Source organism: Aquimarina sp. I32.4, from assembly GCF_002924285.1.
Lineage (GTDB): Bacteria > Bacteroidota > Bacteroidia > Flavobacteriales > Flavobacteriaceae > Aquimarina.
Genome location: NZ_PGUB01000021.1, coordinates 1 through 54833 on the forward strand (window position 1 = coordinate 1; position 54833 = coordinate 54833).

Sequence of the window (54833 nt, forward strand, 5' to 3'; positions counted from 1 at the left end):
AACTGCGGGACTTCCTTTCAAAGTCAATTTCTCAAGTTCTGCCGCCAATAAAGCCTGATCTTCAATGGATAACTTACCTATTTCAACTTTTATCTTTTCTAAATCCATGAATTAAAGATACGAATAATAGCAATTATAGACTAGAGCGTTTTTTAAATATAAATATTTGATTGACAAGGTGATGCCGTAAAAATTTTGTGGTAATTAAACCTTTTTTATTAGAATTAATGTCTAACTTTATATTAGAACAAATTTCTATCCCAAACTTCATATTTAAAAAATGATTAAGAATGATTCGGAATGAATCTGATAAGACGCGTAATTTTGATAAGGTAAAAGAGAATTATCTTAAAGAAGAGCTTTATGCACTTATCAAAAAAGATGATTATATTTTTGATTTTATACAGAAATCAAGTTTAGATGGGTTATGGTTTTGGGATTTAGATAATCCAGAGAACGAATGGATGAATTCCAAATTTTGGACTACTCTTGGGTATAACCCAGAAGAAATGCCACATAATGCCTCTGCATGGCAAGATATAATCAATCAAGAAGATCTAAAAGTGGTGTTTGGTAATTTTACCAGACATTGTAAAGACCCTTCTCACCCATATGATCAAATCGTAAGATATACACATAAATTAGGGCATACAGTTTGGATTCATTGTAGAGGGTTGGCAATACGGGATGAGAATGGTAAGCCAATTCGTATGTTGGGAGCTCATACAGATATCACCAAATTAAAAAAAGTAGAAATACGATTAAAAAGACAAGTAGACCGTTATCAGCATGTTATAGAGGCGACTAATTTGGGTACTTGGGAATGGAATGTAAAAACAGGAGAAACTATTTTTAATGAGAGATGGGCTAATATTGCAGGATATACACTGTTAGAGTTAGAGCCAGTCTCAATCAATACATTAATAAAAGCTTCTCATCCAGAAGATTTAGAGAAATCGAATCAACTTTTGCAAGAACATTTTTCTGGTAAAATACCTCTGTATGAATGTGAATCTCGTATGAAACATAAGAACGGTAAGTGGATTTGGGTTCTTAATAGAGGAAAAGTAGTGAGCTGGGATTCAGAAGGAAACCCTGAATGGATGATTGGATCGAATCAAGAAATAACCAAACGTAAAAAAGATTTAGAAAAAAATAAGCTATTCATACAACAAGCTCCAAGTGCCATTGCAATGTTTGATACAGAAATGAAGTATTTAGCAGTTTCGCAGAAATGGTATGAGGATTATAATATAAAAGATAGTGATGTGATAGGGAAATCACACTATGATATTTTTCCTGAAACTAGTAAAAAATGGATAGATAATTATGAAAAATGTCTGGAAGGGAAAGTCTTAAAAAGTGAAGAAGATCGTTTTGAAAGATCAGATGGTTCGATACAATGGCTTACATGGGAGCTGCGACCTTGGTATACCGATGAGAATACAATAGGGGGAGTTATAATGCATACTGCCGATATTACACGAGTCAAAGAAACAGAGATTAGACTACGTATTAGTGAGGAATTGTTTAGAAGAAATTTTGAAAATGCAGCTATAGGAATGGTAATGCTGGATAAAGGAGGACATTTTACAAAAGTAAATTATAAACTATGTGAAATTCTTGGATATTCTTATGAAGAATTAACACAACTAGCATTCAAAGATGTTATCCATCCTGATGATTTGACTAAAAGTGATAAAGAGTTTAGAAAGCTTTTCAAAGGAGAAAAGGTGTATAGTAATATGGAGGAAAGATGTTTCCATAAAGAAGGATTTATTATCCATATAAACTTATCGGTTTCTGTTGTCAAAGACGAGTATAATAAGCCATTATATTTTATTGCTCAGATAGCAGATATAAGCCATAAGATATTAGCTAGACAAAAACTTCAAAAAACTGTAGGAGAGCTAAAAAGTATTATTGATGATATAACCCAAGTAAGTATAATAGGTATAGATTGTGATGGGGTAATAACTACTTTTAATAAAGGAGCAGAGAATTTATTGGGATATGATAGAGATGAAGTTATGTTTAAGAAATCTTTGTTGTTATTCCATCAAAAAGAAGAAATAGAGCAAAGAGAAAAAGAATTGTCATTTCAATTAGGTAAAAAAATTAGAGGATTTGAGGTTTTTACGACAATGCCTAATAAAGAAGAATATGATACCAAAGAGTGGACTCACGTAAGAAAAGATGGTACTAGTTTTCCTGTGCAAGTGACTCTCTCTGCAATAAAAGATAATAATGAGATTACAGGGTATCTTGGAGTAGCTGCAGATATTAGTGAAATAAAAAAAGTAGAAAAAGATTTAAAATCTTGGTTGTCAGTAGCAGAAGATCAAAATAAAAGGCTTAGGAACTTTGCGCATATAGTGTCTCATAACTTAAAATCTCATTCAGGAAACTTTCAAATGTTATTGGATCTGTTTGTGCAGGAGAATCCAGAAGCAAAAGAAAATGAGATTATTAAATTGTTTAAGACAGCATCTGATAATCTTACCGAAACCATCGTGCATCTAAATGAAGTAGTTTTGATGAATACCTCTGTTGATGAAAACTTGGTAGGATTAAATTTACATGATGCTATTAATAAAGCATTAGACAGTGTTTCTGCCATTGCAAAAGAAACTAAAGTGGTTATAAATAATGTAACAACACCTAAGTTGAATATATTAGGAATTCCGGCCTATTTAGATAGTATTCTACTTAACTTTATTACCAACGGAATAAAATATAGTTCTCAAGAGAGAGATAGTTATGTTACTCTTAGTACAAATGTAAAAGGTGATTATGTAATTTTGAGTATAAAAGACAATGGACTAGGTATTGATCTAAAAAAACACCAAGCTAAACTATTTGGTATGTATAAGACCTTTCATAATAATAAAGAAGCTCGAGGGATAGGGTTGTTTATAACAAAAAATCAAGTCGAGGCAATGGGAGGTAAAATAGAAGTAGAAAGTAAAGTAAATAAAGGAACTACCTTTAAAATATATATGAAATATGAGAAAAATTGATATAGCTTGTATTATTGATGATGATCCAATTTTTGTATTTGGAGTAAAAAAAATAATGGAACTTGTTGATTTTTGCAATGGTTTTATGGTCTTTAGGAATGGAGAAGAAGCATTGAATAATTTAAAAGCAATTATCTCAGCAAACAAAAAGTTGCCAGATGTTATTTTGTTGGATTTAAATATGCCTGTACTTGATGGAATTCAATTTCTAGAAGAATTTATGAATGTTCCATGCGATAAGAAAATAATTATCTATGTAGTTTCTTCATCTATAGATCCCGAAGATATTCTAAGAGCTAAATCTTTTGAAAGCGTAAGTGATTATATCGTTAAGCCAATCTCTGTAGAGAAACTTAAAGAAATTTTACGTGATATAGAAAAAGCAAGCTAATTGACTGTTTCTTAAAAGAGAATAAAAATATATGGTGTCTGTTTTTTTTAGGCAGAAGGACTGGTAAGTTCTCTAAATAAGCTTTCTAGATTTTTATTCTTTCTAGAAAGCTGTAATATTTTTAAATCATGATCGTGAGCAAAATCAAAAACAACAGGACGCATATCTGTTTGGGTGTCAAAAACGATTTGATATACAAAACCCACAAGATTTTCAACACTATCAACATGAGGGAGTTTTTTTAAAAAAGCTTCTTCAACTCGATAATCAAATTCTACCTGAATAATTTGTTCTGTAGTATCTGCTATTTCATTAAGTAGTTTGTCTGCAACAATTTCTCCTTTATTGATAATAATAACACGATCACACATAGCCTCAACCTCCTGCATAATGTGAGTAGATAAAAATACTGTTTTTTGGGTGCCGATAGATTTTATTAGCTCTCTGATTTCTACCAACTGATTAGGGTCAAGACCTGTTGTAGGCTCATCCAAAATCAAAACCTGAGGGTCATGAAGTAGCGCGCAAGCAAGTCCAACTCGCTGGCGATATCCCTTAGATAATTGGCTAATTTTTTTATTAGCTTCAGGAGTTAATCCAGTCAATGAGATAACTTCTTCAATTCTAGATTTTGTGATTTTATATACATCAGCATTAAACAATAAATATTCTCGAACATACATTTCTTGATACAAAGGGTTGTGTTCTGGGAGATAGCCTATGCTTTTCCTTACATCGATAGATTGAGAGTGGATGTCAAAATCATTGACCAATGCACTACCTTCTGTTGGATCAAGAAAAGTAGTAAGGATTTTCATCATAGTAGATTTTCCAGCTCCATTAGGCCCCAAAAAACCAACAATCTCTCCTTTTTTTATTTCAAAAGAAATTGCATTAAGCGCTTTTTGGTTATTGTAAAACTTAGAAACGTTAGATACTGAAATTGACATAGTATGAAGTATATAAAATCTGTTATGAATCAAAAGTACACAATTCATTATATGTATAGTATGACAATTTTCAAAAAAAATAGGCATACCAAGTTTGATTCTATTATAATTTTTATGGTTATTTACTCATTCATATGATTACTTTACTCAATACAAGTTTTATAAATTCGATATATAACGCATATTTACTATATGAGAAAAGCAATAGTAATAGATATTCCAAAACCATGTCATGAGGACTGGGGTAAAATGACATCAGAAGAAAAGGGAAAACACTGTAAGGTATGTGCAAAAACTGTATATGATTTTACAGCTAAGACTGATGAGCAGATTATAAAAAAGTTTGAGGGAAATAATAATATTTGTGGACGTTTTAAGAATTCACAATTGGGTCGCGAATTGGCGTATAGTAGAAAAGAGAAAAATAATTATCGATCATATATCGCCTCAGGAATATTTTCTTTTTTGGTTTTAGGTACAAATGAAACAAACGCGCAAGAAGAGCCAATAAAACAAGCTCAGATAGATGTAGTTTCAGATTATCCAACTCATGTAAAAGGAAAGGTAGCAACATCTATTCTAAATGAACGTACTGTTTCTGGGACTATAGTGGATGAACAAGGATTTCCCCTTCCTGGAGTACTTATTAGTATAAAAGGAAAAGGTATAGTAGTACAATCAGATTTTGATGGCGTTTTTGCCTTAAAAGCAACAAAGAACGATGTATTACAAATAAGCTATATAGGGTATAAGATATTAGAAATACAAGTCTCAGATAAATCAGAATATGATATAACTCTTGTAGAAGATCATGAAGAGTTAATGGGGGATATTGTTATACATCCTGTTTCTGGAATTGATCAGCCATACCCTTATACTCCTGAGGAACTAGAAGAAAAGAGAAAAAGAGAATTTAGAAGAGAAAATAATAAGAAATTTTATATAAGAAAATATAAAGAGCAACAAGAAGCTAAAAGAGTAAGAAGAATACAGATTAGAAATGGAGAGATAGAACGAACAAGATTAGGTCAAATCATGTATGATATAACCCATGTTTTTCAGAAAAAATAACCTTTTTTTAACTGTTTAGGTTGAGATAGAGTATTTTACTCAATCAAATATAAAACTCAGAGGTGTGTTTAATTTCCTTAATAACAAAAGTGCTATTCAATACCCCGATGTTTTCTATTTTAGAAAGTTTAGTTTTTACAAAATCATGATAATCTTCAAGGCTTTTGGTGTGAATTTTTAATACAAAATCTACTTGGCCAGCCATATGATAACATTCCTGTACTTCTCGTAGGTTTTGAATTTGTTCTTCAAATTTTTCTATAAAAGCCTCATTGTGATATCGCATAGAAACCTGGCAAATAGTAGTGATCGAGCGATCAATCAATTTTTTATCCAAAATAGCAACATATTTTTTGATAAACCCTTGTTTCTCTAGTCTGCGAATACGTTCGTAAACAGGAGAAGGTGTGAGGTTAAGAATTGTAGCGATTTCTTTTGCAGTTTTCTTAGAGTCCTGTTGTAGAAGTCTAAGAATGGTTATGTCTGTATGATCCAATTGCTCCATAAGGCTTCAAAAAAATTACTTTAAAATTAAGATTTTGATATTGTATTAAGTAAATATAGCTGAAATAATGATGGTGGGTAGTAATTATTGCTTAATTATTTTGTGATTATGGCTGTAAAAGTTATGTTTTGTATTTTGCGTAGCAAATAACACTTTTGTGTTGAAATGTTAATGAGAGGACAGAATATATGAAAACGATTGTTTTAGTAATAGGAGCAAATGGTCAATTAGGATCTGTGTTAACACAGTCTTTAAGAGAGAAATTTGGAGAATCTAATGTAATAGCTTCTGATTTAAGGCCAAAGGATAATTATAAAGGCATTTTTGAAACGATAGATGCTACAGATATAAATAGAATAAAAGAAGTGGTAGTTCAATACCAAGTAACTCAGATTTATCATCTGGCAGCAATTCTTTCTGCAAAAGGAGAAGAAACCCCTTTGAGAACTTGGGATATTAATATGAAAACATTGTTTAATGTTCTTGAAATTTCAAGGTTACACAATATTGATAAAGTGTTTTTTCCAAGTTCAATAGCCGTTTTTGGAGAAGGAGCACCACTTAATGACACTCCAAATAATGCATACTTAGATCCAGCCACGGTATATGGTATCAGTAAAGCGGCAGGAGAAAATTGGGCTCAATATTACTTTATGAGATATGGTCTTGATGTTAGGTCTATCCGTTATCCAGGAGTGATTGGATATCAGTCATTACCAGGAGGTGGTACCACAGATTATGCAGTAGATATATATCACAAAGCAGTTCTGGAAGAAAAATTTAGTTGTTTCTTAAAAGAAGATGCTACCTTGCCAATGATTTTTATGGAAGATGCGATACGAGCAACTATAGAATTGATGGATGCGCCCAAAGAAGATATAAAAGTTAGAACTTCATATAATATTGGGGGAATTAGTTTCTCTCCTGCAGAAGTAGTGCAAGAAATTCGTAAATTATATCCAGATTTTCAAATTGCATATGAGCCTGATTTTAGGCAAGAAATTGCTGATCGATGGCCAAACTCAATTGATGATACATCGGCAATGAATGACTGGGGTTGGAAACCAGAATTTGATCTTACATCTATTACTGCTACTATGATTCAAAAATTAAAAGAAAAATATGCGGCAGGATCAAAAAATTTAGAGACTGCGAAGTCGTAATAAGATGAATGTATCTGTATAAATAATAACGTAACAACAAAGAAAAAAATAAGTAATATGTTCTCAAATATAAAAGACGATTTACAAAAAGAATTAGATCAGATTGTGTCCGAAGGATTGTATAAATCTGAAAGAATAATTACAACTCCACAAGGGGCATGTATTAATACTACAAATGCAACAGGTGTATTAAATTTTTGCGCAAACAATTATTTAGGATTGTCATCACACCCAGAAGTGATTGAAGCAGGTAAGAAAGCGATAGATTCTCATGGGTATGGGTTATCTTCGGTGCGATTTATATGTGGGACTCAAGATATTCATAAAGAATTAGAGCAGAAAACAGCTGATTTTCTAGAGATGGAAGATTGTATTCTGTATGCCGCTGCGTTTGATGCAAATGGAGGTGTGTTTGAACCTATTCTTGGAGCAGAAGATGCTATTATTTCAGATGCGTTGAATCATGCATCTATTATTGACGGTGTAAGATTGTGTAAAGCAAAGCGCTTTAGATATGAGCATAATAATATGGTAGATCTAGAAAAGCAATTAAAATCTGCACAAGGATCAAGACGTGTTCTTATTGTAACAGACGGTTCATTTTCTATGGATGGAACAATAGCTCAATTAGATAAAATCTGTGATTTGGCTGATCAGTATGGAGCTATGGTAATGATCGATGAATGTCATTCTACGGGATTCTTAGGAAAAACGGGTAGAGGAACACATGAATATCGTAATGTGATGGGGCGTGTAGATATTATTACAGGAACTTACGGTAAAGCTTTAGGGGGTGCTTCTGGAGGGTTTACAGCGGCAAGAAAAGAAATTGTAGAGATGTTGAGACAGCGCTCAAGACCTTATTTGTTTTCTAATACAGTTGCCCCTTCAATTGTAGGGGCATCTATCAAAGTATTAGATTTGTTAAGCTCATCTACAGCACTTAGAGATAAGTTAGAAGAAAACACAAAATATTTCAGATCAGAAATGACTACTGCTGGATTTGATATTATTGCAGGAGATCACCCTATAGTACCTGTAATGTTGTATGATGCCAAACTTGCTCAGAATTTTGCGGCCAAATTGCTAGAAGAAGGGATTTATGTAATAGGTTTCTTTTATCCAGTAGTACCACAAGGAAAAGCAAGAATTAGAGTGCAATTATCAGCTGCGCATGATCGAGAACATTTAGAAAAAGCAGTAAAAGCATTCGTTAAAGTAGGTAAAGAACTTGATGTATTATAAATTGTCACAATGCTGCTTATAAAAACCATTGAGATTTTTACGTTTTTAAAGTAAAAAATAAAGAGGTGGATTTTTTTGATGCCAAATTTCTATTAAAATAAAGTCTTTTTTTTATAAATACCTGATATGCTGGTAATCACAAACGTTTGTTAGTAGGTTTAAAAATAGAAGATTCATAGAATATCTAGATATTTACCTAAAATAGTTCATGGATATAGGCGAAAATTTTAAAATTTGATGATAATGTTGGTTAATGTGTGAAAAAAAACAAAAAATATTTTGAGTAGTAATAGTTTTAGCTACTTTAGCATCAGAATAATTGAAACAATAATGAGCAATTTATTTACTTGGAACCGATTTTATTTTTTCTTCTTTTACTTTAAAAGTAAGAACGGGATCGCTATGTAAATAAATGAGCAGAAATTTATAAAACTAGAATCCCGATGAAAATCGGGATTTTTTTTTGAAATAAAGTTAATAGATGAAAAAGAAAGTGGCTATACAAGGAGTAAAAGGTTCGTACCATCACGGAGTTGCTCAAGCATATTTTGGAGAAGATGTAGATATCAATGAGTGTATGTCTTTTCAAGAATTAGTGCATAGCTTAGAGAATCATAAGAGTACAGATGGAGTCATGGCAATAGAAAATTCGATCGCAGGATCTATTATACCTAATTATGCATATATAGATGAACATGATTTAAAGATTAGAGGAGAGTATTTTCTGCCGATTCATCATTGTTTAATGGCACTTAAAGGACAAAAAATTTCAGAAATAAAAGAAGTGTATTCTCATCCTATGGCTTTATTGCAATGCAAAGAATTTTTTAGAGGGCAACCACATATCAAGTTGGTAGAGGATGCAGATACAGCAGATGTAGCAAGGAGGATTAGTGAAGAACAATTAAGAGGAGTCGCTGCAGTAGCAGGAGAAATAGCAGCAACTATTTATCAATTAGATATTTTAGCAAGAGAAATTCAGACAATAAAATCAAATAGCACACGATTCTTTATTCTTAGTACAGAAGATGTAAAAGAAAAAGATAAAAAGGCTAATAAGGCATCTTTAAAATTTCTTACCGATCACAAAAAAGGAAGTCTAGCTACTGTGCTTAATGTAATGAGTGACTGTGGATTAAATTTAACCAAGATTCAGTCACTACCAGTTATAAGTATGCCTTGGAAATATTCTTTTTTTGTAGATGTAACCTTTGAAAATTATAAAGATTATGAAAAGGCAATGTCTATTTTAAGAATAATGGCATTAGAATTAAAGGTATTGGGAGAATATAAAAATCAAAACGGATGAAGATTCAAACCGCAAAAAGATTAGAAACAGTAGAAGAATACTATTTTTCTAAAAAACTACGAGAAGTAAGAGAACTTATTGCTTCTGGAAAACCAATTATTAATATGGCAATTGGTAGTCCTGATTTAGATCCTCCAAAAGAAGTTGTACAAGCAATGCAAGAAGCAGTTCTTGTTGATGGCGCACACAAATACCAAAGTTATCAAGGGTTGCCAGAATTAAGAGAAGCTATTGCAGATTTCTATAGTTCAAAATATAAAGTTTCTCTAGACCCAAAGAATGAGATTTTACCCCTGATGGGTTCAAAAGAAGGGATTATGCATATTTCTTTGGCGTATCTTAATGTGGGAGATGAGGTTTTGGTTCCTAATCCAGGATATCCTACCTATACAGCGGTAGCTAATTTGATAGGAGCAAAATCTGTTTCTTATGATTTAATTGAAAATAATGGGTGGAAACCTGATTTTCATAGCCTTTCAAATAAAGATTTAAGTGAGGTTAAAATTATGTGGGTTAATTATACAAATATGCCAACAGGAGCTTCTGGTGATGTAGAAATGTATAAAGAGATGATTGATTTTGCAAAAAAACATAGCATTCTACTGGTGATGGATAATCCGTATAGCTTTATATTAAATGATACTCCATTAAGCATTCTGTCTGTAGAAGGAGCAAAAGATGTGGTTTTAGAATTAAACTCGTTAAGCAAAACTTTTAATATGGCAGGATGGCGAGTAGGTATGGTGAGCGGAAGCTCAGATAAAATAGAAGCCATTCTAAAAGTGAAAAGTAATATGGATAGTGGAATGTTTCAAGGGATACAAAAAGGAGCTATTGCAGCATTGCAAATTTCTGATGATTGGTATCAAAAAATGAATACTATTTATAGAGAAAGAAGAAGTTTGTTGTGGGAATTGATAGATTTATTAGGATGTACCTATGATAAAACAGCAAAAGGAATGTTTGTATGGGCAAAACTACCTAATGAAGTAAACGGGATGGAGTTTATTGATAACATACTGTATGATAATGATGTGTTTATAGCTCCAGGGGATATTTTTGGAAGTAATGGAAAAGGGTATGTGCGTTTTTCTTTATGTGTGACCAAAGAGGATATAAGAAAAGCTATAAACAGATTTAAAAATCAAGAAATGGTATTTGTAGAAAATAATATCAATCAAAATTATAAGTTGTAAGTAAAATGAATGTATTTGTAATAGGAATAGGACTTATAGGTGGTTCTTTTGCCATAGATATTAAAGCAGCTTTTAATGAAGCAAAAGTTTATGGTATAGATAATAATACAAAGCACCTGGATGATGCATTATCTTTAGGGTTTATAGATTATAAGTCAAAGATAGATGATCTAGCAAATGCAGATGTTGTTGTAATAGCTATTCCTGTAGATGCAACAGTAGAAATATTACCATCTATTCTTGATAAGGTACCCGATAATTGTTTGGTTTTTGATGCTGGTTCAACCAAGAAAAAATTGTGCAATACTATTAGTGATCATAAGAAAAGAAGAAATTATTTAGCAGTACATCCAATCGCGGGTACTGAGTTTTCAGGACCGCAAGCCGCTATAGCAAATTTATATAGAGGGAAAACCAATATTATATGTGAGGTAGAGAAAACGGCATTCAAGTTACAAGAGAGAGGGATGGAGATTTTTTCAAGATTAGGAATGCGAATTAGATATATGGATCCAGGATCACACGATAAGCATATAGCATACGTTTCTCATTTATCACATATAAGTTCTTTTATGTTGGGTAAAACTGTAATTGAAAAAGAAAAAAACGAAAGAGATATTTTTGATATGGCAGGTAGTGGTTTTGCATCCACCGTGCGTTTGGCAAAAAGCTCTCCTGCCATGTGGGCTCCAATTTTCAAGCACAACAAAGAAAATGTAATAGAAACACTAGAAGAGTATATAATAAATTTAACACAATTTAAAGAATTGATAGAAAAGGATGATTTTTCTGCAATTTATAAAGAAATGGAAAATACAAACCATATAAAAACAATTCTGAAAGGCATCGTTTAACAGAACAATAACTTGAACTTTTATAAGAACTAAATATAGATAATATCGAATAAAATGGAGAATAAGAAAGAACTTAGAAACTGGCTTGATGATTACAATTTAGAGCATCCTTTAGTAATAGGAGGTCCTTGTAGTGCAGAGACTGAGGATCAGGTGGTCAAAATAGCACATCAGTTAAAAGAGTCTGATGCTACCGTATTGCGAGCAGGGATCTGGAAACCAAGAACAAGACCTGGTAATTTTGAGGGAGTTGGAGCTTTAGGGTTAAAATGGCTACAAAGAGCCAAAGAAGAAACTGGAATGAAAATCGCTACAGAAGTAGCAAACCCACATCACGTAGAATTAGCCTTGAAGCATGGAGTTGATGTGTTGTGGATTGGAGCTAGAAGTACAGTATCTCCATTTATTGTTCAAGATATAGCAGATGCCTGTAAAGGAATTGATAATCCTGTATTAATAAAAAATCCGATTAACCCCGATTTATCACTTTGGTTAGGAGCTGTCGAGCGTTTTTACACAGCAAATGTTAAGAATTTGGGAGTGATTCATAGAGGGTTTTCTACCTACGAAAAAACAAAGTATCGTAATATCCCAGAATGGCAGATTCCTATTGATTTGCAAAATCGTTTTCCTGATTTACCATTGATATTAGATCCATCTCATATTGCAGGAAGAAGAGATTTGATTTTTGATCTATCTCAGACAGCATTGGATCTTAATTTTGATGGATTGATTGTAGAAACACATTATGATCCAGATAAAGCATGGAGTGATGCTAAGCAGCAGATTACACCAGAAACGTTGATTCAATATATGAAGGATTTAAAAATCCGTAAAGAAGTTGGAGTAGACGAAGCATATCAAGCAGCGCTTAAGGAACTGAGAGCCAAAATTGATATTGCAGATAATCAATTGCTAGAAACTTTGTCAAAAAGAATGAAAATTTCTGATGATATAGGAAAAGTGAAAGCAAAACAAAATGTAGCGATTTTGCAATCAAAACGTTGGAATGAAATACTAGGAAGAATGATTCTGGAAGGTGAAGAAAATGGATTAAGTGAAGAATTTATACTTCGTATTTATAAAGCAATTCACCAAGAATCGATTAACCATCAAAAAAAAGTAGCAAGAGGATAACTTTTTAAAAAGTCACTTGTTATTTTTTGCAGGTGACTTTTTTATATGATTTTATAAAAAAAACAGATTGTTTTATATAGGGGTTTAATTAGGTTTTTATTTTTTTTAAATTAAGAAAAAAAATAGGTGCTTCAAAAATATTAATATTCGCATCTTTGTATTTATGACAGGTACCGTTTATAAATCTACAGGAAGTTGGTATACCGTAAAAGTAAAAGACGGTAAGGCATATGAATGTCGTATAAAAGGAAAATTTAGAATCCAAGGGATAAAAAGCACAAACCCTGTTGCGGTAGGTGATCTTGTAGATTTTAAATTAGAATCAAATAATGATCAAGAAACGGGGGTAATAGAGCATATCCATGAAAGGCAAAACTATATCATAAGAAAATCCGTTAATTTATCTAAGCAAACACATATCATTGCTTCTAATATCGATGTTGTTTTTTTATTAGTGACATTAAACAACCCTACGACATATACCACATTTATAGATCGATTTTTGGTTACTGCAGAAGCGTATGGTATTAAAGCGATTCTACTCTTTAATAAAATAGACACCTATACAGATGATGAATTGTTGGAGATAAAATATTTGGCAGCATTGTATAGAAAAATTGGATATGAATGTATCGGAATTTCTGCTAAGACAGGTAAAAATGTAGATAAGGTAAAAGCAGTGATGAAGGATAAAGTAAGTATGTTTTCTGGTCATAGTGGAGTAGGAAAATCTACTTTGATAAATACGATTGCATCAGGATTAGCTTTGAAAACCGCAGAAATAAGTGATCAACATCAGCAGGGGCAACATACTACTACGTTTGCAGAAATGTTTGATTTGAATTTTGATGCTCAAATTATTGACACACCAGGAATAAAAGGGTTTGGAGTTGTTGATATGGATAAAGAAGAATTAGGAGATTATTTTCCTGAGTTTTTTGAATTGAAATCAGAATGTAAGTTTAATAACTGTCTGCATATCAATGAACCAAAATGCGCGATAAAAAAAGCTTTGGATAACGAAGAGGTTGCTTGGTCACGATATAAAAGCTATCTACAAATCCTAGAAGGAGAAGAAGAACATTATAGAAAAAATAACTATGATGAGGAGTGATTATACGCTGTATAGATGTTCTTCTATGCATACTATATAAAAAATAAACAAAAAAAAATGATCAGTTCCAAAAAACGGAACTCTTGGGTTGTATACTTGTGCGATATTAAATTAATAAACTCAAAATGAATAAAAACGTATTTGTTGTAATCGCAATTATAATTTTAAGTGTCAATGGCTATTCGCAGATTTCTTACGAAGAAGGATATTATGTTGATAATTCGAGTCAAAAAATAAATTGCTTGATTAAGAATATTGATTGGAAAAATAATCCAACAAAATTCGAGTATAAGATGTCAACTAGTGATAAAGATTAAGGTATTAGTATAGAGAGCGTTAAGGAGTTTGGTATTGGTGAAGAGTCTAAATATATAAGGAGTAATGTTAATATAGATCGATCGAATATAAATATTAATCAATTAAGTAGTGTGAAAAACCCAATATTTGAAGAAGAGGAAGTTTTTCTGAAAGTATTGGTAGAAGGTAAAGCGAAATTGTATTCATATGAGAGTAAAAGTCTGAAAAGATATTTTTATAGTATAGATACTTCAAAGGTTGAGCAGTTGGTTTTTAAAAAGTATTGGGTGTCTAGTGGTAAAATAGGAACCAATAACAAATTTAAACAACAGCTATGGAATAGTGTAAAGTGTGAAAATGATAAGATTAAAGAATTTGAAAGTATTGGTTATAAGAAGAGTGATTTAGTAAAGAGGTTTTTAAAGTATAATGAATGTAATATTGGAGAGGCTGTTGTTTTTGAGAAACAAAAAAAGGATTTTTTTAATTTGACCTTAAGGTCTGGGATTAATAATTCTTCTTTATCAATTAGTAATAGTCTTGATGATAGGTTGAGTTCTGATTTTGGGAGTAAGTTAGGATTTAGACTAGGAGTAGAAGCTGAATTTATTATGCCATTTAATAAAAATAAGTGGGCTATTATAGTTGAACCAACTTATCAATATTTTAAATCAGAAAAAGAAAATACAGAGCGTGTTTTTAAGGTTGATTATAAGACAATTGAACTTCCTTTTGGAATTAGACATTATCTTTTCTTAAATGATGATTCCAAAGTGTTTGTTAATGGTTCGTATGTTTTAGGCTTTAGCTATGATTCTACAATAAGTGATAATTTAGGGAGTGAAATAGACATTACATCAGGGAATAATGTAGCTTTTGGTGTTGGATATAAATATGATAATAAATATAGTGTTGAATTTAAGTATCAGACAAACAGAACTATTTTGAGAAACTATTTGTTCTGGGATTCTAAATATAATGGATTGTCAGTAATATTAGGATATACGATTTTTTAAAATAAATAGAACAGATGTTTAAATCATAAATAAATAGTATTAAATGAGAGCTGTAATTCAGAGAGTATCAGAAGCTTCGGTTACTGTAGAAGGTGAAGTGATTTCAACTATAAATCAAGGATTGCTCATTCTGGTTGGGATAGAAGAAGAAGATTCTCAAGAAGATATCAATTGGTTATCAGGAAAGATATCCAGACTTAGAATATTTGCTGATGAGGATGGGGTAATGAATAAAAGTTTGATCGATAGTGATGGAGATGCCATAGTTGTTAGTCAATTTACATTACAGGCCAGTACCAAAAAAGGAAATAGACCTAGTTATATCAAAGCAGCAAAACCCGAGATAGCTATTTCGTTATATGAGAATTTTGTCAAACAATTAGAGTTTGATTTAGAAAAAAAAGTTGAAACAGGTGTATTTGGTGCAGATATGAAAGTAGCATTGCTCAATGATGGTCCAGTTACGATTATTATTGATACAAAAAATAAAGAGTGATTATAAAATAATCTTGTTTATGAAAATAAAAATACAATTAGTTTTAGTAATTACACTATTATCTAGTGTGGTCACAACTAATGCTCAAAAGAATAATATATTTCAATCCGTAGTTCTTGATTCTACACTTACAGATCAAGCCAATGCTGTAGTGCGTTCAGAAGAAGTTACTATTGATATTAAATCAATTAATACGGTAATTGTAAAAACAAGAAGAGTAGTCACTGTTCTTAATAAATACGGAAATAAACATGCAGATTTTTATGAAGGGTACAGCCCAACGTTAAAAATAAAAAAACTAGAAGCTGTAGTTTATGATACGTATGGAAAAGAAATAAAAAAATATAAAAAACATGATTTCAAAGACAGGAGTGTATATGATAATAATTCTTTAGCAAGAGATGATAGGATAAAATATTTTGAATATACCCCAGTTAGTTATCCCTATACACTGTTGTTTGAAAGTGAGGTAGAAAGCTCTTCGACTGCGTTTATAAGGTCTTGGCTTCCCATTTCAAATTTTAAATTGAGTGTTGAAAAGTCGAAATATAAAATTTTAAATTCAGAAAATATTCCTATTAGATTCAAAGAAACAAGCTTTGAAGGATATCAGATAAGCAAAAATAAGACACCTCAGGAAATTGAATATGTTATTTCAGATGTTTCAGCCAAGCAAGCTGAAGTGTTAGGGCCAGATTATTATGATATAGTTCCTATGGTTAAAATAGCATTAAATGAGTTTTCACTAGAAGGAGTAGAAGGAGCAGCTATAGATTGGAAATCTATGGGTAAATGGCAATATGATAAACTAATATCAGGTAGAGGTAAATTACCTCCAAAAACTATTGCAGAAATAAATAAGTTGGTTTCTGGTGTAAAGACAAAGAAAGAAAAAGCTAAATTAATTTATGAATATGTGCAGAAGAAAACAAGATATATAAGTGTGCAATTGGGTATAGGGGGGTGGAAGCCGTTTTTAGCAAGTGATGTTGATAGGTTAGGGTATGGTGATTGTAAAGCTTTGACTAACTATACTATGGCACTATTAGATAGTCAAGATATAACATCATATTATACTGTTGTATATGCAAAAGAGAGAAGAGATATTGATTCTGAATTTGCATCAATGCAAGGGAATCATGCGATACTTAATATTCCGAATCAAGAAGAAGACCTCTGGCTGGAGTGTACTAGCCAGACAAATCCGTTTAATTTTATAGGTAGTTTTACGGATGATAGAGAGGTGTTGGTTATTACACCTGAAGGAGGAGAAATTAAAAGAACTAAAAAATATGAGCCTGAAGAAAATACATTATATACAACTGCAAAAGTTGATCTAAAGGTGGATAGATCTATGTCTACAACAATCAAAAGAATATCGCAAGGTCTTGAGTATGATTGGAATTATGGAGTTCAGTTTGAAACACCAAAAGATCAAGAATTATATTATAAAAAGTATTGGGGTTATATCAATGGATTAGAAATAAGAAATATAGAGTTGACTGATGATAAAGATATAGTTGAATTTACAGAAGAAATAGACCTATTGTGCAATACATGCATAAAAAAAGTAGGAAGTCGTTTGTTGCTCTCACCAAATTTCTTTAGCAAGGATCAAAGTAACTTGCCAAAGTATGAAGTTAGAAAAACATCTTTAGTGATATCAAGAGGATACACAAATATAGATGAATATATTATCAATTTACCCAAAGGGTATCAAGTAGGGAACTTGGTAGAAAAAACAATCATTGAAACTGAATTTGGAAAATATAGTTATGAACTTCAAAAAATTAATGATAAACAAATTAAGTTTAAACGGTTTTTGAAAATCATTGATGGCACTTTTTCAAAGGAGAAATATGAAGAATATAGAAAGTTTAGAACTGAAATTAAAAAAATAGACAAATCAAAAATAGTACTTAAACAAGTATAAAATATAAGAGCAACAATAATAATGAAAACAATAAAAATATTAATAGTTAGTGTGTTTTTTGTTTTTTCAACAATTAGTTACGCACAAGAATATAAATTTGGAAAAGTTTCTAAAGAAGAGTTGTTGGAAACCATTTATACAGAGGATAGTTCTGCAAATGCTGTTGTTTTGTATGAGAATAAACGTGTAAGTTTTGAGTATAATAGTGTAGATGGTTTTGAGGTAATTACAGAGGTATTTAAGAGAGTAAAACTATATAATAAAGAAGGGTATGAAAATGCCACCGAAAAAATATACTTATACAAAAATAGGAGTGGTAAGGAAAAGGTAACAGGTGTAAAAGGGATTACACACAGTATAGTAAATGGAAAGTTAGTAACTACCAAACTAAAAAAAGAAGGTGTTTTTGAAGAAGAGTTTTCAGAATATAAAAATGTAACAAAATTTACAATGCCTTCTTTGCAAGAAGGTTCTGTGGTAGAATATAAATATAGAATTACCTCTCCCTTTTATTTTTATATAGATAGAGTGTATTTGCAGTATGATATTCCAATCAAAAAAATATCAGTAAAGGTAGAAGCTCCAGAATATTTTAATTTTAAAAAGCGAACAGTTGGATATCTGCCAATAAAAATAAAAGAATCTAAACGTAATAGTAAAATTAATTTTGTAAACAAGCAAAGAGAAGGCGGGTATAATTTAAGAACTGGTCCAGCTAAAACCTCATATTCAAATAGTACTTTAGACTATGTTATCAATGTTAATTCTGTAGATAATACTCATGTTCCTGCTTTTAAAAAAGAACCTTATGCAGGGAATTTTAGCAACTATATTTCTTCTATAGTGTATGAATTAGAGTATACAAAATTTCCGAATGGAGCAATAAAAAATTATTCTACCACATGGGGAGATGTAACAAAAGAAATATATCAAAGTACTAAGTTTGGAGATGAATTAAAGAGAGAAGGGTATTTTAAAGAAGATTTAGATAAATTGATAAAAGGAGTAGTGAATCCTGTAGAAAGGGCAGCTTTGGTGTATGGGTTTGTGAAGAAAAAAATGGCTTGGAATGGAAAAGCCAATGTGTATACAGATAAAGGTGTCAAAAAAGCATATAAAGATGGAACAGGTAATGCCGCAGAAATAAATATAATGCTTACTGCAATGCTTAACTACGCAAAATTAGAGGCAAATCCAGTGTTAGTAAGTACAAGTGATAGACTTATCTCTTTGTTTCCTACATTAGATGGATTTAATTATGTAATTACTAGGGTAAAGTTTCCAGATGGTAAAATTTTGTATTTAGATGGAACTGATCCATATGGTTTTCCAAATGTATTGCCAAATAGAGTGATACAAGGCATGGCAAGAGTAATTGCAAAAAATGGAACCTCCCAATCTCTTAACCTGAGACCTAAAAAGAATTCTATAAATCAATATAGTATAAATTATGAGATTGATGATAAAGGAAGTGTAAATGGTAAGTTGAATATGCGTCACACACATTATTTAGCACATGAGTTTAGAACAAATCATGGAGGTAAAGATATCGAGACCAATAAAAAGCGGATTCAAGATAAATATGATATATCAGAAGTAGAGAATTATCACCTGAAAGGGACTGATAAATTAGGAAAAGGAGTTAGTGAGAGTTTTGAGTTTTCTTTAGATGACCAAGTTGAAATGATAGAAGGAGAGATGTTTTTTGCTCCAATGTTGTTTCTTAAAAGTAAGATAAATGTATTTAAATCAGAAGATCGAAAATATCCTGTAGATTTTGCTTTTGGATATTCTAATAGCTATATTTTGAATATTAAAATTCCAGAAGGTTATGAAGTGGTAGAGTCCCTTAAATCTGAGAGAATAAAAATGCCAGAAGGTTTAGGCGAATTTTATTTTATGTCATCCGTAACAAATAATACAATACAGATAAAAGTAACAGAAAAAATAAATAGAGCTTTAATTTCTGTTGAGTATTATCCTACTCTTAAAGAATTTTATAGTAAGCTTGTAGAAAAAGAAAATGAACACCTAGTTCTGAAAAAAATATAATTATGAATATTCAAGATGCACAACGTGCTGTAGATGATTGGATCAAAAATCATGGGGTACGATATTTTAATGAATTAACAAATATGGCGCAGCTTACAGAAGAAGTAGGTGAGGTGGCTAGGATTATTGCTCGACGTTATGGAGAGCAAAGTGAAAAAGAAAGTGATAAAAATAAGGACCTAGGAGAAGAACTGGCAGATGTAATGTTTGTAGTACTGTGTTTAGCAAATCAGACAGGAATTAATCTTCAGGAAGCTTTTGATAAAAAGCTAGATATCAAAACAAAAAGAGATCATGATCGTCATCATAATAATGAAAAATTAAAATAATGTTTACAGCAATACTCTCATCCAAAAAATATTGGCAATCCGTATGTTTTATAGGGATTGGGTTTATGATTATCTTTAGTGTTATAGAATATTTTATGCAATATAGCACGCTAGGTTTAGATGTTTTTGTAAACGAAAGGATTAATAATGGAATGTGGGTGAGATATCTATTATCTAGAATTGTTGGGGGATTGGCCTATGGGATGGTAATGGGGTATTATTTTGAATTAAGAAAACGTAAATCAAATCGATAATATGAATTTGCAGTTAAAATATATTTCTAATATAAAGGATAGTACATTACAGATTACGGGATCAAAAAGTGAAAGCAATAGATTGTTGATTTTGCAAGCATTGTTTGAAGACGTAGATATAGAAAATATATCCAATAGTGATGATTCAGAAGTGATGCAAAAAGCATTACAAAGTAATGAAAAACTGGTAGATATTCATCATGCGGGAACAGCTATGCGTTTTCTTACAGCATATTTTGCTGTAAAACAGGGCAGGGAAACAATGTTGACAGGAAGCCAAAGAATGAAAGAAAGACCAATAAAAATATTGGTTCAGGCACTCCAACAATTAGGATGTGATATAAAGTATGAAAACAAGTTAGGATATCCACCTATTAGAATCCAAGGAAAGCGTCCTCAAGTAAATACAGTTTCTTTAAAAGCAAATGTAAGTAGTCAGTATATTTCTGCATTGATGTTGATTGCAGCTTCTTTACCAGAAGGATTAAAGATCTTACTAGAAGGAAAAGTTACCTCTATCCCTTATATTAATATGACTTTAAGCTTATTGAGAGATATAGGAATATCTGGTGTTTTTGAGAATAATACAATTGTAATCGAGCCGTATAAAAAAGTATCACCAACAACTGTAGTGGTAGAATCAGACTGGAGTTCTGCATCGTATTACTATAGTATTGTAGCGTTGTCAAAAAATGGTTCAGTAACTATAGGGAGTTATAAAAAAGAAAGCTACCAAGGAGATGCAAAATTAGCAGAGATATACCGTAGCCTAGGTGTTCAGACAACTTTTGTAGAAGATAGAATTACTTTAACAAAAGTATCAGATACAGCGCTAGGATTTCAAGAAGAATTAGATCTTTCTAATTCTCCAGATATAGCTCAAACAATTGCAGTTACCTGTTTTGGATTAGGAATAGGATGTTACCTTACAGGTTTGCATACTTTAAAAATAAAAGAAACAGATAGATTAGAAGCGCTAAAAACAGAAATCGAGAAGCTAGGAGGTAAGGTTCATGTGACAGAAGATTCACTTCGGTTAGAGCCTTCAAAATCAATAAGCAAAGATGTTGCTATAGCAACATATAATGATCATAGAATGGCGATGGCATTTGCCCCTTTGGCACTTAGAACACAGTTTTATATAGAAGAAGCAGAAGTAGTCTCAAAATCGTATCCAGATTTTTGGTCAGACTTAGGTAAAATAGGCTTTGAGATAATTGAAGTTTAAAAAGAAAGAAAAAGCAGAATTGTAAATAAAAGCCTGAGTATTATAGGCTAATTTTTATCTAATAATTGAAAACAATACACTTATCTTTATAAATATATACTAAATTACTTGACAACCCATGTTGCAAGATTGTATATTTGCATCTTCAAAAAAAAATACGAATGAAGTTATCACATTTCAATTTTGATCTTCCACAAGATTTATTAGCTGAATATCCAGCGGAAAACAGAGATGAATCTCGATTGATGGTTCTTGATAGAAAGAATCAGACCATAGAGCATAAACAGTTTAAAGATCTTATCGATTATTTTGAGCCAAATGATGTAATGGTGGTGAATAACACCAAGGTTTTTCCTGCTAGACTATATGGTAACAAAGAGAAAACAGGTGCTAGAATTGAAGTGTTTTTATTACGTGAATTAAATTCTGAAACACGTCTTTGGGATGTGCTTGTTGATCCTGCTAGAAAAATACGTATAGGAAATAAACTGTACTTTGGTGATGATGAAAGTTTAGTCGCTGAGGTGATTGATAATACAACATCAAGAGGACGTACCTTACGTTTTTTATATGATGGTTCTTATGATGAATTCAGACAAAAACTGAATGATCTAGGAGAAACACCTTTGCCAAAGTATATAAAAAGAGATACAGAGCCAGAAGATGAAGAGAGGTACCAAACTATATATGCAAAGAATGAAGGTGCTGTAGCGGCTCCAACAGCTGGGCTTCATTTTTCTAAACATCTAATGAAAAGATTAGAAATTAAAGGAGTGGATTTTGCAGAAATTACTTTACATGTTGGTTTAGGAACATTTAACCCAGTAGAAGTAGAAGATCTGTCTAAACACAAAATGGATAGTGAAGAAGCATATGTAACTGCTCATGCTGCTGATGTTATAAATAATGGGATTTCTAGTAAAAGAAAAATATGTGCTGTAGGAACAACTGTTATGAGAGCTTTAGAAAGTTCTGTTTCTTCAGATAGAACATTAAATGAATTTAGAGGGTGGACAAACAAGTTTATATTCCCTCCATATGATTTTAGTATTGCAAACTGTATGATTACTAATTTTCATACACCTAAGTCTACTTTGTTAATGATGGTTTCAGCATTTGCAGGACATGATTTTATAAAAGAAGCTTATGAAGAAGCAGTGAAAGAGAAATATAAGTTTTACTCATATGGAGATGCAATGTTAATTATTTAATAATAAACGAAATATATTGTGAAAACCCTGTTGAATTTTGTGTTCAACAGGGTTTCATACTGTATATTTCTGAAAATTAGCACGTTGAGTTGTTTTTTTAGTAGAAAAATGATAGTTTTGTGTCCTCAAAAAAAATATGGTAAAACCGTAAAATGTAATTGCCGAAAAACGATTAATATTGATTTTTATCGAAAAAAAGGCCTAGATAAAGCTTGTAAAAGCCACTTTTATAGATAAGTATTGTTTTTTTGTGTGTTCCAAATAAATTAAAAAAGAACTAAACCTAAATTAAAGAATGAAAAAATTAATGTACTACATAGTGTTTTTTTATGCTATATTTTCTTATGCCCAAACCCAAGTAGGAGATATCCGTTTTAATGATGTTGATGTTTTTGAAGGATCAGAGTTAATGCTCAATGGTGCAGGAGCAAGAGAAAAATTGTATGCAATGGCATTATATTTAGATTTTGAAGTAGAAGGAGTAGAAGATGGTATTATGGTAGCAGATAAAGATGCAACGATGGCTATTACTATTAAAATTACTTCCTCTTCTATTTCAGATAGTGATTTTAAAGATTTGATAAGAAATGGATTAGAAAGAGCAACAGATGGAAATAGTTACCTTTTTGAAAATCAGATACGAGACTTTTTACATCTTATTCCTGATGAGATAAATAGATTTGATATTTTTAAAATCCTTTATGCTAAAGGTGGTAAACTAACATTGTATAGAAATAAAAAAGCACTAGGAACTATAAATAGTAAAGAGTTTAAAAAAGCTTTATTCAAAATATGGTTAGGAGAAAATCCTGTAGACGAAAATTTAAAAGAGGATTTGCTAGCGTCATTTGAGCCAAATCCTATTTTAGGAAAATGGAAAACATATGATAAAAAAACAGGAGTAGCTCTTAGTATAGTTCAATTGTATGTTATAAAAAAGCAAGTATATGGTTCTGTCCAGAGAATGATGCGTATTTCAGAAAGAGATGCTATTTGTTATGAGTGCCAAGGAGCAGATAAAAACCAAAATGTAGAAGGGTTAGTTATCATGAAAGGATTGAAACTAAAAGGAGATAGATACGTAAATGGTAAATATACAGATATAAAGACAGGTGAAGTTTCAGAATGCCAAATATGGATAGATGCAGAAGATAAAGATGTACTCAATATGAAGTACAAAGGAGGAGGAAGTCATGTGTGGAAAAGAGTAAAAAAATAAAGAGATCATAATCAAATAATTAAAACCTCAGGTATAGCATATACTTGAGGTTTTTTTGATTATTCTAATAAAGAATTAAGATGACTATCAGAGTACCAGTTTATCTTTTTACTTTTGCAAAAGTATGACAATGAAGAAAAAAGATATAAGGACGTTAACAAAAGACCAGTTGCGACTGTTTTTTCAAGAGAATAATGATAAACCTTTTCGTGGGAATCAGGTTTATGAATGGCTTTGGAGTAAAGGTGCTCATAGTTTTGAGGATATGACAAATGTCTCTAAGGCTACCAGAAAAATGTTGGAAGAAAACTTTGTTATTAATCACATTAGAGTTGATCAAATGCAACGTAGTACTGATGGTACTATAAAAAATGCAGTAAGATTACATGATGGATTGATTGTAGAATCTGTATTGATTCCTACTCCAACAAGAACTACTGCATGCGTATCATCTCAGGTTGGATGTAGTTTGGATTGTAAGTTTTGTGCTACAGCCCGATTAAAAAGGATGAGGAATCTAAACCCTGATGAGATTTACGATCAAGTCATGGCGATTGATAAAGAAAGTAGATTGTATCATAATCGTCCATTATCAAATATTGTATTCATGGGTATGGGAGAGCCTTTGATGAATTATAAAAATGTACTCAAGGCTATTGATAAAATCACTTCCCCAGAAGGATTAGCCATGTCTCCTAGAAGAATTACATTATCTACTTCGGGTGTTCCAAAAATGATAAGGAAAATGGCTGATGATGATGTGAAATTCAAATTAGCAGTTTCCTTACACTCAGCAATAGATGAAGTTCGTACCTTAATCATGCCTTTTAATCAAAAATTCCCGCTGTCAGATCTTCGAGAATCACTTGAGTATTGGTATGAAAAAACCAAAAGCAGAATTACATATGAATATGTAGTTTGGAAAGGAATTAATGATAGAAAAAAAGACATAGATGCTTTGGTTTCCTTTTGTAGATATGTGCCTTGCAAGGTAAACCTTATAGAATATAATCCAATTGATGATGATGGATTTCAGCAAGCATCATCTGAAGCAATAGATAGTTATATTAAGGGGTTGGAGTCTAGAGGGATAGTAGTAAATGTGCGTCGCAGTCGTGGAAAAGACATTGATGCTGCCTGTGGTCAATTGGCAAATAAAACCTGAGATTTATTTTAAGGTTGTTCTTTTAAAAAAGAATTAATTGTAATATCTATAATATAAAAATAAGATAGGTTTCAAAGAAAAACTATTTACATTATATTCGCAGTACATTTTTCAAACAGAATCAAGTACCACATATTGAAAGTTGTAGAACAAATAAAACTACCGATCGTTGATGAAATGGAACTTTTTGAGAAAAAATTTTCAGAATCAATGATATCCAAGGTGGCCTTACTCAATAGGATTACCCATTATATTGTAAATAGAAAAGGTAAGCAAATGCGCCCTATGTTTGTTTTTCTCGTGGCTAAAATGGTTTCTAGGGGAGACGTTAATGAACGTACATATAGAGGAGCTTCTGTAATAGAATTAATACACACAGCAACCTTAGTTCATGATGATGTGGTTGATGATTCAAATCAGAGACGAGGTTTTTTTTCTATAAATGCATTGTGGAAAAATAAAATAGCAGTCTTAGTAGGAGATTACCTACTGTCAAAAGGCTTGTTGCTCTCAATAGATCATGGAGATTTCGATTTATTAAAAATTATCTCAGTAGCTGTTAGAGAAATGAGTGAAGGAGAGTTATTACAGATTGAGAAAGCCAGAAGTCTCGATATTACAGAAGAAGTGTATTATGAGATCATACGTCAAAAAACAGCAACTTTGATCGCTGCTTGTTGTGGTTTAGGAGCTTGTTCTGTAGCTCCTGACTCAGATAATGTTCAAAAAATGAGGAAATTTGGAGAACTTATTGGTATGGCCTTTCAGATAAAAGATGATTTATTTGATTATGGAGATGCTGCGATAGGAAAACCAACAGGGATTGATATAAAAGAGCAAAAAATGACATTACCTCTTATATATACATTGAATCATTGTAGTAAAGAGAAGAAAAAATGGCTTATCAACTCTGTAAAGAATCATAATAAAGATAAAAAAAGAGTTAAGCAAGTTATAGACTTTGTAAAGATAAGTGGAGGATTAGAGTATGCTATTACAATAATGCATCAATTCAAAAATGAAGCACTTACTATTTTATCAGAATATCCCGACTCAGATTATAAATCATCCTTAGAATTAATGGTAGATTATGTAATCGATCGAAAAAAATAATTTCTATTTTTTGTGTGGCATAAATCTTGTAGCTACTTATAATAACTATCTTATTTCTTTTTTTTTTAAAGGGGTTGTTTTCTGTATTAGAAACAGGAAAATATATCAGGTAACCTTTTTGTTTTTATTTCCATCTGTGTAAAAGAAGAATTCAGACTAATTGATTTTATATTGAAAGTTATTCAGTTTTATAAAAATGAGATTCATCTTATAAAAAAACAGCAAAACAGCACCATGATGTTCCCAAGATGCTAAGTGTATGTTGGCAATATATAAAAGGTATTCATTTCACTGAAGAAGTAATGTTAGGTGGTCTTTTGAAGGTTTTAATTCGATAACAAAGAAAATGGAGATCATATTAAGGATAAAATTAAAAAAGATTAGAATACCAATGATATAATATATGGAGTAAATGCCTATATAGGTTTTAATGATGTGTCTTTGTATGCTAAATATGGTATATCCCTTATTCTTAAGAATGTAGAAATTGAGAAAAATAATGTGTCATTAGGTTTGCGATTTGATTTTTGATCCTAGTGTTTATTTTTGTGAGGCAAAAATAATAGTATGTAAAACCCATACAAATATTACGTATTATGTGTAAATACTTCCTTTTGAGTGTTTTGTGAAGATTTATTTTTTATTTTTTGATAAAATGCTCTATATTTATCTGAGTCAGATAGTGTGAAATAATTCTTCCTGAATTCAATGAACGCTTTTATATTTTTTGCCTCAAAATATAAGCGTTATTACTTATGCTGAAAAATTGGTGTAAAAATCGAACAGTTAACCAAATTTCACACATATGAAAACAAATTTTATTTATCTAGTATTTTTTGTGTTTTGCAGTTTTGGACTGCTAGCTCAAAAAGGAAGTCCTGTCAAGGCAAATTCTGTTGGTAAAGCGGCTTACAAAAGAGATATTCCTGCACTTTCTAAGATGGAGAATATCATTTCAGCAAAAGGTCTTGGTCATGTAGCACCACCAAAGCGCAGAGGTAGCAATACCGTGGTGCCAGGAAAAGGATTTCCAAAAGGGAACGATCCCCTTGTTGAGCAACAAAAAAGTGCTAGCAAAATGGCAATTAGAGCGCCATTAGCATCCTTTGATGCGCATGTAGGAACAGTTCTTAATGATGCTACAGGAGCAATTGGTCCTAATCATTATGTATACGCATTTAATTCAGGCTTTGGTATTCTGGATAGATCTGGTAATGTTTTGCTGGCAGAAGCATCCCTGGGTACGTTATTTCCTGGAGAAACATTAGGAGATCCCGTTGTTGTCTATGATAACTTTGTAGATCGATTTATTATTATGGAGTTTAGTAATTCTCCTAATGGATTTTTGATAGCAGTTTGTAAAGGTCCTGATCCAGTAAATGATGGATGGTCAACCTATAGATTTAATACAGGAACATTTCCTGATTATGAGAAGTTGTCTATTTGGAGTGATGGGTATTACATTACAGCCAACAAAGATCAAAATGCTCCCGACACTAATAATGTTGTATTTGCTGTAGAACGTGATAAAATGATTGCAGGAGATGCAAATGCTCAAATGGTTAGTTTTTCTTTACCTGGAGCCAAGACTAATGGATTTTACAGTCCAGGAGGATTTAATGCAACAGGAACTACATTGCCTCCTGTTGGAGTTGGATGCCCAATAGTATACTTACAAGATGATAGTTGGACAGGAGTTACTCAAGATCATTTAAAAATATGGACAATCGATGTGGATTGGGTAACCCCCGCTAATTCTACAATTTCAACACCACAACAGGTTGATACAGCACCTTTTGACAGTGTTTTTGATAATGGATCTTTTCAAAACCTAGATGAGCCAGGTAATGGGCCAGATATAGATGCGCTGCAAGCAACAATGATGTATATGACAAATTACAGACGATTCCCGTCACATAATTCTGTAGTGATGAATTTTGTAGTTGATTTAAATGGTACAGATAGTCTAGCAGGAATACGTTGGTATGAACTTCGTCAAACAGCAGATGGTCAACCGTGGACTATTTATCAAGAAGGAACATATACACAACCAGATGGGTTGAGTGCTTTTTGTGGAAGTATAGGAATGGATTCCTTAGGAAATATTGGTCTTGCGTATACCGTTGTTAGCTCAAGTGTGTATACGTCATTACGATATACAGGAAGATTAGCAAGTGACCCATTAGGTACAATGACTGTAGCAGAGCAAGTTTCTGCAAATGGAGACAGTCAGAATAACCGAAGCGATGGTAGATATGGAGATTATGGGCAATTAACAATAGATCCATTAGATGATAAAACATTCTGGCATATAAGTGAATATATGAAAGGGCCTTCTCCAAATGTGAGAAAAAGTCACGTAGTTGCTTTTATGATAGAACCAGCAGTTGTCGATAATGATCCGCCATCTACTCCAGCTAATTTAGTAGCTTCAGGTACTACTGCAAGAGAAACTACATTGAATTGGGGAGCATCTACAGATAATATAGGTGTTACAGGATATGATATCTATCAAGATAATGTCGTAGTAGGTAATTCTTCTACAGCGTCATACACTGTGATGGGATTAGCTCCTCTTACCACATATTCATTTCATGTAGTAGCAAAAGATGCAGCAGGGAACCAATCAGCACCAAGTAATACAGTAAGTGTGACTACTCTGGAAAGTACGACAGGGCCAGGTTGTTTAAACGGATTAGTAGCGCCCTATAATGAGAGTTTTGAGGCTAATTTAGGGGCTTGGACTCAAGCATCAGGGGATAATCTCGATTGGTCAAGAAATTCAGCAGGAACTCCTTCAAATGGTACAGGGCCTTCAAGTGCTGCAGATGGGGCCTCATATATATATGTAGAAGCATCTGGTAATGGAGCAGGGTATCCTAGTAAACAAGCGATACTTAATTCTCCTTGTTTTGATCTTAATGATGCAACAGCGGCAATATTTTCGTTTAAGTATCACATGTTTGGAGCAACAAATTTTGGATCACTTGATGTAGAAGTCAGTAATGATGAAGGGGTAACTTGGACAAGTGTTTGGAGTAAAACAGGGAGTCAAGGTAACTCATGGCAAACAGCTGCCGTAGATTTAGCAGCTTATCTTGGCTCAGGAGTACAATTGCGATTTAATAGAGTAACAGGTAATACTTGGCAAGCTGATGCTGCAATAGATGCAATATCGCTTTCTGCAGGGGTGACAGGAAACTGTGCCGCAAGTGATTTGACATTAAATATAACATTTGATAATTATCCGCAAGAAACTTCTTGGATGTTGAAAGATGCGGCAGGAACAACAATAGCTTCAAAAAGTTATTCTACGGCAAACCCTGATGGATCAACAGTTACAGAAGCGATTACTGGATTAGCTGGAGGGAACTATGTTTTTGCAATATCAGATTCTTTTGGTGATGGGATTTGCTGTTCATACGGTAATGGTTCTTATACCTTATCGAGTAGTGCAGGTACAATTGTAACAGGAGGGCAGTTTACTAGTTCAGAAATTACAGAATTCTGTGTGCAAGGAGCAAGAGTGCGATTAAACACCTATGAGCTTACAGATGTCAAAGCAAATGATAAAAGATTTGTATTATCGCCAAACCCAGTGAATAATGGTGTCTTAAATATATCTGTAGATAAAGCGCCAATCCAAAGCTTGGAGATTTTTTCAATGTTTGGACAGCTAGTGCGTACAGTTAAAAATGAAGAAAATAAACAACAAGTTAATGTAAGTGATCTTACTGCAGGAACATATTTTGTTCGGATAACAGCAGAAGAAACTATTGTGACTAGAAGTTTCGTTATTTCAAAATAACGTTTTAGAAATAAAAAATAGGTTTAAGGAGATTTCTCCAAAAAAGTAACTTATTACCAGATAAATACCACGATCAAATTTTTTAGATAGTGTGCTTTTTGGTGAAACTAAATAGGTTTTTAGTCCTAAAGTTACTTTTTTGGAGTGATCTCCTTTTTTTATGACCTACAAAAATTTAGTAACTTATCAGTTAAAGAAGTAGGTGAAATAAAATAATACAATTCTTGTTTTTCTTTGGAGTGAATTCAGATAAAATAATACGAGCTTAAAAATATTGCACTACGTGAGTCTCATTAATTGTGCTATTTTTGTAGCAAACTTATCTATAAATAAAAGGATAGATTGGTGAAAAAGAGGAATAAAAAAACACCTCAAAACTCAATAGTAAACTTATTTATATTAGAGAATGATCCATAAAGCTACCATAGATGCTGTATTTGAAACTGCTAGATTAGAAGAAGTTATAGGTGATTTTGTGCAATTAAAAAAAGCAGGAAGTAGTTTTAAAGGGCTTAGCCCTTTTAGTGATGAGAGAACCCCTTCTTTTATGGTGTCTCCTGTAAAACAAATATGGAAAGATTTCTCTAGTGGAAAAGGAGGTAATGTAGTTGCTTTTTTGATGGAACATGAGCATTTTACATACCCAGAAGCTATAAAATATTTAGCAAAAAAATATAATATAGAATTTGAAGAAACTGAGCAAACAGATGAGCAAAAGGAACAGGCGAATGAAAGAGAGAGCATGTATCTGGTTAGTGAGTTTGCAAACACTTTCTTTCAAAATTCATTGCTTAAAACCGAACAAGGTAAAGCAATAGGGTTAACGTATTTTAAAGAACGGGGATTTACTGATGAAACAATAAAAAAGTTTGAATTAGGGTATTCTCCTGATGTATGGGATGCATTTACATCAGAGGCAATTAAAAAAGGGTATAAATTAAGTTATCTTGAGAAAACAGGGCTTACTATTGTTAAAGAAGAAAAGCAATTTGATCGATTTAAAGGAAGAGTGATGTTTCCAATTCAATCAATGTCTGGTCGTGTTTTGGGATTTGGTGGTAGGATTTTAACCAATGATAAAAAAGCAGCCAAATACCTTAACTCCCCAGAAAGTGATATCTATCATAAAAGTAAAGTCCTTTATGGTATTTATCATGCAAAACAAGCCATTGCCAAAGAAGATAATTGTTACCTGGTAGAAGGATATACAGATGTAATTCAGTTTAATCAAACGGGAGTTGATAATGTAGTTTCTTCATCGGGAACAGCGTTAACAACAGATCAGATACGTTTAATAAATAGGTTGACTAAAAACATTACAGTATTGTTTGATAGTGATGATGCAGGGATGAGGGCATCTCTTAGGGGGATAGATCTTATTCTGGAACAAGGAATGAATGTGAAGGTGTGTAACTTTCCAGAAGGTGAAGATCCCGATAGTTTTGCTAAACAAAACACATTAGATGAATTAAATGCATATCTAGATGAGAATGCTCAGGATTTTATAAGCTTCAAGGCATCTTTCTTGCAAAAAGAATCCAAGAATGACCCTATCAAAAGAGCAGAATTAGTAAGAGATATGGTGACCAGTATTTCAAAAATCCCTGATGTCATCAAACGTGAGATATATGTAAAAGAATGCTCTAGGATTATGGATGTCTCAGAAGATGTGTTGTTTGATACCTTAGCACAGATTCGTAATAGTGATGTAAAAGACCAACATAAACAGCAGAAACAACAAAACAAACCTCTTGAAGTTGTAAAAAATGAGACACAGAAACAACCCAAAGTAAACAGGCAGTATATATTAGAACGTCATATTATAAAAGCACTATTGTTATATGGTGTTCAAGAAGAGGAGTTTGAAGATTTGATATTGAAAGAAAATGAAGAAGGAGAGCTTGTTCTAGAGCCAGAAATACACAATATAAAGGTTTTTGAAAAAATATATTTAGATTTGCAGGATGATGAAATTGAATTCACCGATCAAATTTTTAAAGATATATATAGAATTTTGATTGAAGAGTTAAATCAGATTGATGAATTTAAAATAGAAAGCTTTATAAATAGAATTCAACCAGAAATAGCAGCCGAGATTACAGAAATCATGATGAATGAAGATCGTTATGAATTACACAGGTGGTATGATAAGGAGATTCATGTAAAACAGAAAACAGAAACAATTTCAGACTATGTGAATAATATTATATTGAGTCTAAGAGGGTTTTTGATTGATCAAAAAATAAATGAGCTTTCACAAGGAGTGAAAGCTCAAAAATTTGAAAATAATTTAACGGTCTTAGAAGATATTCGAGATTATCAAACCCTCAAAAAATTATTATACAGAAAACTAAATAGAGTAATTTAGCTTATGTGTAATAATCTGGATTGATGAATAAGATCTGCAAGATTATCTACTTTCAGTTTTTTTAGTAATCGAGTTTTGTATGTACTTACTGTTTTTTCATTGATAGACAATGTAGAAGCAATATCTTTATTACGCTTTCCAGATGATAGAAGATTAAGAACTTCTATTTCTCTAGAAGAGAGTTTTTTGTATTTTACAACCATATTGTTTTCATTGGCATTTCCATTTGCCAGTTGTTGAGTAAGGTTGTCATTAAGATATATACCACCTCGAGCAACTCGTTCGATTGCTTTTTTGAGTATTTTAGTTGGGACTGTTTTAGATAAGTATGCAGATGCTCCTGCTTTTATGGCACTTAATGCATACATTTCTTCAGGATGAGAGCTGAAAATAATTACTCTTATCCCTGCAAATTCTTTTTTAATAGTCCTTAATGCCATTATGCCATTGATTTGAGGTAAATCTAACTCCATGATAAGTATATCAGGAGTACTAGCTTTCAAAACATCATACATTTCGTTTCCATTACTTACTTTTCCAATAATCTCATAATCCTCTGAGTTACGAAATAACGAAACGATCCCCTTCCTTGTGATTGGATGATGATCTGCGATTAATACGGTTGTCATTCTTGTTTACGATTGTTAACGTTAATTTAATTTTAAGAGTTTAACATCTTTAGGCTAGGGGTAATTTTAAATCTTGGTGCAAAATTACTAAGAACTAGTCCTCGTAAACTTTTTTTTATTGGTTTATCGATAAAATGTTGGTTATAATAGATCAAAGGGTATTTTGCAGACAGGAATTGGGGTCATTTTATGTTGATTTACGGTATTTAAACGTACAAAAATTTTAAAAACCTCTTGCTCTCTTCCTGTAAAATCGCCAACATTCTTACCCTCGTTTTTCATTTTCATAGCCCATTCTAATTCATCATAGCTTGCGCCGATTTGGTCTTCATCACTTCTGCTATCACCAAATAGCCCATCTGTTGGTGCTGCAATTTGTATAGAATCCGGTACCTCTAGACTTTTTCCTATAGCATAAACATCACTTTTTAATAAATCAGCAATAGGGCTTAAATCTACACCGCCATCTCCATATTTTGTATAGAAACCAACACCAAAATCTTCAACTTTATTACCGGTTCCTGCAACTAAATATTTATGTAATCCTGCAAAATAGTATAATGTAGACATTCTGAGTCGGGCTCTTGTATTTGCCAATGACAAGTCTAGTTGTGCACTCGGTGTGCTTTTTGGCACTACAGATTTAAACTCTTCAAAAACAGAAGTAAGGTCAACTCTCGTGTCAGATACATTTGAGAACCTTTTTTTTAATTGATCAATATGTTCTTGAGCGCGATTTACTTGGCTTTGAGCCTGATGAATTGGCATTTCTATACATAAGGTCTTTAAACCTGTTTTTGCGCATAATGATGAGGTGACAGCACTGTCGATCCCGCCACTTACACCAACAACAAAACCTTTGATGTTAGCTTTTGTAGCGTATTCTTTTAACCAGTTGACAATATGATCAATTACTTTTTCTGTTTGCATTCTTTGTTATTGTTAATTATTGATTGAATACCAATTTTTCTTTTTTGTACTTCAGATATCTATCCTTGTACTTGGTAATTTGATGTATTACCTTTGCGAATATAAAATTAATAAAAAAAGATGGTGTTCTGGAATCAGATGAATTATTTAAAAAGATGTAGGAATATAAGGGTAGGTAATTTTAGATTCCTAAATCTAATCATTGTTTTTTGCATATTTGTTTCTTGTTCTAATGAAAATAAGTTAGAAAAAGAGATTGCAGAAATCCCTGTAGATTTTGATATTGAAAGATTTGACCAGTTGTTTGCGCAATTGACACCAGAGAGTCTGCCAGAATTGAAAAACAATTTCCCCTTTCTGTTTTCAGAAAAATATGAAGATAGTATTTGGTTCAAAAGATCACAGGATACGATACAACAAGAAGTAAATAAAGAAGTAGAGAAAGTGTTTTTGGATCTTTCTGCAGAAAAAAAAGAATTACATTCGCTTTTTCAGCATATACAATATTATTTCCCTCAAATAAAAGTGCCTCGTGTGGTAACCATTACCAATGATGTAGACTATAGAAACAAAGTAGTGCTTTCTAAGGGGTTGTTGGTTGTTTCTTTAGATACATATTTAGGAAAGGATCATCATTTTTATGAAAGTATACAGAAGTATTTGAGACAAAACTTCAATAGGCAGAATATTGTCTCTGATGTGGCTTCTGTTTATGCAAAAAATCAAGTTGGACCAATACGAGAAAGAACATTTTTAGGAAACCTGATATCTTTTGGAAAAGAGATGTATATCAAAGATTTGTTGTTGCCAAGTCTTAGTAACGCAAGAAAAATTGGATATACAGAAGAGCAATATAAATGGGCAGAAGTCAATGAAGATCAGATATGGAGATATTTTATTGAGAAGCAATTATTGTATAGCACAGACAGTGAATTGATGCCACGGTTTATGTATCCAGCTCCTTTTTCAAAATTTTATCTAGAAGAAATAGATAAAGAAGCGCCAGATAGAATAGGTCAATATATAGGATGGAGAATTGTGGCTTCATATGTGGAAAATAACAATGTATCTTTGCAGCAATTATTGATCGCAGATGCAGAAACAATATTTAATAAATCAAAGTATAAACCCAAAAGATAACGATGAGCGGATATAAATCAGAAATTAAAATAGATATAGAGCTTGATGAGAATAAGATTCCTGAGCGATTAAAGTGGACTGCAAAAGATGGAGGAGTAGAAGATGAGATTACCAAAGCAATGTTGCTTTCTGTATGGGATAGTAAAAAAAAGGAAAGCCTTCGTATTGATTTATGGACAAAAGATATGCCTGTAGATGAAATGAAAATATTTTTTCATCAAACATTGGTAGCTATGAGTGATACGTTTTATAGAGCTACTCAAGATGAGAAAATGACTGAAACCATGAAGGACTTTTGTGATTATTTTGCTGAAAAATTAGAGTTAAAACAAAAATAATGTATTAGTTTTTTGAAATGTTTTGGAAAAAATAAAGACTGAATAGTAAAATCCAAAATATTGAAAGAAACATTTCTTTTTGTGTATAATGCCAAGTCTGGTGTATGGAGTAAATACCTAGATAATCTTCATAAAATAGTTAGCCCTGCAACATATTCTTGTGATTTATGTAGCCTTACTCACGGTGTTTTTTCTGAAAAAAAACTATGGAGAGGTTTTAGGGAGAATTCTGCTTTAGAGTTTGTCTTTATGTGTAAAAACGATTTTTTAAAAGAGTATTCACCTGAAGGTCTTGATTTTCCAGTAATCCTGAAAAAAGAAGAAAAGGGCTTTTTGGTTGTTTTAGAAGCTAATGAGTTAGCTTCGTTGGATTCAGAAAAAGAGTTAATAGAATTGCTAAAGTTAAAAATTAATTAAGATTTTTGTAACTGTGTATTGATTTCTGAGATATAATTTAAGACCTCTTCTTTTCCTAAGGCAGAAGAAGATGAAGTGATAAAATAATTAGGCATTTCTTCCCAATACTTAAGCATTTCTTCTGTGTACTTTTGTATTTGAACAGGTAATTGACTTTTGGAGAGTTTATCGGCTTTTGTGAAAATAATAGAAAAAGGTATTTGATTTTCACCTAGCCATTGCATAAACTCGAGATCTATTTTTTGAGGCTCATGACGAGAGTCTACTAATACAAAAGCACTCACCAACTGTGTTCGTTTAGAAAAATATGCAGTGATAAATTTTTGAAATACTTTTTTTGAGGATTTAGAAACTCTTGCATATCCATATCCAGGTAAATCAACCAAAAACCAAGTTTTATTAATGGTAAAATGGTTGATAAGCTGTGTTTTTCCTGGTCTTCCAGATGTTTTTGCAAGAGTTTTACGATTGGTAAGCATATTGATCAAAGAGGATTTACCTACATTAGATCGACCGATAAATGCATATTCTGGAAATTTGTCTTTAGGACATTTGGCAACATCGCTATTGCTCATTACAAATTCGGCACTACTAATCTTCATAACATTAAAAAATAAGTGTGATTAGATGTTGCGTTCTTGCAACCAGTTATGAAATAATCTATTAAACTCCTCAGGGTGTTCCATCATAGCTGCATGACCACATTTGTCAATCCAATACAAGTCAGAGTCAGGTAACAACCTGTTGAAATCATCTGCGACTTCAGGGGGTGTTACTGTGTCATCTTTTCCCCAGATAATACAAGTAGGGGTGTTCATATTAGGTAGATCTTTTGCCATATTATGACGAATAGCACTTTTGGCAATAGCCAAAGTTCTAATCAGTTTATTGCGATCATTTACCGTTGCATATACCTCGTCAACAATTTCTTTTGTGGCAATTTCAGGATCATAGAAAACATTTTCAGCTTTAGCTTTTATGAATTCATAATCTCCTCGCTTAGGGTAGCTTTCTCCCATGGCGCTCTCATATAGACCAGAGCTTCCTGTAATAACCAAAGCTTTGACCATTTCTGGGTACATTTTGGTGCATAAAAGAGCAATATGTCCTCCTAGAGAATTACCTAATAGAATTACTTCTTTGTTGCCATAGCCTAAGTGATCAATAAAATCCTTAAGGAACTTGGCGTATGTGCTAACTTTAGTTTTTAGAATAGGAAGGGTATAGACAGGGAGTTCAGGTATCAATACTTTATACCCTTGTTCAGGGAAGTATGAGCTCACTCCTTTAAAATTACTTAAGCCACCCATCAAACCATGCAAGATGATGATTGGTGTGCCCTCTCCTAAATCTAGATAACTAAATTTTCCGTCTGTTTTTAATTCGTGCTTCATTAATACTTCTTACAAGAATTAAACGCAAATATAGCATTTTCATATTTAGTTTTGGGATTTTTTATCAATACTACAAAAATGATTTTTTTATTTTTTTAGAGGCCTATAATTTCTATTCAGAATTAATAAAAAGCCTGAAAACACACACTTAATTGTAGTGTGCTGATAGACAAAATTTTAAAGTTTTTAGTCGTTGTAATCTATTGCTTTTAATGATAACTTATTAACAATGTGGTAAATTGTGGTAAATTGTGGTAAATTTTTCAATATATTTGAATTATTAAACGTTTAGGGAAATTAAAGTGGTAAATCTAATCGGTACATACGAATGTAAGGCAGACGCAAAGGGACGTCTGATGATGCCTGCAGCTTTTAAGAAGCAACTTTCGTCTGTGTTGCAAGATGGATTTGTGTTAAAAAGAGCTGTTTTTCAGTCGTGTTTGGAATTGTATCCAATGGCAGAATGGAATCTTTTGATGCAAAAAATGAACAAACTCAATCGCTTTAAAAAGAAAAACAATGATTTTATCCGAAAATTCACAGCTGGAGTGAAAGTAGTAGAAGTAGATACTGCTGGCCGTCTTTTAATTCCAAAAGATTTAATTGGTTTTGCAGGAATTGCTAAAGATATAGTGTTGTCATCAGCAGTCAATATAATTGAAGTGTGGGATAAGGGTCAATACGAGAAAGCTATAGAGGATGCTGCTGTTGATTTTGCAGACTTGGCAGAAGAGGTAATGGGGTTTGATGATGAGATAAGCCTAGATTAATTAGGCAAGCAAGAGTCGCAATTTGATTTAACTATTCAAATAACAGAAAAGAAACAGATGGAGTATCATAATCCGGTATTACTTAAAAAAACAGTAGATGGGTTGGCTGTCGAGCCAAATGGGATATATGTAGATGTCACATTTGGCGGCGGTGGCCATTCTAAGGAGATCTTGAAACGATTAGGAGCAGAAGGTAGGTTGTATGCTTTTGATCAAGATCAAGATGCTTTGGGTAATGCAATCGATGATGAGAGATTTACATTGATTAATGAGAATTTTAGGTTCATTAAACGATTTCTTAGGTTTCACGGAATAAGAAAAGTAGATGGGATTCTTGGTGATTTTGGTGTTTCTTCACATCAATTCGATGTAGCAGAGAGAGGTTTTTCTACACGATTTGAGGCAGACTTGGATATGAGGATGAATCAAAGTGGGAAAATATCTGCTTACAATATAATTAATGAGTACGAGGAGGTAGATTTAAGAAGAATGTTTTTGCAATATGGAGAGCTACGCAATGCGCCCAAATTGGCAAGAGCTATAGTTGGTGCTAGAAAAGATCAAGATGTAAAAACAAGTGCAGTGTTAAAAGAAATATTAAGCCCTTTTTTGCCTAAACATAGAGAACATAAAGTGATGGCGCAGATTTATCAGGCAATCCGAATAGAGGTAAATCAGGAAATAGAAGTGCTTAAGGAATTTTTACAGCAAACAACAGGGTTGTTAAATCCAGGAGGAAGGATCAGTTTGATATCCTATCATTCATTAGAAGATAGATTAGTCAAACGATTTATACGTAATGGGATGTTTGAAGGGGAACCCGAAAAAGATTTGTATGGTAATATGACGGTTCCGTTTAAGAAAGTTGGAGGATTGATTGTTCCTGATGAAAGTGAGATTAAAGAAAACAATAGGGCGCGAAGTGCAAAACTTAGAATAGCAAAAAAGATTTGAAACAAACGATATATGACATATTAAAAGGGAAATTTCTTATAGCGGATGATGCTATGAAAAATTGGAGGATGTTGTTGTTTCTTTCCTTTTTGGCGATAATAATGATTGCAAGTTCTCATAATGCAGAAAGTAAAGTGCATGAGATTGCAAGATTAAATAATGAAGTAAGAGAATTAAGGACGCATTTTGTGGATGGAAAAACAGAGTTAATGAGATTGAAGATGGAGTCATCGATAGTGAAAAAAATGATGCAAAAAGGATTAAAGCGCCCAGAAAGGCCACCTAGAAAAATAATAGTAAAAAATTAAGCTGTTGGCAATAAAAGAAAAAAACATATTAAATCGGTTGTACTTTATAGCAGCATGTATGTTCGTTTTTGCAATAGCAGTATTGATCAAATTGGTGAATATACAATTTGTAGAAGGGGATATGTATCGTCAAAAAGGACAGGAACGGGTTTTTAAAACCTTTGATATACCAGCAAATCGAGGAAATCTTTATGATAGTAAAGGTAATTTACTAGCAACTTCTGTTCCTAAATATGATATACGATTTGATGTACTTGCAGTAAATGAAAAAGATTTTAGAGCACATATAAAACCATTGTGCGAGGCTTTGTCTAAAGAATTTGGGAAACCAGTATCTTATTATGATAAAATAATAAGAACAGCTAGATCCAATAAAAATAGATACCTCTTATTACGAAGAAATTTGGGGTACTCTCAGTATATGAGAGTTAAAAAATTCCCATTATTTGAGTTTGGGGCAAATCGAGGAGGATTGATTGTTGAACAACGTACTGTAAGGGAGCATCCTATCGGTAAAATAGCAGAGCGTACAGTAGGGTACGAGAGAAGAGATGAGCAAGGGTATTATACCAGAGTGGGTTTAGAAGGGGCTTATGGTCCATTTTTGAGAGGTAAAGAAGGAAAACGAAAGAAACAAAAAATAGCAAAAAATCAATGGAAACCAATAGGAGATGCTAATGAGGTAGAGCCACAAGATGGTTTTGATGTGGTTTCTACTATTGATGTAAATATACAAGATATTGCACATCATGAATTATTGGCACAGTTAGAAAAATTTGAGGCAGAGCATGGAACTGTAGTTGTTATGGAGACCAAAACGGGAGAGGTAAAAGCAATCTCCAATTTAGGAAGAACAAAAACAGGGAAATATTATGAGAAATTAAATTATGCTGTAGGAGAGTCTCATGAGCCAGGGTCTACATTTAAGTTAATGACTATAGTGGCTGCTCTAGAAGATAAAGTGATAGATTCTAGCCATGTTGTAGATACAGAAGATGGGAGAGTGAAATTTTATGATAGAACAGTAAGAGATTCAAAATGGGGAGGGTATGGTAAGATATCTATGGCCAAAGCGTTTGAATTATCTTCGAATACTGCTTTTGCTAAAGTTATTGATGAAAACTATAAAAACAATCCTAGAAAGTTTGTAGATCGATTGATTAATATGGGGCTAGGAGAAACGCTTGGATTAGCTATAAAAGGAGAAGGTAAACCAAAAATTCCGTATCCAGGAGATGATGATTGGTACGGTACGACATTGCCTTGGATGGCACATGGATATGGAGTAGCAATAACACCATTACAAACATTAGCATTCTATAACGCAATAGCAAATGATGGAGAGATGGTTAAACCAAGATTTATCAAGGAGGTAAAAACCTGGGATAAGACCAGAGAGAGGTTTGATAAAGAAATACTTAATCCGACAATATGCTCTAAAGAAACAGCAAAAATAGCACAAGAGATGATGAAGAATGTTGTTGAAAGAGGAACCGCAGATAATATTCGTACAGATAATTTTGGAATAGCAGGAAAAACAGGAACATGTTGGGGGAATTATGGAAAAGATAAAGAACGAGAATATATATCCTCTTTTGCGGGGTATTTTCCTGTAGACACACCTATTTATTCATGTATAGTAGTTATTCATCGCCCTAATAAGAAAAAAGGATACTATGGTAGTGAAGTTGCTGCGCCAGTTTTTAAGACGATAGCAACAAAAATATATAATGATATACCTGTTATAGATGAAGTGTCATATGTCGTAGTAGAAAGTGATGCAGTGGTGAATAGTTATGATAAGTATTATCAAAATGCTCAAAAGTATAAAACGATAATGCCTAATGTAACAGGAATGCCTGCAATGGATGTAGTTGCTCTTTTAGAAAACATGGGGTTAAGAGTGAAACTAGAAGGAGTTGGAAAAGTAAAAAACCAATCTATAAAGCCTGGGACCAAAGTAAAAATAAACCAAACAGTAAGACTAGAATTGTCGTGACAGAATTAAAAGATATACTATATAAGGTAGCTATTAATGCCGTAGTGGGAAACACTATAATAGGTGTTAATAAAATTGAGTTTGACTCTAGAAGAGTAGAACAAGATGATGTATTTGTGGCTATCAGAGGAACTGTTTCTGATGGGCATGATTTTATAGGAAAAGCAATTGATCAAGGAGCATTAGCAGTGGTATGTGAGAAAAAACCAACTATTATTGTAGAAGGAGTGACATATGTAGAAGTAGGTGACACTCAATCAGCATTGGCAATGATGGCTTCCAATTACTACGGTTCTCCTTCTGGAAACCTTAAACTAATTGGAGTTACAGGAACCAATGGTAAGACCACTATAGCAACATTGTTATATCAATTATTTAAAAAAGCAGGATTTAAAGTAGGCTTGTTATCTACTGTAAAAATTTTGGTGGATTCTCAAGAGTATAATACAACTCATACAACTCCTGATTCTTTGACAATTAATTATTACCTCAAGGAGATGAATGCTGTGGGAGTAGAATATTGCTTTATGGAGGTAAGTTCTCATGGTATAGATCAAAAACGTACAGAAGGATTGGAGTTTGTAGGGGGGATTTTTACAAATCTTTCTCATGATCACCTAGATTATCATAACACTTTCAAAGAATACAGAGATGTGAAAAAGAAATTCTTTGATAGTTTATCCCCAAAAGCATTTGCAATAGTAAATAAGGATGATAAGAATGGGGAGTTTATGCTTCAAAATACCAAAGCAAAAAAGTATAGCTATGCCTTAAAAACATATGCAGATTATAGAGGTCAGATTATAGAAAACAGTCTAGAAGGGTTGTTACTTAAATTAAATGATCAAGAGGTTTGGACAAAATTGATAGGAAGCTTTAATGCATATAATTTGTTAGCAATTTTTGGTACTGCAGAATTACTAGGATTAGAAACTTTAGAAACATTACAATTATTGAGTGACTTGCAAAGTGTGAGTGGTAGATTTCAGTATTTGATTTCTGACGAAAAAATCACGGCAATAGTTGATTATGCACATACACCAGATGCCTTAAAAAATGTATTAGAAACAATCAATGATATTAGAACAAATAACGAAACATTGATTACTGTAGTTGGTTGTGGCGGGGATAGGGATAAGTCAAAACGACCTGTGATGGGTAATATTGCGGCAAAACTTAGTAATAAAGTGATTTTCACAAGTGATAATCCCAGAACAGAAAATCCTGATCAAATTATAGAAGAGATAGAAAAAGGAGTAGAACCACAGGATTATAAAAAAACATTATCAATTACAAATAGAAAACAAGCAATCAAAACAGCTTGTCAGTTAGCACAGAAAGATGATATTATTCTCATAGCAGGAAAAGGCCATGAAGCCTATCAAGAGATTAATGGTAAACGAAATGATTTTGATGATTTTGAAATCGTTGGGAAAGAATTAAAAAAAATAAATAAATAAACCCTTCTGTACTCAAAGAAAACAAAGTACAAAAGGTAAGAACCCCATATGTTATATTATCTATTTGAATATTTAGAAAGCGAATATCAGTTTCCTGGAGCAACGCTTTTTCAGTTTATCACCTTTAGGGCGGCAATGGCTATTATAGTATCATTGTTGATCTCTACAATTTATGGTAAACGAATTATAAACTTTCTTAGAAAGAAGCAAATGGGAGAAAGTATTCGAGAGCTTGGTTTAGATGGTCAGGCAGAAAAAGCGGGTACACCAACAATGGGAGGGGTTATTATTATTATTGCGACTCTTGTACCAGTGTTATTATTTGCAAGACTAGATAATATATATGTAATCCTGCTGGTTGTTACAACCTTATGGATGGGTGTTATTGGATTTACAGATGATTATTTAAAAATAAAGCGAAAAGATAAGGAAGGCTTAGCTGGACGATTCAAGATCATAGGACAAGTGGGGCTAGGGCTTATAGTTGGATGTACAATGTATTTTCATGGAGATATCACTATCAAAGAAGAAAAAGCGAAATCAGAAACAGTTCAAAAAGCAGCTGTAGGAGAAGAGGTGTCTGATTTTAACCCAGCGACAAAATCAACAAAAACCACGTTGCCATTTTTTAAAAATAATGAATTTGATTACTCAGATTTAATCACATGGATTAGTCCCGAGATGGTGAGATATACTTGGTTAATTTTTATTCCCATTGTAATATTTATCGTTACTGCAGTATCAAATGGAGCCAATCTTACTGATGGAATTGATGGGCTTGCTGCTGGTTCATCTGCAATAATAGTACTCACATTGGCCTTGTTTGCATGGATATCTGGTAATATCATTTTTTCAGACTATCTCAATATAATGTATATCCCTAACTCAGGAGAGATTGTAATATATATAACAGCTTTTGCGGGAGCATTAGTTGGGTTTTTGTGGTACAATACATATCCAGCGCAAGTATTTATGGGAGACACTGGTAGTCTTACCATTGGAGGAATAATAGCAGTGATAGCAATTGCAATACGTAAAGAGTTTTTGATTCCAATCCTTTGTGGGATCTTTTTTATAGAAACCTTGTCTGTAATGATTCAGGTAAGTTGGTTTAAGTACACCAAAAGAAAACATGGAGAAGGACGAAGAGTGTTTTTAATGTCTCCTTTACATCATCATTATCAGAAAAAAGGGATACATGAGAGTAAGATTGTTTCAAGATTTTGGATTATAGGAATTTTGTTGGCAATTATTACGGTTGTAACACTTAAAGTGAGATAAGGACATGAACAGTAAGTCAAATATAAGAAAGCGACTCGTTGTGCTGGGAGCAGGAGAAAGTGGTGTAGGAACTGCTATTCTCGGTAAAAAGGAAGGATTTGAAGTTTTTGTTTCTGATAAGGGAGTAGTAACGGATGAGTATAAAGATGTTCTTAGAAATTTTGATATCCAATGGGAAGAAGGGGAGCATACAGAAGCTAAGATTCTGAATGCAGATGTTGTAATGAAGAGCCCTGGGATTCCAGATAAAATAGCACTGGTAGAAAAGTTGAAAAATGCTGGAATTAGGGTTGTGTCAGAAATAGAATTTGCATCAGCATATACAACGGCACAAATTGTAGGGATTACAGGAAGTAATGGCAAGACAACGACCACAATGCTTACGCATTATATACTCGAAAAAGGAGAGTTAGAGGTGAATATAGCAGGTAATATAGGAGATAGTTTTGCTAAACAAGTGGCAGAAAAGGATGCTCCCATATATGTTTTAGAGCTAAGTAGTTTTCAGTTAGATGGTATAGAAGATTTTGCTCCTCATATTGCTGTATTAACTAATATTACGCCAGATCATTTGGATCGATATGAATATGAATTTGAGAATTACATAGCCTCAAAATTCAGGATTACAATGAATCAAAAAGAAGAGGATTATTTTATTTATGATGCCGATGATTCAGTAATAACAGAATATTTAGATAAACACCCTGTTCGTTCAAGGTTATTACCTTTCTCATTGACCAAAAAGGTAGAGAACGGAGCATATTTAGAAGAAGAAAACATAATAATAACAATAGATAATAATATAATTAAGATGCCAACAACAAAATTAGCAGCAAAAGGAGGTCACAATGTGAAAAATGCTATGGCGGCAGCCACAGTATCACAATTGTTGAAAATTAGAAAAACGACTATAAGAGAATGTCTTGAAAATTTTCATGGTGTAGAACATCGATTAGAAAATGTATTAAAAATTAGTAATGTACAATACATTAATGATTCAAAAGCAACGAATGTAAATGCAACGTTTTATGCTTTGGATGCTATGAAATCTGCAACCGTTTGGATTGTGGGAGGGGTAGATAAAGGAAATGACTATACAGAGCTATATTCTTTGGTAAATGAAAAAGTAAAAGCAATCATTTGCTTAGGAGTAGATAATTCAAAAATAATTAACGCATTTGGTAATTGTGTAGATAATATTGTTGAAACACAATCTATGAAAGAAGCTGTAAATATGGCCTATAAGATAGCAGAGCGAAATGAAAATGTATTGTTGTCTCCTGCATGCGCAAGTTTTGACTTGTTTAAAAATTATGAAGAAAGAGGAAGGCAGTTTAAAGAAGCGGTGAGAGAACTGTAGTAGAGTAATAATTAAATCTGTATAGAAAATAAACAGTCTAATTGTGAAGAGCAAAGTATAAAAGATGACAAAGAAAATACTAACAAATATAAAAGGGGATAGGGCGATCTGGGCTGTAGCGGCTTTGTTGGCATTGTTTTCGTTTCTTCCTGTCTATAGTGCTAGTAGTAATTTGGCGTATTTATATGGAGATGGAGATACTTTTAGCTTTTTGGTAAAGCATTTTGCGCACCTTGTTTTGGGGTTTTTGATTATGTATGGAGTACATAAAATACCATACCATTATTTTAAAGGATTGTCTATAATTATGATTCCTGTTATCGTAGTATTGTTGTTGGTTACAATGGCACAGAACACTACCATAGGAGGCGCAAATGCGAGTAGGTGGATTCGTCTACCGTTTGTTGGAGTTACTTTTCAAACATCTACATTGGCAGCGGTCGTTTTAATGACCTATGTAGCTAGATATCTTTCAAAAATTAAAGATAAAATAGTTTCTTTTAAAGAAACATTGGTCCCGCTTTGGTTGCCTGTTTTTTTAGTGTTAATGTTGATTCTGCCAGCCAATTTTTCTACTACAGCTATTATATTTTCGATGGTTATAGTATTAGTGTTTTTAGGAGGATACCCATTACGATATATAGCAATAGTTCTTGGCACAGGATTTCTGGTGCTTACTTTTTTTGTATTGTTTGCCAAAGCATTTCCAGGAGTTTTTCCGAATAGAGTAGATACATGGGTAAGCAGAATAGAAAACTTTGCAGATGACAAAGATACTCAGGAAGATTATCAAATCGAGCGAGCAAAAATTGCAATAGCAAGAGGGAGAGTTATTGGTACTGGTCCTGGGAAAAGTGTACAAAGAAATTTTTTACCTCAATCATCATCAGATTTTATCTATGCTATTATTATTGAAGAATGGGGATTCGTTGGAGGTGTTTTTCTGATGTTATTATATATATTATTATTACTACGATTGGTAATTGTGGCCCATAAAAGCACAGATATGTTTGGTAAGTTATTAGTCGTAGGAGTTGGGTTACCTATTGTTTTTCAGGCATTGATAAATATGGCTGTAGCAGTAGAGTTATTTCCGGTTACTGGGCAAACATTGCCACTTGTAAGTAGTGGAGGTACATCAATTTGGATGACATGTCTAGCAATAGGTATTGTGTTGAGTGTAAGTAGTGAAAGGAATTCAGATATAGAAGAAGAAAAAATTAAAGAAAAAGAAGAAGATTCATTGGGAGTTTTGAGTGAAGTTTTATGAGTAAAAAGCTAAAAATCATATTATCAGGAGGAGGAACAGGAGGGCATATCTACCCTGCGATAGCTATTGCCAATGAGATAAAGAAAAGATATCCTGAGGCTTCTATTTTGTTTGTAGGAGCAGAGGATCGTATGGAGATGCAAAAAGTACCACAAGCAGGGTATGAGATTATAGGACTATGGATTAGTGGTATTCAAAGAAAATTAACGTTGAGCAATTTGTTGTTTCCAATAAAGTTATTAAGTAGTCTTTGGAAATCTAGAAATATTATAAAAAAAATCCAGCCAGATGTGGTTATAGGAACAGGAGGATTTGCAAGTGGACCACTATTAAAGGTGGCAAATTCAAAAAATATTCCAACAGTGATTCAAGAACAAAATTCATTGCCAGGAATCACAAATAAATGGTTGTCAAAAGGAGTAAATAAGATATGTGTAGCCTATGATGGTATGGAACGCTTTTTTCCTGAAAATAAAATTATAAAAACAGGAAACCCAGTAAGGAAAGATCTGTTGAGTGTAGAGGGAAAAAGAGAAGAAGCTATTGCAAAATATAAGCTTGATACAAAGAAAAAAACAATAGTAATATTAGGGGGAAGTCTAGGTGCAAGAAGAGTTAATCAGTTAATCGAAAAAGAATTAAAATTTTTTGCAAAAAAAGAAGTGCAGATAATTTGGCAATGTGGGAAACTGTATTATTCAGAGTACAAGAATTATGACGATCATAAAAACGTGCAAGTACATCAATTTTTGGATACTATGGATTTGGCATATGCAGCAGCAGATATTATTATCTCTAGAGCAGGAGCAAGTTCTGTTTCAGAATTGTGTATTGTGGCAAAACCAACATTGTTTATTCCTTCTCCAAATGTAGCAGAAGATCATCAAACCAAAAACGCACAAGCTATAGTTGATAAAGGAGGAGCAGTAATGTTAAGAGAGAAAGAATTAGATGACAATTTTCAGTATACAATTTCAGAGATACTAGCATCAGAAGAGAAACAGATCAAACTATCAGAAGCAATAAAAAAAATAGCATTACCCAATGCGACTTCTGATATCGTTAATGAGATAGAAAAATTAATAGAAAAGAAGAGGTAAGGAATAAGTGTCAATGAATAAAAGTTTAGAGAACATACAAAATATATATTTTATCGGTATCGGAGGTATTGGTATGAGTGCTCTTGCGCGATATTTTAAGTTCCTTGGTAAAAATGTAGCAGGATATGATAAAACACCAAGTCAGATAACTACGGATTTAATTTCGTTAGGTATTCCAATTCATTTTGAAGACGGTGTAGATTATATTCCTGAAGTGTTTTTAAGAAAAGAGAATACTTTGATAGTGTACACGCCTGCTATTCCAAAAGATCATAAAGAGTTTGTATATGTACTGGAGAATGATTTTTTGATAAAAAAGAGAGCAGAAGTTTTAGGGATAATAACAAAAGATATTTATACTCTTGCGGTTGCAGGAACACATGGTAAAACTACGACAACAGCAATTTTAGCTCACTTACTTAAAGAAAGTGGAGCAAAAGTAACAGCATTTTTAGGAGGAATTAGTGAGAACTATCAATCCAACCTTATTTTAGAAGGAAATGAAGTGGTTGTAGTAGAAGCAGATGAGTTTGATAGATCGTTTTTGCAATTATATCCAGACATAGCTGCTGTTACCTCGATGGATGCAGATCATTTGGATATTTATAAAAAAGCGAATGCATTAGAAGAATCCTTTGTTGAATTTTCAGCAAAAGCAAAAGACCATTTATTAGTCCGAAACGGGTTGCCGCTTTCAGGGATCACTTTTGGAATTGAAGATGATTCTGATTATTGTATACAAGATATAAAAATAGATAATGGGACTTATATTTTTGATTTAAAAACCCCTGACAAACTCATAAAAGATTTGCATTTAAACCTGCCAGGTAAACACAACTTGTTAAATGCTATTACGGCCTTTGCTATAGCAATGCTTTACGGCTCCCCGACCGAATCTTTGGCAAAGGCTTTATTTTCTTTTAAAGGAGTGCAGAGAAGATTTAGTTATCAGATCAAAACAGAAGATTTGATATACATCGATGATTACGCACACCACCCAACAGAGATCAATGCATTACATCAAGCGGTAAGAGAAATGCATCCAAATAAAAAAGTATTAGCCGTTTTTCAACCACATTTATACAGTAGAACAAAAGATTTTGCTTCAGATTTTGCACAAAGTCTTGAGCAATTTGATGAACTTTTTCTATTAGATATATATCCAGCAAGAGAATTGCCTATTAAAGGAGTGACTTCTCAATGGCTTTTGGATATGATAGATACAGAAGAGAAAAAACTTGTGAATAAAGATAGTTTGATAAAAACGATAAGAAGTAGCGATCCTCAGGTAATAGTAACAATTGGAGCAGGTGATATAGGAGAGGAAGTAAATAAGATAAAGGAGGCTTTACTAATATGAAAAATAGAATTTTGACATATTTAAAGTGGAGTGGACTACTTATTTTGATAGTAGTTCTTTTTGCTTTTGCAGGTAAGCGTAATGAGCAACGAAAAATTAATGAAGTACATGTGGAATTCATAGAAGAGCAAGATCAATATATAAATGAAAGGGCGGTTAATAAATTGTTAATACAAAATCAGGAAAGAGTTACGAATGTGGGCAAAGAAATTTTAGTTTTGAATACCGTAGAGCAGAAACTCGATGCACATAAAATGATTGAACATTCTGATGTGTATCTGACTGTAAATGGGGAACTTAAGGCACAAATCAAGCAACGCACCCCAATTGCTAGGGTTGATGCGGTTACTCCTTTTTATGTTGACGCTACTGGAAATATGATGCCTTTATCAGGTAGTCATTCGGCTCATGTGCCGATAGTACATAATGTATCTGAGCGAGAAGTCACTCAAGTATTCCCTTTGTTGAAAAAAATTCGTAAGGACGAATTTTTGAAAAAATATGTTGTAGGAGTATACCTTAATAGAGAAGGTAATTATGAATTAGAATTAAGAGTGTATTCATTTACATTGGTTTTTGGGAAAATAGAAAATTTAGAAAAGAAGATTAAAAATTTTAAGGCATTTTATCAAAAAGCAAGAAAAGATAAGAGTCTTGATACGTATAAAAAAGTCAGTTTGCAATTTAGTAATCAAGTGGTTTGCACAATAAAATAATACCAATATGGCACGAGAAGTAAATGAAATAGCGGTAGGATTGGACATAGGAACAACTAAGATTGTTGCTATGGTAGGAAAATATAATGAGTATGGGAAGATGGAAGTATTGGGAGTTGGTAAATCCAAAAGTTTAGGAGTACATAGAGGGGTAGTTAATAATATTACACAAACTATTCAATCCATACAACAAGCCATTCAGGAATCAGAAAGTGTTTCTGGAATGAAAATTAACAATGTAACAGTTGGAATTGCTGGTCAACATATTCGTAGCCTGCAACATAGTGATTATATCACAAGGCCTAATGCCGATGCAGTAATAGATGAAGATGATATAGAAAAATTATGTAATCAAGTACATAAACTGGTTATGTTGCCTGGTGAGGAGATTCTACATGTATTGCCGCAGGAATATAAAGTAGATGGTCAGGCAGAAATAAAAGAACCAGTAGGAATGTATGGAGGAAGATTGGAGGCCAATTTTCATGTAGTAGTAGGACAAGTAACCTCTATACGTAACATAGGAAGATGTGTAAAAAGTTCAGGTTTAGAATTATCAGATGTGACCCTAGAGCCATTGGCGTCTGCAAATGCAGTATTAAGTCAGGAAGAAAAAGAGGCTGGTGTTGCATTAATTGATATTGGTGGAGGAACAACAGACTTAGCCATTTTTAAAGATGGTATTATACGTCATACGGCAGTTATTCCTTTTGGAGGTAATGTTATTACAGAGGATATTAAAGAAGGTTGTTCTATTATAGAAAAACAAGCAGAATTATTAAAAATAAAGTTTGGATCTGCATGGCCAGGAGAGAATAAGGATAATGAGATTGTTTCAATCCCAGGATTAAGAGGAAGGGAACCCAAGGAAATTACCTTAAAAAATCTTTCTAAAATTATTCATGCCAGAGTGGTAGAAATTATAGAGCAGGTTTTTCTAGAGATCAAAAACTATGGACATGAATCTCCTAAGAAAAAATTGATAGCAGGAATTGTATTGACAGGAGGAGGTTCACAGCTTAAACACCTTAAGCAATTGGTAGAATATATCACTGGTATGGATACGCGAATAGGATATCCTAATGAGCATCTGGCAGGAAACAGTGATTCAGAAACTACTAGTCCAATGTATGCAACTGCTGTAGGATTAGTAATGGATGGATTGATTCATCTTAAAAAACAAAAAAAGTCAGTAAAAAAAGAAGAAACTTCCATACGTACAGAAACAACGACACAGCAAGAAAAAGTAGTTGTAGAAAATACTGTTGTTGAAGAAGAATTACCAAAAGAAGATCTTAAGCCGAGAAAAAATATTTTGGAGAAGTGGACAGAAAAATTCAAGGAATTCTTGGATAACGCTGAGTAATTAAAAAGTAAATATGCTCAATGTTTGGGCATAGAAAAATATATAAAGTATAGTTTAGGAGAACCATAAAATTAGCAATTATGAGTAAAAGTGAGGAGTTCGAAAATATTTCGTTTGATTTGCCCAAAAATCAATCTAATGTGATCAAAGTAATCGGAGTTGGAGGAGGAGGTAGTAATGCCATAAATCACATGTTTCAACAGGGTATTAAAGGAGTAGATTTTGTGATTTGTAATACAGATTCACAAGCTTTAGAAAATAGCTCGATTCCTAATAAAATACAATTAGGAGTTTCTCTAACCGAAGGATTAGGAGCTGGAGCAAATCCCGAAGTAGGAGAAAAAGCAGCAGTAGAAAGCTATGAAGACATAAAAAATATGCTCGACACCAATACCAAAATGATTTTTATCACAGCTGGTATGGGTGGAGGAACAGGTACAGGAGCTGCTCCTGTGATAGCAAAAATGGCCAAAGAATTAGATGTGTTGACTGTAGGGATTGTTACTATTCCTTTTCAGTTTGAAGGTCGTATGCGTAATGAGCAAGCTCAGCTAGGAATAGAGAGATTACGTGCACATGTAGATTCTTTGATTGTTATTAATAATAATAAACTAAGAGAAGTATATGGTAACCTTGGGTTTAAGGCTGGTTTTTCTAAAGCAGATGAAGTCTTAGCAACTGCCTCTAGAGGTATAGCCGAAGTAATAACACATCACTATACACAGAATATAGATTTACGTGATGCAAAAACAGTACTTAGTAATAGTGGTACGGCAATTATGGGGTCTGCTAATGCCTCAGGTAATAAACGTGCTCACGATGCTATTGCTAAAGCATTAGATTCTCCATTACTTAATGATAATAAAATTTCTGGAGCCAAAAACGTACTTCTCCTTATTGTTTCTGGTAAAGAAGAAATTACAATTGATGAAATTGGTGAAATTAATGATCACATCCAGCAAGAAGCTGGACATGGAGCTAATATAATAATGGGAGTAGGAGAAGATGAATCTTTAGAAGATGCAATCTCTGTTACAGTTATTGCTACTGGTTTTGATGTAGAACAACAAGATGAAATAGTAAATACAGAAACCAAGAAAATAATTCATACGCTTGAGGATGAACAAAGAGCAACTACACAAGATTTATCTCCTAAATCTACAGGGAAAATTACTCCTATAAGTGCTCCGATTCCTAAAAAAGAAATTGAAGAAGCAAAGATTATAAAGCACAAATTAATTGAAGAGGAAGAAGTAGAAGATATTTTGATACCTACAACAGATTTGCTAAAAAATATAGATGTGTCTTATGAAGTAGTAGAACCATTTTCTTCTAATGATGACTTTGTGATTATAAATGCACAAGATATCATTAAGCAAATAGAAGTTAATGATGAGAAAGAGATTCACATACAAGAAGAAAAAGAAGATCAATTTGCATTGGCGTTTGATATGCCTGTAGAAAATACAAAAGAACCAGAACAACCTATAATTTCAAATGATTCAGTTTCTGAGCAGAAAAAAACACAAGACGAACAGCCTATAGTTTTTGATCTGAGTGATGATATCATGGATATGGAGGTTAAGGATCCTATAGAGGTAGTTCCTGTGGGAGAAACTGTATCAGAAGGTGTGCGTAAATATAGTCTGGAAGATTATATGGAAGAGGAGAAGAGATTGACAGATGCAAAACCAACAGAGGTTGAAGAACAAGACGAAGAAATTCTTTTAGAAAAGAAAATTATTACTCCAACTCCTGAGGTAGAAAAAAGTGAAGATGTAGATCCTATGAATCAACCTATTTCTGAAACTTTAAAAGCAAGAGCAGCAGAACGTAGAGCTAAGATGAAGGAGTTTAATTATAAGTTTAGAAATAGTTCTTCTAATATAGATGATATAGAAAAAGAGCCTGCATATAAGAGAGCAGGGATAGATGTAGATGCAAAACCAGATGATTCTGGTTTGTCAAGAACATCTTTAGGAACAGATGGTAATGATGATATACAATTGCGTAAAAACAATTCTTTTTTACATGATAATGTAGATTAGATTAAGTATCTACATAAGGAAACTATAATAGGTAAAAGGTTGAAAAACCTATAAAAATAAATAGAACTAAACCGATAATCTATCCGTAGAGTATCGGTTTATTTTTTATCTTCGCAATCCAGAATGATATAATAATTTTAAACCCAAAAGGTGATGAGTTTACAGCAAGAAGTAATGACAGCGATGAAAGAAGCAATGAAAGCTAAAGATACAAATGCTTTGACCTCATTGCGAGCTATAAAATCAGCCATTTTATTGGCTCAGACAGAAAGTGGAGCAAAAGAAGAGTTGACAGAAGATCAGGAATTAAAATTATTACAAAAACTGGTAAAGCAAAGAAAAGATAGTGCTGTTATTTTTGAAGAGCAAGGGCGTAATGATTTGGCAGAACCAGAATTGGCTCAAGCAAAGGTAATTGAGAAATTTTTGCCAGAGCAATTGAGTGAAGAAGAGATAGAAAAAGTAGTAGTAGAGGTTATCGCTTCTACAGGAGCAGAAGGAATGAAAGATATGGGTAAGGTGATGGGAGCAACAAGTGCAAAATTAGCAGGAAAAGCTGATGGAAAAACAATTTCTACTATAGTAAAGAATAAATTATCATAATTATAACAAATCGGCCGCGTGGCGCAACTGAATAGCGCATCAGATTTCGGCTCTGAGGGTTGGGGGTTTGAATCCCTCCGCGGTCACTGGGGAGGGCAAGTATTTTTTACTTGTCCTTTTTTATTTAATATTTAATATTCAGTTAATTAGATCGACCTCTAAGGTTTGACGTTTTTATAAAAAATTGAAACCTTTAAATATTGTAATTTTAAGTTTTTGTTTTTAAGTTTTTGTTTTTTAGTTTATTAAGGGGTTTGTGTCTTGTTAAGAGGTAATAGCTAGATAACTTATCTTTTTAAATCACATAATATAATAGAGCAAAGGCAATGTAAATTTATATCTATTAGCTATATTCTATAATACGACTTAACTAGTTATCTTTGTTTTAAAACAAGTGCAAATGGTACCAGAATTTTTCACAGAATTTTTCAAAAGCCTAGATGAATTGGGTCGTGAGACCGTAATTAGGGAGCTATTATCTATGGTCGATCCTTCAGAGCCTGACTTGTATACTGTTCATTCCGAGGTGCAACAAATCCAGTCACTACATTGCCCTAATTGTCAAGACATCGATATCCGTGCAAATGGCAAGGCTAATGGTGTGCAACGTTATTTTTGTAAATCGTGCAAGAAGTATTTTAGGGAAACTACAGGTAAAGTTACTTTTGGTTTAAAAAAGGGGAACTTGCTTAGTGTTTATTTGTACCATATGCTATTAGGCAATTCGATAAAGAAATGTGCTGAACAGACAGGTATCTGTCTCCAAACTTCATTTGACTGGCGGCATAAGATATTAAGTGCCTTTGAAGGGGCTGTTCCTGATGGTTTTGAAGGTATTGTAGAGAGTGATGATATTTTCTTTCTTGAATCTGGCAAAGGAAACAGGGAATTACCTAGAAAAGCTCGTAAGCGTGGAAGTAAAGCATCAGTAATGAACAGGTTGCTG

46 protein-coding genes, 1 tRNA gene and 1 pseudogene are annotated in these 54833 nt (G+C 32.8%); 42 read left to right on the forward strand and 6 right to left on the reverse strand.

All coding sequences use genetic code 11. The features are described from left to right. The first annotated feature begins 290 nt into the window (after positions 1–290). Positions 291–3020, forward strand: a complete 2730-nt coding sequence (locus tag CVD18_RS06665; protein ID WP_103864669.1) for a PAS domain S-box protein — start codon at positions 291–293, stop codon at positions 3018–3020. Then, a complete protein-coding gene (locus tag CVD18_RS06670; RefSeq protein ID WP_103864670.1) occupies positions 3007–3411 on the forward strand; it encodes a response regulator in 405 nt (134 codons plus the stop codon). The genes CVD18_RS06665 and CVD18_RS06670 overlap by 14 nt, the downstream gene beginning before the upstream one ends. Before the next feature lie 47 nt (positions 3412–3458). Here CVD18_RS06670 and gldA read toward each other — a convergent pair whose 3' ends face one another. Further along, complete coding sequence (gldA, locus tag CVD18_RS06675; RefSeq protein WP_103864671.1) at positions 3459–4361, reverse strand: gliding motility-associated ABC transporter ATP-binding subunit GldA; 903 nt, start codon at positions 4359–4361, stop codon at positions 3459–3461. A 192-nt stretch (positions 4362–4553) separates the two neighbouring features. Here gldA and CVD18_RS06680 point away from each other — a divergent pair, with 192 nt between their 5' ends. After that, entirely contained in the window at positions 4554–5432 is an 879-nt protein-coding gene (locus CVD18_RS06680; RefSeq protein ID WP_103864672.1) for a carboxypeptidase-like regulatory domain-containing protein, read from the forward strand. Between the two features lie 43 nt (positions 5433–5475). Here CVD18_RS06680 and CVD18_RS06685 read toward each other — a convergent pair whose 3' ends face one another. Beyond that, on the reverse strand, positions 5476–5937 hold the full coding sequence (locus tag CVD18_RS06685; protein WP_103864673.1) for an Lrp/AsnC family transcriptional regulator: 462 nt from the start codon (positions 5935–5937) through the stop codon (positions 5476–5478). A 188-nt stretch (positions 5938–6125) separates the two neighbouring features. Between CVD18_RS06685 and CVD18_RS06690 the strand changes: the two genes are divergently transcribed. From CVD18_RS06690 to dnaG, 20 genes are all read left to right on the forward strand, one after another. After that, positions 6126–7100: an NAD-dependent epimerase/dehydratase family protein gene (locus CVD18_RS06690; protein WP_103864674.1), complete on the forward strand. Its 975-nt coding sequence runs from the start codon at positions 6126–6128 to the stop codon at positions 7098–7100. 57 nt (positions 7101–7157) lie between these two features. Beyond that, positions 7158–8345 carry a glycine C-acetyltransferase gene (kbl, locus tag CVD18_RS06695; RefSeq protein ID WP_103864675.1) on the forward strand — a complete coding sequence of 396 codons (1188 nt, stop codon included), beginning with the start codon at positions 7158–7160 and terminating at the stop codon, positions 8343–8345. Between the two features lie 481 nt (positions 8346–8826). Next, a complete protein-coding gene (locus CVD18_RS06700) occupies positions 8827–9654 on the forward strand; it encodes a prephenate dehydratase (RefSeq protein WP_103864676.1) in 828 nt (275 codons plus the stop codon). Then, positions 9651–10850 (forward strand): pyridoxal phosphate-dependent aminotransferase, encoded by a 1200-nt coding sequence (locus CVD18_RS06705; protein WP_103864677.1) that lies wholly within the window; start codon positions 9651–9653, stop codon positions 10848–10850. Before CVD18_RS06700 ends, CVD18_RS06705 begins: the two co-directional genes overlap by 4 nt. A 5-nt stretch (positions 10851–10855) precedes the next feature. Continuing rightward, positions 10856–11704 (forward strand): prephenate dehydrogenase, encoded by an 849-nt coding sequence (locus tag CVD18_RS06710; RefSeq protein WP_103864678.1) that lies wholly within the window; start codon positions 10856–10858, stop codon positions 11702–11704. 54 nt (positions 11705–11758) lie between these two features. Further along, on the forward strand, positions 11759–12841 hold the full coding sequence (locus CVD18_RS06715; protein ID WP_103864679.1) for a bifunctional 3-deoxy-7-phosphoheptulonate synthase/chorismate mutase type II: 1083 nt from the start codon (positions 11759–11761) through the stop codon (positions 12839–12841). 163 nt (positions 12842–13004) lie between these two features. Next, the gene (gene rsgA / locus CVD18_RS06720) at positions 13005–13955 is read left to right on the forward strand and encodes a ribosome small subunit-dependent GTPase A (RefSeq protein ID WP_103864680.1); all 951 of its coding nucleotides are present in this window, start codon (positions 13005–13007) and stop codon (positions 13953–13955) included. A 428-nt stretch (positions 13956–14383) separates the two neighbouring features. Further along, positions 14384–15268: an outer membrane beta-barrel protein gene (locus CVD18_RS06725; protein WP_199185050.1), complete on the forward strand. Its 885-nt coding sequence runs from the start codon at positions 14384–14386 to the stop codon at positions 15266–15268. Positions 15269–15311: 43 nt separating this feature from the next. Beyond that, positions 15312–15764: a D-aminoacyl-tRNA deacylase gene (gene dtd, locus CVD18_RS06730; RefSeq protein ID WP_103864681.1), complete on the forward strand. Its 453-nt coding sequence runs from the start codon at positions 15312–15314 to the stop codon at positions 15762–15764. Positions 15765–15783: 19 nt separating this feature from the next. After that, on the forward strand, positions 15784–17697 hold the full coding sequence (locus tag CVD18_RS06735; protein ID WP_158250404.1) for a DUF3857 domain-containing protein: 1914 nt from the start codon (positions 15784–15786) through the stop codon (positions 17695–17697). A gap of 21 nt (positions 17698–17718) precedes the next feature. After that, positions 17719–19749 (forward strand): transglutaminase, encoded by a 2031-nt coding sequence (locus CVD18_RS06740; protein ID WP_103864683.1) that lies wholly within the window; start codon positions 17719–17721, stop codon positions 19747–19749. A gap of 2 nt (positions 19750–19751) precedes the next feature. Beyond that, the gene (locus tag CVD18_RS06745) at positions 19752–20078 is read left to right on the forward strand and encodes a nucleotide pyrophosphohydrolase (RefSeq protein WP_103864684.1); all 327 of its coding nucleotides are present in this window, start codon (positions 19752–19754) and stop codon (positions 20076–20078) included. Beyond that, a complete protein-coding gene (locus CVD18_RS06750) occupies positions 20078–20332 on the forward strand; it encodes a hypothetical protein (protein ID WP_103864685.1) in 255 nt (84 codons plus the stop codon). Before CVD18_RS06745 ends, CVD18_RS06750 begins: the two co-directional genes overlap by 1 nt. Position 20333: 1 nt before the next feature. Continuing rightward, entirely contained in the window at positions 20334–21560 is a 1227-nt protein-coding gene (locus tag CVD18_RS06755) for a 3-phosphoshikimate 1-carboxyvinyltransferase (RefSeq protein ID WP_103864686.1), read from the forward strand. A gap of 161 nt (positions 21561–21721) precedes the next feature. After that, positions 21722–22771, forward strand: a complete 1050-nt coding sequence (gene queA / locus CVD18_RS06760; RefSeq protein ID WP_103864687.1) for a tRNA preQ1(34) S-adenosylmethionine ribosyltransferase-isomerase QueA — start codon at positions 21722–21724, stop codon at positions 22769–22771. Between the two features lie 295 nt (positions 22772–23066). Next, a complete protein-coding gene (locus CVD18_RS06765) occupies positions 23067–23990 on the forward strand; it encodes a chalcone isomerase family protein (RefSeq protein WP_103864688.1) in 924 nt (307 codons plus the stop codon). 124 nt (positions 23991–24114) lie between these two features. Continuing rightward, positions 24115–25155, forward strand: coding sequence for a 23S rRNA (adenine(2503)-C(2))-methyltransferase RlmN (gene rlmN / locus CVD18_RS06770; RefSeq protein WP_103864689.1), 1041 nt, complete (start codon positions 24115–24117; stop codon positions 25153–25155). 135 nt (positions 25156–25290) lie between these two features. After that, complete coding sequence (locus CVD18_RS06775; RefSeq protein ID WP_103864690.1) at positions 25291–26268, forward strand: polyprenyl synthetase family protein; 978 nt, start codon at positions 25291–25293, stop codon at positions 26266–26268. 805 nt (positions 26269–27073) lie between these two features. Beyond that, on the forward strand, positions 27074–30076 hold the full coding sequence (locus CVD18_RS06780; protein ID WP_199185051.1) for a T9SS type A sorting domain-containing protein: 3003 nt from the start codon (positions 27074–27076) through the stop codon (positions 30074–30076). Between the two features lie 406 nt (positions 30077–30482). Further along, entirely contained in the window at positions 30483–32444 is a 1962-nt protein-coding gene (gene dnaG, locus CVD18_RS06785; protein WP_103864691.1) for a DNA primase, read from the forward strand. On the opposite strand, the gene CVD18_RS06790 is transcribed toward dnaG, so the two are convergent. Both CVD18_RS06790 and nadE read right to left on the reverse strand, forming a co-directional pair. Continuing rightward, complete coding sequence (locus CVD18_RS06790) at positions 32441–33073, reverse strand: response regulator transcription factor (protein ID WP_103864692.1); 633 nt, start codon at positions 33071–33073, stop codon at positions 32441–32443. The two genes, dnaG and CVD18_RS06790, sit on opposite strands and share 4 nt — an antisense overlap. 141 nt (positions 33074–33214) lie before the next feature. Then, positions 33215–34003, reverse strand: a complete 789-nt coding sequence (nadE, locus tag CVD18_RS06795) for an NAD(+) synthase (RefSeq protein ID WP_103864693.1) — start codon at positions 34001–34003, stop codon at positions 33215–33217. Between the two features lie 138 nt (positions 34004–34141). On the opposite strand from nadE, the gene gldB reads away from it, so the two are divergent. Genes gldB through CVD18_RS06810 form a run of 3 tightly spaced genes read left to right on the forward strand, consistent with a single transcriptional unit; the run spans position 34142 to position 35898 of the window. Continuing rightward, positions 34142–35143 carry a gliding motility lipoprotein GldB gene (gene gldB / locus CVD18_RS06800; RefSeq protein WP_103864713.1) on the forward strand — a complete coding sequence of 334 codons (1002 nt, stop codon included), beginning with the start codon at positions 34142–34144 and terminating at the stop codon, positions 35141–35143. A 2-nt stretch (positions 35144–35145) separates the two neighbouring features. Beyond that, positions 35146–35481, forward strand: coding sequence for a gliding motility protein GldC (gene gldC, locus CVD18_RS06805; protein ID WP_103864694.1), 336 nt, complete (start codon positions 35146–35148; stop codon positions 35479–35481). A gap of 60 nt (positions 35482–35541) precedes the next feature. After that, on the forward strand, positions 35542–35898 hold the full coding sequence (locus tag CVD18_RS06810; RefSeq protein WP_103864695.1) for a GTPase: 357 nt from the start codon (positions 35542–35544) through the stop codon (positions 35896–35898). Here the strand turns inward: CVD18_RS06810 and yihA are convergent. Then, positions 35895–36500: a ribosome biogenesis GTP-binding protein YihA/YsxC gene (gene yihA, locus CVD18_RS06815; protein ID WP_103864696.1), complete on the reverse strand. Its 606-nt coding sequence runs from the start codon at positions 36498–36500 to the stop codon at positions 35895–35897. The genes CVD18_RS06810 and yihA overlap by 4 nt on opposite strands. A gap of 21 nt (positions 36501–36521) precedes the next feature. Further along, positions 36522–37292, reverse strand: coding sequence for an alpha/beta fold hydrolase (locus tag CVD18_RS06820; RefSeq protein WP_103864697.1), 771 nt, complete (start codon positions 37290–37292; stop codon positions 36522–36524). Between the two features lie 302 nt (positions 37293–37594). On the opposite strand from CVD18_RS06820, the gene mraZ reads away from it, so the two are divergent. From mraZ to CVD18_RS06900, 16 genes and pseudogenes are all read left to right on the forward strand, one after another. Next, the gene (mraZ, locus tag CVD18_RS06825; protein WP_103864698.1) at positions 37595–38062 is read left to right on the forward strand and encodes a division/cell wall cluster transcriptional repressor MraZ; all 468 of its coding nucleotides are present in this window, start codon (positions 37595–37597) and stop codon (positions 38060–38062) included. A 57-nt stretch (positions 38063–38119) separates the two neighbouring features. Next, positions 38120–39016: a 16S rRNA (cytosine(1402)-N(4))-methyltransferase RsmH gene (gene rsmH / locus CVD18_RS06830; protein ID WP_103864699.1), complete on the forward strand. Its 897-nt coding sequence runs from the start codon at positions 38120–38122 to the stop codon at positions 39014–39016. Next, positions 39013–39324, forward strand: a complete 312-nt coding sequence (locus CVD18_RS06835; RefSeq protein WP_103864700.1) for an FtsL-like putative cell division protein — start codon at positions 39013–39015, stop codon at positions 39322–39324. The genes rsmH and CVD18_RS06835 overlap by 4 nt, the downstream gene beginning before the upstream one ends. Before the next feature lie 4 nt (positions 39325–39328). Beyond that, complete coding sequence (locus tag CVD18_RS06840) at positions 39329–41323, forward strand: penicillin-binding protein (protein ID WP_199185052.1); 1995 nt, start codon at positions 39329–39331, stop codon at positions 41321–41323. After that, complete coding sequence (locus CVD18_RS06845) at positions 41320–42783, forward strand: UDP-N-acetylmuramoyl-L-alanyl-D-glutamate--2,6-diaminopimelate ligase (protein ID WP_103864702.1); 1464 nt, start codon at positions 41320–41322, stop codon at positions 42781–42783. Before CVD18_RS06840 ends, CVD18_RS06845 begins: the two co-directional genes overlap by 4 nt. Before the next feature lie 48 nt (positions 42784–42831). Continuing rightward, positions 42832–44064, forward strand: a complete 1233-nt coding sequence (mraY, locus tag CVD18_RS06850) for a phospho-N-acetylmuramoyl-pentapeptide-transferase (protein WP_103864703.1) — start codon at positions 42832–42834, stop codon at positions 44062–44064. A 4-nt stretch (positions 44065–44068) separates the two neighbouring features. Beyond that, complete coding sequence (murD, locus tag CVD18_RS06855) at positions 44069–45424, forward strand: UDP-N-acetylmuramoyl-L-alanine--D-glutamate ligase (RefSeq protein WP_103864704.1); 1356 nt, start codon at positions 44069–44071, stop codon at positions 45422–45424. A gap of 64 nt (positions 45425–45488) precedes the next feature. Next, positions 45489–46694, forward strand: coding sequence for an FtsW/RodA/SpoVE family cell cycle protein (locus CVD18_RS06860; protein ID WP_103864705.1), 1206 nt, complete (start codon positions 45489–45491; stop codon positions 46692–46694). After that, positions 46691–47794: an undecaprenyldiphospho-muramoylpentapeptide beta-N-acetylglucosaminyltransferase gene (murG, locus tag CVD18_RS06865; protein ID WP_103864706.1), complete on the forward strand. Its 1104-nt coding sequence runs from the start codon at positions 46691–46693 to the stop codon at positions 47792–47794. Before CVD18_RS06860 ends, murG begins: the two co-directional genes overlap by 4 nt. 13 nt (positions 47795–47807) lie before the next feature. Beyond that, positions 47808–49154, forward strand: coding sequence for a UDP-N-acetylmuramate--L-alanine ligase (murC, locus tag CVD18_RS06870; protein ID WP_103864707.1), 1347 nt, complete (start codon positions 47808–47810; stop codon positions 49152–49154). Beyond that, complete coding sequence (locus CVD18_RS06875) at positions 49151–49870, forward strand: cell division protein FtsQ/DivIB (protein WP_103864708.1); 720 nt, start codon at positions 49151–49153, stop codon at positions 49868–49870. Before murC ends, CVD18_RS06875 begins: the two co-directional genes overlap by 4 nt. A gap of 7 nt (positions 49871–49877) precedes the next feature. After that, entirely contained in the window at positions 49878–51236 is a 1359-nt protein-coding gene (gene ftsA, locus CVD18_RS06880; RefSeq protein WP_103864709.1) for a cell division protein FtsA, read from the forward strand. Between the two features lie 80 nt (positions 51237–51316). Further along, positions 51317–53284 carry a cell division protein FtsZ gene (gene ftsZ, locus CVD18_RS06885; RefSeq protein ID WP_103864710.1) on the forward strand — a complete coding sequence of 656 codons (1968 nt, stop codon included), beginning with the start codon at positions 51317–51319 and terminating at the stop codon, positions 53282–53284. Between the two features lie 153 nt (positions 53285–53437). After that, a complete protein-coding gene (locus CVD18_RS06890; RefSeq protein WP_103864711.1) occupies positions 53438–53887 on the forward strand; it encodes a GatB/YqeY domain-containing protein in 450 nt (149 codons plus the stop codon). Between the two features lie 12 nt (positions 53888–53899). Next, positions 53900–53973: transfer RNA gene (locus CVD18_RS06895), tRNA-Arg, on the forward strand. A gap of 314 nt (positions 53974–54287) precedes the next feature. Then, positions 54288–54833, forward strand: a pseudogene (locus CVD18_RS06900) (hypothetical protein); the annotation flags it as partial.

Coding starts and splice junctions, on each gene's coding strand:
- kbl (WP_103864675.1), top strand. CDS start 7,158: ATGTTCTCAAATATAAAAGACGATTTACAAAAAGAATTAGATCAGATT.
- murC (WP_103864707.1), top strand. CDS start 47,808: ATGAATAAAAGTTTAGAGAACATACAAAATATATATTTTATCGGTATC.
- CVD18_RS06860 (WP_103864705.1), top strand. CDS start 45,489: ATGACAAAGAAAATACTAACAAATATAAAAGGGGATAGGGCGATCTGG.
- gldA (WP_103864671.1), bottom strand. CDS start 4,361: ATGTCAATTTCAGTATCTAACGTTTCTAAGTTTTACAATAACCAAAAA.
- nadE (WP_103864693.1), bottom strand. CDS start 34,003: ATGCAAACAGAAAAAGTAATTGATCATATTGTCAACTGGTTAAAAGAA.
- CVD18_RS06755 (WP_103864686.1), top strand. CDS start 20,334: ATGAATTTGCAGTTAAAATATATTTCTAATATAAAGGATAGTACATTA.
- mraY (WP_103864703.1), top strand. CDS start 42,832: ATGTTATATTATCTATTTGAATATTTAGAAAGCGAATATCAGTTTCCT.
- CVD18_RS06710 (WP_103864678.1), top strand. CDS start 10,856: ATGAATGTATTTGTAATAGGAATAGGACTTATAGGTGGTTCTTTTGCC.
- rsmH (WP_103864699.1), top strand. CDS start 38,120: ATGGAGTATCATAATCCGGTATTACTTAAAAAAACAGTAGATGGGTTG.
- ftsZ (WP_103864710.1), top strand. CDS start 51,317: ATGAGTAAAAGTGAGGAGTTCGAAAATATTTCGTTTGATTTGCCCAAA.
- CVD18_RS06670 (WP_103864670.1), top strand. CDS start 3,007: ATGAGAAAAATTGATATAGCTTGTATTATTGATGATGATCCAATTTTT.
- gldC (WP_103864694.1), top strand. CDS start 35,146: ATGAGCGGATATAAATCAGAAATTAAAATAGATATAGAGCTTGATGAG.
- CVD18_RS06715 (WP_103864679.1), top strand. CDS start 11,759: ATGGAGAATAAGAAAGAACTTAGAAACTGGCTTGATGATTACAATTTA.
- CVD18_RS06690 (WP_103864674.1), top strand. CDS start 6,126: ATGAAAACGATTGTTTTAGTAATAGGAGCAAATGGTCAATTAGGATCT.
- CVD18_RS06765 (WP_103864688.1), top strand. CDS start 23,067: ATGAAAAAATTAATGTACTACATAGTGTTTTTTTATGCTATATTTTCT.
- ftsA (WP_103864709.1), top strand. CDS start 49,878: ATGGCACGAGAAGTAAATGAAATAGCGGTAGGATTGGACATAGGAACA.
- CVD18_RS06875 (WP_103864708.1), top strand. CDS start 49,151: ATGAAAAATAGAATTTTGACATATTTAAAGTGGAGTGGACTACTTATT.
- CVD18_RS06745 (WP_103864684.1), top strand. CDS start 19,752: ATGAATATTCAAGATGCACAACGTGCTGTAGATGATTGGATCAAAAAT.
- CVD18_RS06740 (WP_103864683.1), top strand. CDS start 17,719: ATGAAAACAATAAAAATATTAATAGTTAGTGTGTTTTTTGTTTTTTCA.
- CVD18_RS06790 (WP_103864692.1), bottom strand. CDS start 33,073: ATGACAACCGTATTAATCGCAGATCATCATCCAATCACAAGGAAGGGG.
- CVD18_RS06705 (WP_103864677.1), top strand. CDS start 9,651: ATGAAGATTCAAACCGCAAAAAGATTAGAAACAGTAGAAGAATACTAT.
- murG (WP_103864706.1), top strand. CDS start 46,691: ATGAGTAAAAAGCTAAAAATCATATTATCAGGAGGAGGAACAGGAGGG.
- CVD18_RS06780 (WP_199185051.1), top strand. CDS start 27,074: ATGAAAACAAATTTTATTTATCTAGTATTTTTTGTGTTTTGCAGTTTT.
- CVD18_RS06890 (WP_103864711.1), top strand. CDS start 53,438: ATGAGTTTACAGCAAGAAGTAATGACAGCGATGAAAGAAGCAATGAAA.
- rsgA (WP_103864680.1), top strand. CDS start 13,005: ATGACAGGTACCGTTTATAAATCTACAGGAAGTTGGTATACCGTAAAA.
- CVD18_RS06685 (WP_103864673.1), bottom strand. CDS start 5,937: ATGGAGCAATTGGATCATACAGACATAACCATTCTTAGACTTCTACAA.
- CVD18_RS06735 (WP_158250404.1), top strand. CDS start 15,784: ATGAAAATAAAAATACAATTAGTTTTAGTAATTACACTATTATCTAGT.
- CVD18_RS06820 (WP_103864697.1), bottom strand. CDS start 37,292: ATGAAGCACGAATTAAAAACAGACGGAAAATTTAGTTATCTAGATTTA.
- gldB (WP_103864713.1), top strand. CDS start 34,142: ATGAATTATTTAAAAAGATGTAGGAATATAAGGGTAGGTAATTTTAGA.
- yihA (WP_103864696.1), bottom strand. CDS start 36,500: ATGAAGATTAGTAGTGCCGAATTTGTAATGAGCAATAGCGATGTTGCC.
- dtd (WP_103864681.1), top strand. CDS start 15,312: ATGAGAGCTGTAATTCAGAGAGTATCAGAAGCTTCGGTTACTGTAGAA.
- CVD18_RS06665 (WP_103864669.1), top strand. CDS start 291: ATGATTCGGAATGAATCTGATAAGACGCGTAATTTTGATAAGGTAAAA.
- dnaG (WP_103864691.1), top strand. CDS start 30,483: ATGATCCATAAAGCTACCATAGATGCTGTATTTGAAACTGCTAGATTA.
- queA (WP_103864687.1), top strand. CDS start 21,722: ATGAAGTTATCACATTTCAATTTTGATCTTCCACAAGATTTATTAGCT.
- CVD18_RS06700 (WP_103864676.1), top strand. CDS start 8,827: ATGAAAAAGAAAGTGGCTATACAAGGAGTAAAAGGTTCGTACCATCAC.
- rlmN (WP_103864689.1), top strand. CDS start 24,115: ATGACAATGAAGAAAAAAGATATAAGGACGTTAACAAAAGACCAGTTG.
- murD (WP_103864704.1), top strand. CDS start 44,069: ATGAACAGTAAGTCAAATATAAGAAAGCGACTCGTTGTGCTGGGAGCA.
- CVD18_RS06680 (WP_103864672.1), top strand. CDS start 4,554: ATGAGAAAAGCAATAGTAATAGATATTCCAAAACCATGTCATGAGGAC.
- CVD18_RS06750 (WP_103864685.1), top strand. CDS start 20,078: ATGTTTACAGCAATACTCTCATCCAAAAAATATTGGCAATCCGTATGT.